The sequence below is a fragment of the Sphingobium sp. 15-1 genome, from assembly GCF_013375535.1.
GTDB classification, from domain to species: Bacteria; Pseudomonadota; Alphaproteobacteria; order Sphingomonadales; family Sphingomonadaceae; genus Sphingobium; species Sphingobium aromaticivastans.
Genome location: NZ_JABXJG010000003.1, coordinates 288,358 through 345,883 on the forward strand (window position 1 = coordinate 288,358; position 57,526 = coordinate 345,883).

54 protein-coding genes and 1 other annotated feature (2 of these 55 running past the window's edge) are annotated in these 57,526 nt (G+C 62.0%); of the genes, 42 read left to right on the top strand and 12 right to left on the bottom strand.

Features of this window, described 5'->3' with window-relative positions:
• Window positions 1–276, bottom strand: the start of a protein-coding gene (ribB, locus tag HUK72_RS24340) for a 3,4-dihydroxy-2-butanone-4-phosphate synthase (RefSeq protein WP_176590680.1). The gene continues 849 nt to the left of window position 1, outside the view; 276 of the gene's 1,125 nt are visible here — the first part of the coding sequence; it begins with the start codon at window positions 274–276; its stop codon lies off the left edge, out of view.
• Complete coding sequence (locus HUK72_RS24345; RefSeq protein ID WP_176590681.1) at window positions 263–1,069, bottom strand: DUF2889 domain-containing protein; 807 nt, start codon at window positions 1,067–1,069, stop codon at window positions 263–265. The genes ribB and HUK72_RS24345 overlap by 14 nt, the downstream gene beginning before the upstream one ends.
• 106 nt (window positions 1,070–1,175) lie before the next feature.
• Between HUK72_RS24345 and HUK72_RS24350 the strand changes: the two genes are divergently transcribed.
• Window positions 1,176–1,838: a TetR/AcrR family transcriptional regulator gene (locus HUK72_RS24350; protein ID WP_176599115.1), complete on the top strand. Its 663-nt coding sequence runs from the start codon at window positions 1,176–1,178 to the stop codon at window positions 1,836–1,838.
• A 9-nt stretch (window positions 1,839–1,847) separates the two neighbouring features.
• Here the strand turns inward: HUK72_RS24350 and HUK72_RS24355 are convergent, their stop codons facing one another.
• Window positions 1,848–3,440 (bottom strand): class I adenylate-forming enzyme family protein, encoded by a 1,593-nt coding sequence (locus tag HUK72_RS24355; RefSeq protein ID WP_176599116.1) that lies wholly within the window; start codon window positions 3,438–3,440, stop codon window positions 1,848–1,850.
• Between the two features lie 187 nt (window positions 3,441–3,627).
• Here HUK72_RS24355 and HUK72_RS24360 point away from each other — a divergent pair, with 187 nt between their 5' ends.
• From HUK72_RS24360 to HUK72_RS24375, 4 genes are read left to right on the top strand one after another with little or no spacing between them, the layout of a single operon-like run.
• Window positions 3,628–4,782: an LLM class flavin-dependent oxidoreductase gene (locus HUK72_RS24360; RefSeq protein WP_176599117.1), complete on the top strand. Its 1,155-nt coding sequence runs from the start codon at window positions 3,628–3,630 to the stop codon at window positions 4,780–4,782.
• Between the two features lie 37 nt (window positions 4,783–4,819).
• The gene (locus HUK72_RS24365) at window positions 4,820–5,920 is read left to right on the top strand and encodes an LLM class flavin-dependent oxidoreductase (protein ID WP_218036273.1); all 1,101 of its coding nucleotides are present in this window, start codon (window positions 4,820–4,822) and stop codon (window positions 5,918–5,920) included.
• A 60-nt stretch (window positions 5,921–5,980) separates the two neighbouring features.
• Complete coding sequence (locus tag HUK72_RS24370; RefSeq protein ID WP_176599118.1) at window positions 5,981–7,075, top strand: zinc-binding dehydrogenase; 1,095 nt, start codon at window positions 5,981–5,983, stop codon at window positions 7,073–7,075.
• 41 nt (window positions 7,076–7,116) lie between these two features.
• Window positions 7,117–7,923: an SDR family NAD(P)-dependent oxidoreductase gene (locus HUK72_RS24375; RefSeq protein WP_176590686.1), complete on the top strand. Its 807-nt coding sequence runs from the start codon at window positions 7,117–7,119 to the stop codon at window positions 7,921–7,923.
• A 12-nt stretch (window positions 7,924–7,935) separates the two neighbouring features.
• Here the strand turns inward: HUK72_RS24375 and HUK72_RS24380 are convergent, their stop codons facing one another.
• Complete coding sequence (locus HUK72_RS24380; RefSeq protein ID WP_255325995.1) at window positions 7,936–8,580, bottom strand: carboxymuconolactone decarboxylase family protein; 645 nt, start codon at window positions 8,578–8,580, stop codon at window positions 7,936–7,938.
• A 119-nt stretch (window positions 8,581–8,699) separates the two neighbouring features.
• On the opposite strand from HUK72_RS24380, the gene HUK72_RS24385 reads away from it, so the two are divergent.
• The 12 genes from HUK72_RS24385 to HUK72_RS24440 all read left to right on the top strand — a co-directional run bounded on the left by HUK72_RS24385 (window position 8,700) and on the right by HUK72_RS24440 (window position 22,515).
• The gene (locus HUK72_RS24385; RefSeq protein WP_176599119.1) at window positions 8,700–11,159 is read left to right on the top strand and encodes a TonB-dependent receptor; all 2,460 of its coding nucleotides are present in this window, start codon (window positions 8,700–8,702) and stop codon (window positions 11,157–11,159) included.
• A gap of 54 nt (window positions 11,160–11,213) precedes the next feature.
• On the top strand, window positions 11,214–11,666 hold the full coding sequence (locus tag HUK72_RS24390) for a nuclear transport factor 2 family protein (protein ID WP_176590689.1): 453 nt from the start codon (window positions 11,214–11,216) through the stop codon (window positions 11,664–11,666).
• Between the two features lie 4 nt (window positions 11,667–11,670).
• Entirely contained in the window at window positions 11,671–12,507 is an 837-nt protein-coding gene (locus HUK72_RS24395) for an enoyl-CoA hydratase/isomerase family protein (protein WP_176590690.1), read from the top strand.
• Window positions 12,507–13,277 (top strand): enoyl-CoA hydratase-related protein, encoded by a 771-nt coding sequence (locus HUK72_RS24400; protein ID WP_176590691.1) that lies wholly within the window; start codon window positions 12,507–12,509, stop codon window positions 13,275–13,277. The genes HUK72_RS24395 and HUK72_RS24400 overlap by 1 nt, the downstream gene beginning before the upstream one ends.
• 65 nt (window positions 13,278–13,342) lie before the next feature.
• A complete protein-coding gene (locus HUK72_RS24405; protein ID WP_176590692.1) occupies window positions 13,343–13,873 on the top strand; it encodes a flavin reductase family protein in 531 nt (176 codons plus the stop codon).
• Window positions 13,866–15,044: an acetyl-CoA C-acetyltransferase gene (locus tag HUK72_RS24410; protein ID WP_176590693.1), complete on the top strand. Its 1,179-nt coding sequence runs from the start codon at window positions 13,866–13,868 to the stop codon at window positions 15,042–15,044. The genes HUK72_RS24405 and HUK72_RS24410 overlap by 8 nt, the downstream gene beginning before the upstream one ends.
• Window positions 15,045–15,060: 16 nt before the next feature.
• Window positions 15,061–15,822 carry an SDR family NAD(P)-dependent oxidoreductase gene (locus HUK72_RS24415; protein WP_176590694.1) on the top strand — a complete coding sequence of 254 codons (762 nt, stop codon included), beginning with the start codon at window positions 15,061–15,063 and terminating at the stop codon, window positions 15,820–15,822.
• Window positions 15,823–15,835: 13 nt separating this feature from the next.
• Window positions 15,836–16,345, top strand: a complete 510-nt coding sequence (locus HUK72_RS24420) for a nuclear transport factor 2 family protein (RefSeq protein ID WP_176599120.1) — start codon at window positions 15,836–15,838, stop codon at window positions 16,343–16,345.
• Between the two features lie 249 nt (window positions 16,346–16,594).
• Window positions 16,595–18,028 carry a DUF6880 family protein gene (locus tag HUK72_RS24425; RefSeq protein WP_176599121.1) on the top strand — a complete coding sequence of 478 codons (1,434 nt, stop codon included), beginning with the start codon at window positions 16,595–16,597 and terminating at the stop codon, window positions 18,026–18,028.
• A 585-nt stretch (window positions 18,029–18,613) separates the two neighbouring features.
• Window positions 18,614–18,754, top strand: a complete 141-nt coding sequence (locus HUK72_RS24430; protein WP_176593162.1) for a hypothetical protein — start codon at window positions 18,614–18,616, stop codon at window positions 18,752–18,754.
• A gap of 150 nt (window positions 18,755–18,904) precedes the next feature.
• Window positions 18,905–20,278: a Fic family protein gene (locus tag HUK72_RS24435; protein WP_176599122.1), complete on the top strand. Its 1,374-nt coding sequence runs from the start codon at window positions 18,905–18,907 to the stop codon at window positions 20,276–20,278.
• A 275-nt stretch (window positions 20,279–20,553) separates the two neighbouring features.
• Window positions 20,554–22,515: a M13 family metallopeptidase gene (locus HUK72_RS24440; protein WP_369806057.1), complete on the top strand. Its 1,962-nt coding sequence runs from the start codon at window positions 20,554–20,556 to the stop codon at window positions 22,513–22,515.
• 54 nt (window positions 22,516–22,569) lie between these two features.
• Here HUK72_RS24440 and HUK72_RS24445 read toward each other — a convergent pair whose 3' ends face one another.
• Entirely contained in the window at window positions 22,570–23,466 is an 897-nt protein-coding gene (locus tag HUK72_RS24445; protein WP_176599123.1) for a HEPN domain-containing protein, read from the bottom strand.
• Between the two features lie 455 nt (window positions 23,467–23,921).
• A protein-coding gene (locus HUK72_RS24450; RefSeq protein WP_169576924.1) for an IS3 family transposase occupies window positions 23,922–25,150 on the bottom strand; the annotation gives its coding sequence in 2 pieces (ribosomal slippage) (window positions 23,922–24,862 and window positions 24,862–25,150; 1,230 coding nt in all).
• Window positions 24,753–24,869 (bottom strand) — a sequence feature (AL1L pseudoknot). Its footprint overlaps the gene before it by 117 nt.
• A gap of 393 nt (window positions 25,151–25,543) precedes the next feature.
• Between HUK72_RS24450 and HUK72_RS24455 the strand changes: the two genes are divergently transcribed.
• From HUK72_RS24455 to HUK72_RS24470, 4 genes are all read left to right on the top strand, one after another.
• The gene (locus HUK72_RS24455) at window positions 25,544–26,014 is read left to right on the top strand and encodes an RNA polymerase sigma factor (RefSeq protein WP_255326046.1); all 471 of its coding nucleotides are present in this window, start codon (window positions 25,544–25,546) and stop codon (window positions 26,012–26,014) included.
• Between the two features lie 8 nt (window positions 26,015–26,022).
• Window positions 26,023–27,006, top strand: coding sequence for a FecR domain-containing protein (locus HUK72_RS24460; protein WP_176599125.1), 984 nt, complete (start codon window positions 26,023–26,025; stop codon window positions 27,004–27,006).
• Window positions 27,007–27,125: 119 nt separating this feature from the next.
• Window positions 27,126–30,227 carry a TonB-dependent receptor gene (locus HUK72_RS24465; protein WP_176599126.1) on the top strand — a complete coding sequence of 1,034 codons (3,102 nt, stop codon included), beginning with the start codon at window positions 27,126–27,128 and terminating at the stop codon, window positions 30,225–30,227.
• 54 nt (window positions 30,228–30,281) lie between these two features.
• A complete protein-coding gene (locus tag HUK72_RS24470) occupies window positions 30,282–32,810 on the top strand; it encodes a S9 family peptidase (protein WP_176599127.1) in 2,529 nt (842 codons plus the stop codon).
• Here HUK72_RS24470 and HUK72_RS24475 read toward each other — a convergent pair.
• The 3 genes from HUK72_RS24475 to HUK72_RS24485 form a co-directional block, all read right to left on the bottom strand.
• On the bottom strand, window positions 32,692–34,428 hold the full coding sequence (locus HUK72_RS24475; protein ID WP_218036274.1) for an asparagine synthase C-terminal domain-containing protein: 1,737 nt from the start codon (window positions 34,426–34,428) through the stop codon (window positions 32,692–32,694). The genes HUK72_RS24470 and HUK72_RS24475 overlap by 119 nt on opposite strands.
• Window positions 34,429–34,447: 19 nt before the next feature.
• Window positions 34,448–35,080 (bottom strand): lasso peptide biosynthesis B2 protein, encoded by a 633-nt coding sequence (locus HUK72_RS24480; RefSeq protein WP_176599129.1) that lies wholly within the window; start codon window positions 35,078–35,080, stop codon window positions 34,448–34,450.
• A gap of 528 nt (window positions 35,081–35,608) precedes the next feature.
• Window positions 35,609–36,250, bottom strand: coding sequence for a GntR family transcriptional regulator (locus tag HUK72_RS24485; protein ID WP_176599130.1), 642 nt, complete (start codon window positions 36,248–36,250; stop codon window positions 35,609–35,611).
• A 64-nt stretch (window positions 36,251–36,314) separates the two neighbouring features.
• Here HUK72_RS24485 and HUK72_RS24490 point away from each other — a divergent pair, with 64 nt between their 5' ends.
• The gene (locus HUK72_RS24490) at window positions 36,315–37,073 is read left to right on the top strand and encodes a helix-turn-helix domain-containing protein (protein ID WP_176599131.1); all 759 of its coding nucleotides are present in this window, start codon (window positions 36,315–36,317) and stop codon (window positions 37,071–37,073) included.
• A 101-nt stretch (window positions 37,074–37,174) separates the two neighbouring features.
• On the top strand, window positions 37,175–37,345 hold the full coding sequence (locus tag HUK72_RS24495; protein ID WP_176599132.1) for a hypothetical protein: 171 nt from the start codon (window positions 37,175–37,177) through the stop codon (window positions 37,343–37,345).
• A gap of 142 nt (window positions 37,346–37,487) precedes the next feature.
• On the opposite strand, the gene HUK72_RS24500 is transcribed toward HUK72_RS24495, so the two are convergent.
• Together HUK72_RS24500 and HUK72_RS24505 are read right to left on the bottom strand one after the other, a co-directional pair.
• Window positions 37,488–38,411, bottom strand: coding sequence for a MucR family transcriptional regulator (locus HUK72_RS24500; protein WP_255325998.1), 924 nt, complete (start codon window positions 38,409–38,411; stop codon window positions 37,488–37,490).
• A 123-nt stretch (window positions 38,412–38,534) separates the two neighbouring features.
• On the bottom strand, window positions 38,535–39,830 hold the full coding sequence (locus HUK72_RS24505) for a hypothetical protein (RefSeq protein ID WP_176599134.1): 1,296 nt from the start codon (window positions 39,828–39,830) through the stop codon (window positions 38,535–38,537).
• A gap of 107 nt (window positions 39,831–39,937) precedes the next feature.
• Here HUK72_RS24505 and HUK72_RS27480 point away from each other — a divergent pair, with 107 nt between their 5' ends.
• A complete protein-coding gene (locus HUK72_RS27480; RefSeq protein WP_255325999.1) occupies window positions 39,938–40,861 on the top strand; it encodes a lytic transglycosylase domain-containing protein in 924 nt (307 codons plus the stop codon).
• Between the two features lie 7 nt (window positions 40,862–40,868).
• Here the strand turns inward: HUK72_RS27480 and HUK72_RS24515 are convergent, their stop codons facing one another.
• The gene (locus HUK72_RS24515) at window positions 40,869–41,387 is read right to left on the bottom strand and encodes an XRE family transcriptional regulator (RefSeq protein ID WP_176599135.1); all 519 of its coding nucleotides are present in this window, start codon (window positions 41,385–41,387) and stop codon (window positions 40,869–40,871) included.
• A gap of 598 nt (window positions 41,388–41,985) precedes the next feature.
• On the opposite strand from HUK72_RS24515, the gene HUK72_RS24520 reads away from it, so the two are divergent.
• From HUK72_RS24520 to HUK72_RS24605, 18 genes are all read left to right on the top strand, one after another.
• Entirely contained in the window at window positions 41,986–42,306 is a 321-nt protein-coding gene (locus tag HUK72_RS24520; RefSeq protein WP_176599136.1) for a hypothetical protein, read from the top strand.
• A gap of 53 nt (window positions 42,307–42,359) precedes the next feature.
• Complete coding sequence (traL, locus tag HUK72_RS24525) at window positions 42,360–42,650, top strand: type IV conjugative transfer system protein TraL (RefSeq protein ID WP_176599137.1); 291 nt, start codon at window positions 42,360–42,362, stop codon at window positions 42,648–42,650.
• A 1-nt stretch (window position 42,651) separates the two neighbouring features.
• Window positions 42,652–43,218, top strand: coding sequence for a type IV conjugative transfer system protein TraE (locus HUK72_RS24530; protein ID WP_176599138.1), 567 nt, complete (start codon window positions 42,652–42,654; stop codon window positions 43,216–43,218).
• Window positions 43,218–44,030 (top strand): type-F conjugative transfer system secretin TraK, encoded by an 813-nt coding sequence (locus tag HUK72_RS24535; RefSeq protein ID WP_369806083.1) that lies wholly within the window; start codon window positions 43,218–43,220, stop codon window positions 44,028–44,030. The genes HUK72_RS24530 and HUK72_RS24535 overlap by 1 nt, the downstream gene beginning before the upstream one ends.
• Window positions 44,030–45,370, top strand: coding sequence for a TraB/VirB10 family protein (locus HUK72_RS24540; protein WP_176599140.1), 1,341 nt, complete (start codon window positions 44,030–44,032; stop codon window positions 45,368–45,370). The genes HUK72_RS24535 and HUK72_RS24540 overlap by 1 nt, the downstream gene beginning before the upstream one ends.
• A complete protein-coding gene (locus tag HUK72_RS24545) occupies window positions 45,357–46,247 on the top strand; it encodes a DsbC family protein (protein ID WP_176599141.1) in 891 nt (296 codons plus the stop codon). The genes HUK72_RS24540 and HUK72_RS24545 overlap by 14 nt, the downstream gene beginning before the upstream one ends.
• Complete coding sequence (locus HUK72_RS24550) at window positions 46,244–47,053, top strand: TraV family lipoprotein (RefSeq protein WP_369806058.1); 810 nt, start codon at window positions 46,244–46,246, stop codon at window positions 47,051–47,053. The genes HUK72_RS24545 and HUK72_RS24550 overlap by 4 nt, the downstream gene beginning before the upstream one ends.
• On the top strand, window positions 47,053–49,638 hold the full coding sequence (gene traC, locus HUK72_RS24555; RefSeq protein ID WP_176599142.1) for a type IV secretion system protein TraC: 2,586 nt from the start codon (window positions 47,053–47,055) through the stop codon (window positions 49,636–49,638). Before HUK72_RS24550 ends, traC begins: the two co-directional genes overlap by 1 nt.
• 5 nt (window positions 49,639–49,643) lie before the next feature.
• Complete coding sequence (locus HUK72_RS24560; RefSeq protein WP_176599143.1) at window positions 49,644–50,009, top strand: hypothetical protein; 366 nt, start codon at window positions 49,644–49,646, stop codon at window positions 50,007–50,009.
• Complete coding sequence (locus tag HUK72_RS24565) at window positions 50,002–50,667, top strand: type-F conjugative transfer system protein TrbI (protein WP_176599144.1); 666 nt, start codon at window positions 50,002–50,004, stop codon at window positions 50,665–50,667. Before HUK72_RS24560 ends, HUK72_RS24565 begins: the two co-directional genes overlap by 8 nt.
• Complete coding sequence (locus HUK72_RS24570) at window positions 50,648–51,184, top strand: S26 family signal peptidase (RefSeq protein ID WP_176599145.1); 537 nt, start codon at window positions 50,648–50,650, stop codon at window positions 51,182–51,184. Before HUK72_RS24565 ends, HUK72_RS24570 begins: the two co-directional genes overlap by 20 nt.
• The gene (gene traW, locus HUK72_RS24575) at window positions 51,181–51,837 is read left to right on the top strand and encodes a type-F conjugative transfer system protein TraW (RefSeq protein WP_176599146.1); all 657 of its coding nucleotides are present in this window, start codon (window positions 51,181–51,183) and stop codon (window positions 51,835–51,837) included. The genes HUK72_RS24570 and traW overlap by 4 nt, the downstream gene beginning before the upstream one ends.
• Window positions 51,837–52,106: a hypothetical protein gene (locus HUK72_RS24580; RefSeq protein ID WP_176599147.1), complete on the top strand. Its 270-nt coding sequence runs from the start codon at window positions 51,837–51,839 to the stop codon at window positions 52,104–52,106. The genes traW and HUK72_RS24580 overlap by 1 nt, the downstream gene beginning before the upstream one ends.
• Entirely contained in the window at window positions 52,106–53,128 is a 1,023-nt protein-coding gene (gene traU / locus HUK72_RS24585) for a conjugal transfer pilus assembly protein TraU (RefSeq protein WP_176599457.1), read from the top strand. The genes HUK72_RS24580 and traU overlap by 1 nt, the downstream gene beginning before the upstream one ends.
• A gap of 11 nt (window positions 53,129–53,139) precedes the next feature.
• Window positions 53,140–53,883 carry a type-F conjugative transfer system pilin assembly protein TrbC gene (gene trbC, locus HUK72_RS24590; protein WP_176599148.1) on the top strand — a complete coding sequence of 248 codons (744 nt, stop codon included), beginning with the start codon at window positions 53,140–53,142 and terminating at the stop codon, window positions 53,881–53,883.
• Window positions 53,880–56,696, top strand: coding sequence for a conjugal transfer protein TraN (gene traN, locus HUK72_RS27720; RefSeq protein ID WP_369806060.1), 2,817 nt, complete (start codon window positions 53,880–53,882; stop codon window positions 56,694–56,696). The genes trbC and traN overlap by 4 nt, the downstream gene beginning before the upstream one ends.
• Window positions 56,686–57,069, top strand: a complete 384-nt coding sequence (locus HUK72_RS24600; RefSeq protein WP_255326003.1) for a hypothetical protein — start codon at window positions 56,686–56,688, stop codon at window positions 57,067–57,069. The genes traN and HUK72_RS24600 overlap by 11 nt, the downstream gene beginning before the upstream one ends.
• A gap of 68 nt (window positions 57,070–57,137) precedes the next feature.
• Window positions 57,138–57,526: the 5' portion of a conjugal transfer protein TraF gene (locus HUK72_RS24605; protein WP_369806084.1), read on the top strand. The gene runs 415 nt beyond the window's last position; the window shows 389 of its 804 coding nt (coding positions 1–389); the start codon lies at window positions 57,138–57,140; the stop codon falls past the right edge of the window.

Below are 57,526 nucleotides of genomic sequence, written 5' to 3' on the forward strand. Positions count from 1 at the left end.
GGAGACGGTGAACGCCGTTCCATGGCCGCTTTCGTTGCGCGGTGCCATGGGCGACAGGCTGAGCGTGCGGGCGCGCTCCTGCGTCATGGCAAGGCAGATCAGGCCGCGCGCATGCTTGGCCATGAAGTTGATGATGCGCGGCGTTGCAAACTGCGCGGGAATGATGACGTCGCCCTCATTCTCGCGGTCCGGCGCATCGATGAGAATATAGGGCAATCCGTTGCGGGCGTCCTCGATGATGCGCTCGATCGGTGCGATGCCGTCAACTCGGGTCATGGTCATATCCTGATAACAAGCGGGAAATATGGTCGGGAAGCGGATGCGGGAGGATGCCGTCCGTGACATCCCGCACATAGCCGACATGGCTGGTCGCGGTACGCCATTGCTCGCCGGCATAGCTGTAGCAGGCGTCCTCCATGTCTTCATAGGTGGTCAGGGGGACAGGGGCGGCATCGACGATATGGCGCCGGCCCCGCGCGACCCAGATACCGCGCTGGAGCATGATGGCGGCTTCGAGGTCGTCACCCTGGAAATGGGTCCGAGCGCTCGCCATGAAACCCCGCATCAAGGGCATGCCCGCCAGAGGCTCCGGCGCGATGACGGTGGAGCCTGATACCAGCCAATTGTGGATCGGCTTCCCTGCCTTCGCGATTTCGATCCGGAAAGGGGTTCCGTCATCGTCCTCGACGCGGATTTGATATTCGACACGACGGCCCACATTTCCGCTATGTGCGACCCGCAGGCTCCATGCGGCAAGGTCGGAAAGATGGGTGCAGTTCTGGACGCGGTCGAGAGTGGCGATCGCGGCCTGGCTTTCGGCCTGAAGAGGCAGGCCGACCAGTTTGCGCAAGCCGGCCGCCGATCCACGGCAACTGGTTGCGGGGCCTCGGCTGATGTCCGCTTCGACCGCCTCGATCCGCTGTCCATCATGACGCAGAAGGATCCACATGGCATGATGGCTGTCATCGATCGTGCCCAGAACGGCGCCGGGCAGCGCATAAAAGCGCAGCAGGCGACGATAGCAGCCCGACCCATAGTCCGGGTTCAAGGGGAAGCGTGCAAGTGTCATTCATCCTCTCCAGCCCCATCATATCGAAGCCTGTCTATTTTATCAACATCTACGTTGACGTTGTAACGTTGTTGAAAGTCGTACCCTTTCCATGCATCGTGCGCCCATGACGCAAACGAGCAATATTTCGCGCCGCCGGCGCACCAAGCAGGCCAAGGGTGGCGCAGATTATGAAGCCAAGCGCGCGGAACTGCTGCGAATCGCCGCCGAACTGTTCAAGGAACAGGGGTTTCAATCCACCCGGCTTCTGGACATCGCCCAGGCGGCGGGTCTGGACCGGGCGACGGTCTATTATTATGTCGGCAGCAAGGAAGAACTGTTCCACGAGACGGTGGAAGGGGTGCTCGACGCCAATATAGCGGTCGCCCAACAGTTGATCGAGGACGACAGTCTAAGAGCGATTGAACGGCTGAAAAAAATCTTCGTCTCCCTGATGGTCAGCTATGAGGAAAATTATCCCGCGACCTTCGTCTATATTCAGGAGCAGATGCATCAGGTTGCGGACGACGAAACCGCTTGGGCGCAGGACATCATGAAGAAGACCAGACAGTTCGATCAGATGCTGATCGGCTTTATCGGCGATGCCATCGCGCAGGGCGATCTGCGTGGCGATATCCCGGTCCGGCTGGTGGAGAATGCCCTGTTCGGGATGCTGAACTGGACCCACCGCTGGTTCGTCCCCGGCAAGGGCATGACCGGGCAGCAGGTCGCCGAAGCCTTCTGGTCGATCTTCATCGGCGGCATGGTGCCTGCCGCCGCCAAGGTCTGACCTTTCGGATCATTTCAGCCTTTCGCGCAGCGCGCGTTTGTCGATCTTGGTTGCCGACATCGGCCAGTCGGTCGCCTGCATGAAATATATGGCTCTTGGCACCTTGTAGCTGGCGATCCGTCCGCGACAATGCGTGATCAGCGCCTCCTCGCTCGCTTCGATCCCCGCTTCCAGTTCGATGAAGGCGACCGGGACTTCGTCCAGTCGAGGGTCGGGGCGACCGACAACTTCCGCGGTCTTGACGGCAGGGTGGGTGCAGAGAAAGGTTTCGATCTCGATGGCGGCGACATTTTCGCCGCCGACCTTCAGCATATCCTTGTGGCGTCCGCCGAACACCAGGCTGCCGCCCGGCAGACGCGTGTAGAGATCGCCGGTTTTGAGCCAGCCGTCGGGCGTAAAGGCTTCTGCCGTCTTTTCCGGCGCCCCCCAATATTCGTCCATGACATTGAAGCCGCGCACCAGGATTTCGCCGAGCGTGCCGTCGGGAAGATCCTCTCCGGTTTCCGGATCGACGATCCGCACCTCGACTCCTGGACAGGCCTTGCCATGGGTCGCGGATCGCGATTCGCGGCTTTCGTCAGGATCGCACATGGCAAAAAGTCCGGCGGTTTCCGTCATGCCGCACCCCTGAATCACCTCGGTATGGGGCAGTGCTGACTGTACCGCGTCGACGAGCGTGGGCGGCGCGATGATGAAAAGCTGGTTGAGCGCACCCAGGCGGGCAGGGTCGAAATCGGGATGGCCCATCAGTCCCTGCACGATGGCAGGAAACCACGGCCATGCGAGGGTCGCGCCCTCCTGATACATGAGTTTTAGACTGCGTCCCGGTTCGAAATAACTGTCGGTCAGAAATGTCCCCGCCACGCCAACCGTGCCGATGAAGGGAGCAAGGGTGCCGATATGGAACAGCGGGCCGCAGCCCCAGACGACATCGCGCCCCGCAGCCTTCAACCGATGGCGCGACCGCTCGACAGGGCCGCGGGTCACGGCTTCGTGACTGAGCACGCAGCCCTTGGGATGGGCGGTCGTGCCGGAGGTGTAGATGATGATGGCGGGGTCCCGCACGCGGACCTGACGGCGCAGCGTTTCGATGGTGTCCGCAGGAACTTGGTCGGCCGGGCGGGCGAACGACTCGAACGATTCGAATTCGGCATCGCCCTCGCCGCGCATCAAAATGCGGTGCTGTAGATGAGGCGCCGCTTCACCGGTGAGCGCTTCGCGCAGCACTGCCGGGAAATCGACGGGATCGCTCGCATGCCGGCTGGTGAGCAAGGCGACCGCTTGCGCATTGCGGATGATATATCCCAGTTCAGTTGCCTTGTGCCGCGCATTGAGCGGCACGGCGACGGCGCCGATCAGGGCGATGGCGAACAGGCTGATCGCATATTCGCAGCTATTGGGAATCAGGATCGCGACATGATTGCCGCGCTTTACATCCTTTGCGATCAACGCCTTCGCAACGGTTTGCGCTCGATCGAGCAACCCTTTGTAGCTGATGCGTTCGTCCGGCAGAACCAGAACATCGCGCGCCGGATGCGTTTCGGCGGCGCGCAGCAGGAGGTCGCCCAGCGTAGATACCTCGGTGACGATGGAGCCCGTCATATCATTCCTCTTCCCGTTCTTCTGCTGTGCCGCACGGCATCCGACAACGCTTATGGGAAAAAATTTCGCCATTCGTCAACACGTGAGTTGACAACTTGCCCGGAAAGGGTTTGGATTAGGGCGTCGACACAAGATCAACCTGATGTCGCGGTAGGGACCGCGACCCCATTTTTGGGGCGGAGAGGCTATGAAGTTCCATCTTATGCAAACCGGCGTCGTCGGACGCCGCAAGGAAATCGAGGCCGGCATGGCCGGCCAGCGGCCCGAACTGTACCAGCGTTTCCTTGAGGAAGTGCGCGGCTATGTAAGGCTGGCCGATGACCTGGGTTATTACGGCTATTGCCAGCCCGAACATCACCTTCAGATCGAGGGTTTCGAGGCGAACAACCATCCCGGCATGTTCAGCCTGTTCGTCGGGCAGAACAGCAAGCGACTGCACGCGGGAACGATGGGCTATACGATGACGACCCATAATCCGGTCCGAGTCGCGGAGGAACTCGCGACGCTGGATCATATGTTGCAGGGACGGCTCTATTGCGGCTTCACGCGCGGCTACCATGCCCGCTGGGTCGACGCCTATGGCGCCAAGGAGGGCGTGAGCGCGACCACGCCGGACAATGTCAAGGCACGCGACCAACAGGATGCCCGCAACCGCTCGCTCTTCGAAGAAGGCGTGCGTGTCGTGAAGAAGGCGTGGACGAGCGACGTTTTCAGCCACAAGGGTGAAAACTGGCAGTTCCCGCCGGAAGGGGGCTCCACCGGGCATCCGGCCTATGCCAAGTTCGGCAAGGGGCAGGATGAAAACGGCATCGTGCGGGAAATCGGTATCGCGCCCCGCTGCTATCAGGCTCCGCACCCGCCGATCTATGGCGGCTTCGCGGCTTCGGGCCGGACGATCGACTTCTGGGCTGAGGAGGGCGGCAAACTGATTGTCCTGTCGGATAATCTCGATTTCTGCGAATCGCTCAACAATCGTTATATCGCGACGGCTGCGAAGAATGGCCGTGAAGTGACTTCGACCGACGCGTCGGCATGGGGCGGTTTCCTGATGCTGACCGACAGCAAGGATCGCGCGGCCGAACTGATGCGGGAACATATGTGGTTCTGGGACGAATGGTTCATCCCGCTCGGCCAGCGACCGCCCAACGTCCTGATCGGCACCGCCGACGAAATTGCCGACCGGATCGGCGAGGCGCATGATCGCCTCGGCTTCAACGAGCTGTTCCTGATGTTTGGCCAGGGCCATCTGGAACCGGAAGCCAATCAGGAAGAGCTGGAACAGTTCATCAGCAAGGTCGCCCCGCGCTTCTCGACCAAGAATGAGAATGGTGTGTTCATCTGATCGAACCGCGCGATAAATATTCAAGGAGAGTTATATCATGGCGATGCAGTGCGGGATCTTCATGACCCCTTATAACCCGCCGAGCCGCACGGCGCGGCAGGTGTTCGACTGGGCGCTCGACATCGCCCGGATCGCGGACGAGGCGGGCTATGCCGACTTCATGATCGGCGAACATTATACGCTGGGCTGGGAGAATATCCCGGTTCCCGAAGCCATCATCGCGGCGTGCGCGCAGACGACGAAGCAGATCCGTTTCGCGCCTATGGCGCACTTGCTGCCCTATCATGACCCGGCGACGCTGGCGGTCCGTATCGGCTGGCTGAGCCAGGTGATGGAGGGGCGCTATTTTCTGGGCGTGGCCCCGGGTGGCCACCATACCGACGCGATCCTGCATGGCTTCGACAATATCTTCGAGCTGCCGCCGCGCCAGATCGAGGCGCTGCACATGATGGAACGGGTGTGGGAGGGGAAACCCTTCCTGGAAAAGGGCAAATATTATCAGGCCGGTTTCCCCGGCCCGGACACCATGCCCGAATATGACGTCATCATTGCCGACAACAGCCCCTATGGCGGTCGCGACAAGCTGGAAATCGCTGTGACCGGCCTGTCGCAAAGCTCGTCGTCGATGAAATTCGCGGGCGAACGCGACTATTCCCCCATCTCCTTCTTCGGCGGCACGCCGCAGATGAAGGCCCATTGGGAAACCTGGGCGAACGCGATGGAATCGCAGGGGCGCAGGCCCGATCGCAAGCGGTACAGGGTATGTCGCGACGTCTTCATCGCCGACACCGATGCGGAGGCCAAGCGGCTGTTCCTCAAGAGCGGCCTGATGCAGACATGGAAACATTATCTGAAGGAAATCTACATCAAGTTCGGCCTGTTCAACGGCATCATTGCAGATTCCGGCAAGGACGTGACGCCCGAGACGATCGATGAGGATTTCCTGGCCGAGCATGTCGTCTTGTGCGGATCGCCGGAAACCTGCATCGAAAAGCTGGAGTCGCTGGCCGACAAGGTCGGTGGCTGGGGCCAGATCGTCTACAACCAGCATGACAGCATCGATGATCCCAAGCCGTGGGAAGAGTCGATCCGTCGGCTGGCGACCGAGGTGTGTCCCAAGGTCCGCATGCCGAACTGAGGATGATCGGGGGCAGGCGCCCGGTCAAGGCGCCGCCCCCCTGCTTGCAGGAGAGAAGGCATGGCGACGGGCCGCGCGACCGTGTTGGTCGAACCCAACAGACTGGAAACCTGGGACGTCCCCGTGGTCGATCCGGAACCGGGTGGTGCGCTGGTGCGCATCGTCCTGGGCGGGGTATGCGGCAGCGACGTCCATATTACCACGGGCGAAGCCGGGATCATGCCTTTTCCGATCATCCTGGGGCATGAAGGGATCGGCCGGATCGAGAAGCTGGGCGGGGTTGAGACGGATTATGCCGGCGTGCCGGTCAAGCCCGGCGACCTCGTCTACTGGTCGCCCATTTCCATCTGCAATCGCTGCTATAGCTGCAATGTGATCGATGAGACGCCCTGCGAGAATTCGCAATTTTTCGAGCATGCGGAAAAGCCGAACTGGGGCAGCTACGCCGATTATGCCTGGCTGCCCAATGGCCTGGCCTTCTTCCGTCTGCCCGACGGGGCGGACCCGCTGGCGATTGCGGCGCTCGGCTGCGCCCTGCCGACCGTACTGCGCGGATTCGATCGCTGCGGGCCGGTGAAGATGGGCGAGGCCGTCGTGGTGCAGGGGGCAGGGCCGGTCGGCCTGTCCGCCGTGCTGGTCGCAGCACAGGCGGGTGCGCGTGAAGTGATCGTCATCGACGGGTTTGACAAGCGGCTGGACGTGGCCCGGTCGCTGGGCGCGACGGCCACCATTTCCCTGCGCGACAGCGCGGAGGAAAGGCGTCGCAATATCTATGATCTTACTGGTCCGGCCGGGCCTTCGCTGGTGGTCGAGGCGGCGGGTGTGTTGCCGGCCTTCCCCGAAGGCGTCGATCTGGCCGGAATCCATGCGCGCTACGTCATATTGGGCCTGTGGGGGGCGATCGGCACGCAGCCTATTTCGCCGCGCGACCTGACGACCAAGAATCTGACCCTCGCGGGCGCGACCTTCCCCAAACCCAAACATTATTATGAGGCCATGCATCTGGCCGCGCGGCTGCAGGACAGGGTGCCACTCGCCGCGCTGGTCAGCCATCGGTTTGCGATCGAGGATGCGTCCGCCGCGCTGGATGCAGTGCACAAGGGCGACGTCATCAAGGCGGTCATCGATCCGGAATGCCGCGCATCGGCGCGATAGGCGGTCTGCAAGGCAACGATCAGCAAGACAGGAGAAGAGATTTGGGCAATCGGCTGGACGGAAAGGTCTGCATCGTCACCGGCAGTGGCAGCGGCATGGGCCGCGCCTGCGCAATCGAGATGGCGGCGCAGGGCGGGCGGGTGATGGTCACCGACGTCAACGAGGCATCGGCGCGCGAGACGGTGGACAGCATCGTCGCTGCGGGCGGCGACGCGGACATGTTCGTCTGCAACCTACGCAAGGGCGACGAGATCAAGGCGCTGATGGGCTTCACGGCGGAGCGCTTCGGCGGGATCGACGTGCTGCACAATAATGCGGCGGTGCATGAGACGGACCTGACCGAGAAGACCTCGATCGAGGAGCTGCCCGAAGAGATTTGGGACATCGTCTATGAGATCAACCTCAAGGCGCTCTGGCTGACGACCCGCTATGCCGCGCCCTATCTCAAACAGTCCAAGCTTGGCCCCGCCATCGTCAATGTCGCCTCGACGGGCTCGTTCGTATCCTATCCGCAGGCAGGGGCCTATTGCGCGACCAAGGGCGGGGTTCTGCTGCTGACCAAGGCGACGGCAGTGGATCTCGCGCCCTATGGCATCCGCTGCAACTGCTATTGCCCCGGCGCCATCGACACGCCCATGCTGCAAAAATATTATGAGGCGGCGCCCGATAAGGATGCGATCATGTCGGTGCTGACCGGCGCGCACCTCATCCCGCGTCTGGGCAAGGTCGAGGAAATTGCGAAGCTGGCCTGTTTCCTGGCGTCCGAGGACAGCTCATTCATCAATGGCGCATCCTATGTGATCGACGGCGGGACGCTCGCCTGGCGCGGGATGCGCGCCGCCGATTGAGGTGGGGGGCGCTCAGGCGACGCCGGCATGGGCCGGTGTCGCCTGAGCCAGTGCCACGCATTCCCTGATCGCCTTCCTGCCGGCACCCAATGTGACGGCATTCTTCAGGTGCAACCGCAGGCCCGGCATGAAGATGTGGGTCGGCATCGCATCGGTCGCCAGCGCGACCAGTTCCTTGACCTTTGCGCGAACCGTGCGGCTTTTCCAGGGAACGCTGCAATAGTCGAAGAAGGCTTCGAACTGGTCTGTGGACAGCAGCAGCATCGAGCGAAGGAAGCCGGGCAATTCCGCCTCCATCGCCAGCCAGAACGGATCGTCGCCGACACGGGCGTCCCAGATGGTCTGTTGCTCTGGCGTCAAGACCTTCTCCAGACCATGTCCCGCAAGCTCGGCCTGCTTCACGATGATGGCAGAGCTGACCATCAGGGAGTGAACGCCGAGTCCGGAGACAAGAGAGACGATCTCCTGCACCTGCGTCGGAGAGGCGCCCGTGCGGAAGGCGCCCTTGACCGCAGCCTCTATGTCCATCTGGTTGAGGCAGGGTAGGGAGGTGGCCAGTCCCAGCGACACAAAGGCGCGCTCCTGGGCGGACAATGAATCGCCTTCGGGCGCATTGAGCGCATCCAGCAGGGCTTCCAGACCATCTTCACGAAACAACGACAATCTCCTCTCCATTTATCGTCAACTTATGTGTTGACACTCCATATTTCGTATGTCAACTCATGCGTTGACAAGAGGCCATTCTGAGTCTCGGTTGCAAGAAGGAGGAGGATATCATGAGGGCAATTGGAATGCGCCGCATCCACGCGGTTTCACTGTTACTGGCAAGCACATTCATCGGCGGATCGCTCTGGTCGGTAAAGGCAAATGCGCAGGAAGAGGCGCCCCAGGAGGGGGTTGCGAGAACCAGCCTGGACGATATCGTCGTGACGGCGCGTCGTACTTCGGAACGTCTGTCCGATGTCCCGGTTTCGGTCGCCGCGCTGAGCGGTGAGCAATTAGCCGAGCGCCGCATCCTGAGCGACGCCGACCTCCAGTCCGCCACACCGGGCCTCACCATCCGCCAGACCAATTCTTCGAACCAGATCAGCTATTCGCTGCGTGGTCAGTCGGTCGATGCCTTCTCCTTCGCAGCACCGGCGGTGTTGAACTATGTCAACGAATTCAACGCGCAGTCGACATCGTCGAGCGCCTTTTTCGATCTTCAGTCGATCCAGGTTCTGAAAGGGCCGCAGGGCACGCTGTTCGGCCGCAATGCCACGGGTGGCGCGGTGCTCTACGAAACCCAGAAGCCCGAGGATGATTTCGGCGGCTATCTGCGCCTGAGCTACGGCAATTACGACAACAAGCTGGCGGAAGGCGCGATCAACATTCCGGGCGAGGTTGTCGCTGGACGCCTCGCCATGCAATATCAGAAGCGCGACGGCTATCAGCACAATCTGCTGCTGGGCACGCGTAACGCCTCGGTCGACAATTTCAGCATTCGCCCGACCATCCGGATCAAGACCGGCGGCTTCACCAACACGACCGTCTATCAGTATAATTTCTCCGGCGGCGTCAGCGCCGGTCTGCGTGCGACCAACTATTATGGCGTCAACGGCAGCACGGGTGCGGCCGGCAATCCGCTGAACAATTATGTCAATGGCCAGCCCGTTTCCAACAATCTCAATTACGGCCTGCCTTCCGCGACCCTCTATCCTGACGGCATTGCGTCGTCGCTGGATGGCGGCGCGGCGTTTGCGCAATTCGGCTTCTCCGGCCTTCCCAGCTTCATCGACGCGCAGAAGAATTACGGCTTCTACGATATTTTCAACAACCAGACCGGCCGGCATCGCGCCCGCCAGCACATGGTCACCAATACGACGACCTATGAATTCGACAGCGGTATCCAGATCAAGAATGTCTTCGGGTTCAACCATAGCCGCTCGCGCGACAATACCGATGTCGACGGAACGCCGTTCGAGCCGCTGAACATCGGCTTCGGCGGGGGCACTGGTCCGAACAATCCGGGCAATCCCAATGTCGGCGGTCCCACGATCGAAGGCTATACCTATGTCCAGCGCCAATTGTCGGACGAATTGCAACTGTCTGGTAAAGCTGGCCGACTCAAATATATTGCCGGTCTCTATTATTTCAAAGGTAAGGACTATCAGCGGCTGCCCTTGGCCTTTGCACCCGATTATAGTCCAGCGCTGGGCGACAATCTGGGCTTCTTCCTGCGTGAATATACCAACCGCACGGTATCGAAGGGCGCCTATGCCCAGATCACCTATGCGCTGACCGACGCCCTGAACGTCACGGCAGGTGGTCGCTACACTTGGGAAAAGTCGATCTACAAACCCGCCGATCGCGTCGCGGGCAGTTACGACCCCTATTATGACGACTTCAACACCAGCCTGGGCGTCACCGGCGGCACGCTGAAGGCGAGCAAGCCGAGCTGGCAGGTCTCTCTGGACTATAAGGTCACGCCCGAACTGATGCTCTATGCCGTCCATCGCGGCTCGTGGCGCACTGGCGGCTTCAATGGCACGGCCGTCAGCGCCGACGCCAATGGCAATATCATTCCCAACTCGTTCAAGCCTGAAACCACCTATGATTTTGAGGTGGGCGCCAAATATAATGGCGATCTGGGCGGCATGCGGACGACCTTCAACATTGCCGTCTACGATCAATATATCAAGAACGTGATCCGGGCGATCTATCTGGGCGTGGCGGCGGTCAGCGGCAATGTGGAGCGCGCCCGCGTCTCCGGTGTCGAGGCCGATGCCTCCATCCGTCCCACCGACTGGCTCCAGATCGGTGCGACGCTCGCCTATACCGATGCGCGCTACACGCGGAATACGGCGACGGTTGGCAACACCGTCGTGCTGTTCGGCCCCTATGGCGACACGCCAAAATGGACCGGATCGGCCTTTGCCAAGGTGGAACATGAGCTGGGCGACGCCGGCACCGTATCGCTGCGCGGGGATGTCTACCGCCAGAGCAGATTCTTCTACTCGAACGCGGCCAACACGATTTTGCCGGGCACCGACATCAAGGGGTACACGCTGGTCGATCTGCGCGCCGAATGGGCGAATTTCTCGGGCACCGGCCTTGGCGTCGCGGCCTATGTGAAGAACCTGACCGACAGGAAATATAATGTCGGCGGCTTCGCGCTGGGCGCGGTCAACGCGATCAATTCCGTCCTGCCGGGCCTGCCGCGCATGTACGGGCTCGAACTCAACTATAAATTCTAAGAAATCCGGGCGCCGGGCGCAGGCCCGGCCCCACGCTTTACATGGGGTTGGAATATGGATGACGTAAGCAAGGTCGTGGAACAGCAGGCCATCGAACGCATGATGTTCGACTATTCCTACCATCTGGACATGAACCATCCCGATCAACTGGCGGCGCTGTTCGTGGAGGATTGCGAGGTCAGCTACGCGCCCAATTTCGGCGCGACCGGCATGGAAGCCTATAAGAAGACGCTCGAAGGCATCGGCGCCTTCTTCAGCGGCACGAGCCATCACAATAGCAACATCACGGTCGATTTCATCAGCCCGACCGAAGCGGACGTCCGCTCGATCGTGCTGGCGATCCACCGCTATGTGAAGGAACGCCCGGACGGCATCCTCTATGGCCAGTATTTCGACCGCGTCGTGAAGGTCGACGGCCAATGGAAGTTCAAGCGCCGCGAACTGCGCACGACGATGACCACCGACTATCATGTGCGAGCGTCCAATCCGATCGGCCGGGCGGCCTAGTGCCATGACCGATTACCAGACCATCAGGTTGGAGCATGAGGCGTCGGTCAGTTGGATCGTGCTGAACCGGCCGGATGCCGCCAATGCCCTGTCGCCGCAACTGCTCGACGAATTTTCCGACGCGCTCGAACGGCTGAAGGGCGAGGGCGCGCCGGTCATCGCGATCCGGGCGGAAGGGCGGGGTTTCTGTGCCGGCATGGATCTGGGCAATTATGGCGGCGATGACAGCGGGCCGCCAGACATCATATCCGACCGCGACCGCCTGCACCGCAATGTCGAGCGCTGGCTGGCGATGTGGGACCATCCCAAGCCGGTGATCGCCGCCGTGCATGGCTATTGCCTGGGCGTGGCGGCGCAGATGTGCGTCTTCACCGACATCACCATCGTCGCTGACGATGCCCGCATCGGTGAGCCGACCATTCCGATCGGCGGCGGCTATGTCGCGCCGACCTGGGTCAGCCTGGTCGGCGCGAAGCGGGCCAAGGAACTCGCCTTCGTGCCCGGGAACTGGATCGACGGGCCGACGGCGGTGGAATGGGGCTGGGCCAATCATTGCGTGCCGCTGGCGGACCTCGTCCCCTCGGTGCGCAGCCTTGCCGAACGGATCGCCTTGATCCCGCCAGAAGTGCTGCGCATCAAGAAGCTGTCGATCAATCGCGCGGCGGAGGCGGCGGGTTTCCGCCAGGCTCTGTCCGGCATCGCGGAGATGGACTCGCTGCTCCATCTGGCGCCCGCCGTGCTGGAGGTACGCGCCCGCATCAAGGAACGCGGCCTCAAGGCCGTGATCCAGGAGTATAAGGTGCCGCCAACGACACCGCTGACCATCACCGAGGAGCAATAATGGCAGACGTCGAATTTTCGCGCGAGGGCAATGTCGCCCACGTTCATCTCAACCGGCCGCAGGGACTGAATGCCATCACGCAGGAGATGGACGATCTCCTGCTCGACGCCTGGACGACGATCAACGAAGACCCGGATATCTGGTGTGCGATCCTCTCGGCCGAAGGGGAGAAGGGCTTCTGCATCGGCGCCGACGTATCGGGTGGTGCGGAGCGCAAGACGCGCATGGCGCTCGGCGGCGGGCTGACCGGCATCGGCGGTCCCTGGGTGCAGCTCAGGAAGCCGTTGATCGCCGCGGTGCAGGGCTTCTGCGTCGGCGGCGGCTTTGAGCTGGCCATGTGTGCCGACATCATCGTGGCGGCGGACACGGCGCAATTCGGCCTGCCGGAAACCAAGGTCGGCATCATCGGCGAATGTGGCGTCGTTCATCGTGCGGTGCGCCAGTTGCCCCATCATATCGCCATGGCGATGATCCTGACCGGGGAACGGATCAAGGCGGACGTCGCCGAGCGTTTCGGCCTGGTGAACGAAGTCGTGCCCTATGCTGATCTCGCCGCCGCGGCGCAGAAATGGGCGGGCAAGATCACGGCTGCCTCGCCACTGGCCAACCAGGCGGCAAAGGCGGCGGCACTTGGTCGCCTCGGCCATCCGCTCGAGGTGGCGTTGATGACCCGCTTCGAGGAAATCGAGCAATATGCCGAAAGCGCCGACAAGCGCGAGGGCGAGGTCGCCGCGGGCGAGAGGCGCAAGCCCGTCTGGACCGGCCGCTGAGCTGTATGCGGCAGGGCAGGGACATGCCCTGCCGCACCGGCATTATCACAGCGTGAGAAGGCATCATGTCAGATAGTCAAACAGTCGATCCCAAGCTCTATCGGCAGGTGCTGGGCCAATATCCCACCGGCGTGTGCGTCATCACGGCCATCGGTGAGGATGGTGTGCCGATCGCCATGGTCGTGGGGTCCTTCACATCGGTGTCGCTCTCGCCGCCGCTGGTCGGCTTCTTCCCCGACAAAGCGTCCAGTAGCTGGGCCAAGTTGCGCTCGAGCAGCCATTTCTGCGTGAACATGCTGGCGGCGACGCAGGAGCATGTGTGCCGGAAGCTCGCGTCGAAAGACCCGGACAAATTTTCCGGCACCGCGCACAGCCTGTCCGACAAGGGCATTCCCTTGTTGCATGATGTCGTCGCCCGGATTGAATGCGACATGCACGACATTACCGACGCAGGCGATCATGAGCTGGCTCTTGGGTTGGTCCGCTCGCTGGAAATCGTATCGGACGCGCCTCCGCTCCTCTTCTGCCAAGGTGGCTATGGGAGCTTTTTGCAAGCGTCGCCTCACGCGCAACAAGGAGTGAAGTGCATTGGCTGAACCCGCCTATATCGTCGATGTCGTGCGTACAGCCGGAGGACGGCGCAAGGGCATGTTCGCGTCGCTACATCCCGCCGATCTGGGCGCCGCCAGTGTGGACGCCCTTCTGGCCCGAACGGGGATCGCTCCGCAGACAGTGGATGATCTCATCTTCGGGTGCGTCAGTCAGATTGGCGAACAATCCAACCATCTCGCCCGTCATGTCGTGCTGGCGTCCAAACTGCCTCAGTCGGTGCCGGCAGTGACGATCGATCGCCAATGCGGGTCTTCGCAGCAAGCGCTGCATTTCGCCGCGCAGGCTGTCATGTCCGGAACGCAGGACGTGGTGATCGCGGGTGGGGTCGAACATATGACCCGCGTGCCGATGGGCTCGCCCTTTCGTCTGCCGGCCGAAGCGGGACTGGGCGTCGGTCCCCTGAGCGAGCGGATCCAGCAGCGCTATGGGGTAAAGGCCTTCAGCCAGTTCATCGGCGCGCAGAGGATCGCGGACAAATATGGCCTCGACAGGGATGCAATGGATCGCTTCGCGCTGGAGAGCCACAGAAAGGCGGCGCAGGCACGTGCGTCGGGTGCCTTCGAGCATGAAATCGTCCCGCTGAGCATCGACCTGCCGGACGGACAAAACCTGTCGTGCGATCGCGACGAAGGAATACGCGAGGACGCTTCGCTGGAGGCGATGGCTGCCGTCGCGCCGATCCTGGAGGGCGGAACGGTTACGGCGGCGAATGCGAGCCAAATGACCGACGGCTCCTCGGCGGCTTTGATCGTCAATGAAAGCGCGCTGCGCCGCCACGGCCTGACGCCAATCGCCCGCATCCACGCCATGGCGGTGACAGCGGGCGACCCCGTCGTCATGCTGGAGGAACCCATCCCGGCGACGCGCAAGGTGCTGGAGCGGGCAGGGTTGTCGCTCGCGGACATCGATCTGTTCGAAGTCAATGAAGCGTTCGCGTCCATTCCCATGGCCTGGCTGGCGGGTATCGGCGCGGATCCTGCGAAAATGAACGTGAACGGCGGAGCGATTGCGCTGGGCCATCCGCTCGGCGCGACGGGAACCAAGCTGATGGCGACCCTGGTTCATGCCTTGCGCGCTCGCGGCAGGAAATGGGGGCTCCAGACCATGTGCGAGGGCGGCGGCATCGCCAATGCGACGATTGTCGAGGCATATTAAGGACAAAAGGGGCAAAATGGATATTCACGGCATTACGGCCATCGTCACGGGCGGCGCGTCGGGGCTTGGCGGCGCGACGGCCGCACGGCTGGCGGAGCGGGGCGCCAAGGTCGCCATTTTCGATCTCAACGAAGCGGCAGGCCGCGCGCATGCGGAGGCCATTGGAGCGTCCTTCCATAGCGTGAGCGTGGCCGATGATCAGGGCGTCGCCAATGCCATCGCCAGCGTGCGGTCCGAACTGGGCGTCCCCCGGTTGCTGGTGAACTGTGCCGGCATCGCCCCGGCGATCAGGACGGTCGGCAAGGATGGTGCGCCCCATCCACTGGATACCTTCCGCAAGGCTATCGAGATCAATCTGGTCGGTACCTTCAACATGATCTCCAAATTTGCGGTCGCACTGATTTCTGCCGATCCGATTGGCGAAGAGCGCGGCATCATCGTTAACACGGCGAGCGTCGCCGCCTATGATGGCCAGATCGGACAGGTCGCCTACGCGGCGTCTAAGGGCGGGGTTGTCGGAATGACGCTGCCGGTGGCGCGCGACCTTGCCCAGCACAGGATACGGGTGGTCACTATTGCACCCGGCATCTTCCTCACGCCTATGCTGATGGGCCTGCCTCAACCCGCACAGGATTCGCTGGGACAGCAAGTTCCGCATCCAAGCCGGCTAGGCAAGCCGGCAGAATATGCGCAACTTGTCGAAAGCATCGTGACCAATCCGATGCTGAATGGCGAGACGATTAGGCTGGACGGAGCGATCCGCATGGCGCCGCGATAGACAGGAGACGATGATGAGCGATCTGGAACTGCGTATCCGACGGCTGGAGGATCGGGCCGCGCTGGACGATCTCAACGTCCGCTATTTCCTAGCCTGCGACAACGATGATTATGCTGGGATTGGAGATATCTTCTCCCGGGAAGCGATTTTTGCGACCTCCGGTAAAGTGGCTGCCACTGGACGGGACACGATTGTTGAGTTCATCCGGGTTTCGCGAAGTCATATGGGGTTAACCGTACATACGCCTCATTATGGACTCTATACCTTCATTGACGATGATCATGTCCAAGGTTTGGTTGGAGTTCATCTGGAACTCGTCCTTGGGGAAGAGACTCTTTTTGGGGCCGTGCGGTACCAGGACGAGTATCGCCGCACTGAGGACGGTTGGCGTGTCGCCAGCCGCAATATGCGAACCATTCATATCGCGCCTTGGTCGCAGGTGGGGCAGTCTCTGCTGTCTGACACGCCCGTCCGCTGGCCGGGCGTGCAACCCCTGCCAAGCGACTATCCGCGGCAGCGTTAAGCATCCCGCTTTTCCTGCGATCGTTGAAGATTCTTTTCGCAATCCGCAGTGGTTGAAAGGCAGCTATCCACCGTTTGCATCTTAAAGGAGACTGACCGGAATCGGCCAGCTTTGAGGTGCGTGGACTGGATAGCTGCCCTTCCGGATCTGGAGATCGAAAATGGGTCCCTGTACGGCAAAGAAGGGTCGACGGTCGCTAGGTAGCGCATCCCCCATTGACCGAACCGGGCACCTCCGCGAAGAAACGCCATGGCTTCTTCCAAGACCCTGAATGTGGAGAATCTTGCGGCATTGGGTGCCGCTAGGCTGGCTGAGTTGCTTATCGACTTGGCAGAGGGCGACGCGGCAATGAAGCGGCGCTTGCGGCTTGAACTCGCCAGCCAAGGCGGCGGTGCCGACGTCGCGGCGGAAATTCGCAAGCGTCTTATCTCGATCGCTAGATCGAGATCATTTGTGGATTGGCAGAAGGTTAAGCCGCTCGCTCGGGATTTGGATACGCAACGGTCGGCGATCATTGCCCATGTTGCGCCAACCCAACCGATGGAAGCCTTCGAACTGTTGTGGCGGCTGCTGGATATGGCGTCATCGATCTATGAGAGATGCGACGATAGCAACGGCACCATCGGCAGCGTCATGGGACAGGCTCTAGACGATATGGGTACCGTGGCTAGCCAGACCGGGCATGATGCTGCTTGGCTAGCGGATCGTGTCTATGACGGCGTGCGTTCGAACGATTACGGCCAGTTCGATGGACTGATCCCTCTGGTCGCACCGGCGTTGGGCTCCGACGGGCTGGCGATTCTGAAGGCAAAGTTTGAAACGCTGGGTTCCGAGCCGCCAACCACGCCAACCGAGGATGATCGCAAGATCATAGGCATTAGTTCACGCGGTCCCATCTTCCAGGATGATTATGCTTCGCAGCGCCACGCCCTACTGGTGCAAAGCGCGCTTGCCGAAATTGCCGACGCATTGGGTGATGTTGATGGCTATGCCTCGCTTCATTCTGAGGAGGAACGTGCCAATCCGGCAATCGCCGCAAGGATCGCCGAGCGCCTGTTAGCCGCCGGTCGTCCGGCAGAGGCGTTGGCTGCACTGAAGCGAGCCAGCCCCCAAAATCGCGGCGGTGGTCGCTGGCCCGATTGGCAAAGGGTCAGGATAGACGCTCTGGAGGCCTCAGCCATGCTCGAAGATGCCCAACGCGAACGATGGCAGGTCTTTGAGCAGAGCCTGCATTCAGATTATCTCAAGGCCTTTATCAAGCGCTTGCCGGATTTTGACGATGTGGAGGCGGAACGCCGGGCGCTGGACTATGCTCGTCAGTTTCCCGATTTTCACCAGGCGCTGTCCTTTCTGATCGAATGGCCTGCCCTTGGCCAGGCGGCCGAATTGATCCTTACACGCCATCAAGAACTGGATGGGGACCATTATTGGCTTCTCTCGCCGGCGGCAGAGGCGTTGGAGCAACGTCATCCGTTGGCGGCAACGCTGCTCTTACGCGCAATGATCGGCTTTGCGCTCGATAAGGCCAGATATAAGCGATATCCCCACGCCGCACGGCATCTTCAGACATGCGAACACCTCGCCAGGAAGATTGATGTATTTGACGATCACGAGGATCATGAAGCCTATGTAGCATCGCTCAAGGCTCGACACGGGCGAAAAAGCGGCTTCTGGAATACGTGACCGGATTTGGGAAGATCGGCTTTGCCACGCGGTCGCGTTTCTGACTTGGATGACAGGTTCCCTGTTTTCGTGCTCATATTAACGGCCGCTTTGAAGAAAAACAAATCGCATTTGAGTAGCTGGAATGGGTCGATATTTGTGGATCGGCGTCGAAGCTGAACCCCAGCTCCAGTCGGCGCAACTATCTGAAAAAACTCCGGAATTAGGAATACTGGCGGGGTCCCAATCGGCGCCTATCAGGACCCCACCTCTGGATATTTCTTGTTGCAATACAAAGGTGTGGATGAAATTCGACGGGGTCCCGCTTCGGCACCGATCCACATTGTAGCGACAGAATCCAGAAGCTGCCGGTCCGCACTTGGGAGCGAAAAGTTGCCGTTGTACGACCGGAAAGGGTCGACGGCAGAAGCGGTAACCATGCGCCAATTCCGAATGCAGCGCCACGGGGGATGTCTCGCGGCGATGACCGCTGCACATTTCAGGAGTTTTGAAGAATCGGTGCCAGGTCGCGAAACGCGTTGATGACGCGCTGAATGGTGACGACCTTCCCGTCCATGTTATAAGCGATCAATAAGCGACGCTCAAATGTCAGCGTCCGCAGACCTGCGACCAGGTCATCGCGGGGGGAACCGGCACACGGGCGATGTCGAGCCGATCGAGTGGCTGCGAAAAGGCCGGATCGATGCGGTCGTTCGAGTGGCGGAAGGCGCGTTCGATTATCTGTGAAGTTCGAATTCACTGATGCTGCATTTTGCGCGTTGAGGTTCGCGCAAGAATCTGCGGCAAAAATGAGTTTAGTTGCGCGAAACGGGGAATAATTGCGCATTGACTTGTTTAGTTGCGCGGTTCAGGTTTTCGCGCAACTAAGGAGTGATTATGGCGCGGCCGATACCCGAGGCGGATCTCAATGAAATTCTGGCGATTGTCGCGCGCCGTGACGGCGGAGCTTCGGTTGCACAGATCGCACAAGCGCTTGCCACGCCCGGCGCCCGCCGCACCCTTCAATATCGCCTTCGGACATTAGTCGATACCGGCCGATTGCGCTTGAGCGGCGAAGGGCGCACGGCTCGCTATCATGTTGTGGAACACAGCAGCGTCACCGAACCAGTCATCACCGACATTGTTCCGCTATCGCCAGAAGGAGAGGCGCTCCTGGCCTATGTGCGCCAGCCCGTGGCCGCAAGAAAACCGGTTGGATATGCTCGTGCCTTCCTTGACGGTTACCGCCCGAACGAAACATTCTATCTGACGGAAGAGCAGCGTGCGCATTTGGCAAGTCTCGGAAAGCCGCGCGTCGAGGCGGCTCCGGCAGGTACTTATGCCAAGCAGATCCTCAGCAGGCTGCTGATTGACCTCGCGTGGAATTCGAGCCGGCTCGAAGGAAACACCTATTCACTGCTGGACACACGGCGACTGCTCGATTTTGGCGAGGCTGCTGCTGGCCACGGCCAACGCGAAGCCCAGATGATCCTCAATCACAAGGACGCCATTGAATTCCTGGTCGCGGCGGCCGACGATATCGGGTTCAATCGCTACACCATTCTCAACCTGCATGCGCTCCTTGCGAACAACCTGTTGACCGATCCCGTTGCAGTCGGGCGATTGCGGCATATCGTTGTTGGCATTGATGGCTCGACCTTTCATCCGCTCGAAGTGCCCGGGATGATCGAAGAATGCTTTGATCAGCTCCTGGCCACGGCTGAAGCGATCAACGACCCGTTCGAACAATCGTTCTTCTTCATGGTGCAGCTGCCATATCTTCAGCCTTTTGATGACGTGAACAAGCGTGTTTCGCGTCTGGCCGCGAATATCCCGATGATCAGGGCTAACCTTGCTCCACTATCATTCACCGATGTGCCGGGTGATCTATACATCACGGCAACGCTGGGCGTTTATGAACGCACCGATATTGCGCTGTTACGCGATGTCTATCTCTGGGCCTATGAACGCTCGGCCGCACGTTATGCAGCGGTTCGTCAGTCCCTTGGCGACCCTGACCCATTCCGATTACGCTACCGCGACACTTTGCGCCAGATCATCCGGAATATCATTCGTGAGGCGAGCGGCAGACCGGCGGCGCGCACGCATCTCACGTCCTTCGTGAGCAATCAGATACCGACCGAAGACCAGGAACAGTTTGTCGAGGTGGCGGAAACGGAGTTGTTGGGCCTGCATGAAGGCAATTTTGCCCGTTATCAGGTGCGCCCGTCTGAATTCGCACGGTGGCAAGCAGCCTGGGCGCAAAATTGACCGTTCGAACCATTCAAGCGCCAATCATCTGATGGCTTGCCGGCGGTCGCCAGGGTGGGAGTGCCATAAATTCGTTCATATCGCTGAGGCATGCCGCGTTGTGTGATCGAGCGGGCTAATTTTTGACTGGCGGCTCGCCCCTGAGAGCCATCACGATATAACGCGTGGAATGTCCTCTCACATTCGCAGAGGGGAATTCTCGTATGGTACTGAACAAACGTCGCGTGACGATGGTCGCGCTTCCATTTGCACTTTCGGCAGCGGCGCCTGGGCCGATGCAGGCACAGGGAGTTTCAAACAGACCGGCCTATGGTGCGTTCGGCTTCGACGGCGAGGGCATGGACCCACAAGCACGGCCGGGAGATGATTTCTACCTCTATGCGAACGGACATTGGGCGGCGACCACAGACGTTCCTGCCGATCGATCCAGCTACGGGGCGTTCGCGATACTGGAAGATCTGTCGCGGGAGCGAACCCGCGCCATTCTGGAAGCCGCCGCGAAAGATTCATCAACCAAGATCGGCGCTGCGTACGCAAGTTTCATGGCCAGCTCTGCCGTCGAAGAAAAGGGGATGACGCCGATCCAGCCCTGGCTCATGGAAATCGCGGCGATCAAAAACAGGGAGAGCTATGCTAGGGTCGCCGCTCAGGCAAGCCGCGCCGGAGTTGCCGGACCTTTCCGCATCTACATCAGCCAGGATGACAAGGACCCCGATCGCTATATCCTGAAATTAAGCCAGGGCGGTCTGGGGCTCCCGGATCGTGACTATTATCTGGACCCGTCCGAGAAGATGGCTGCGATCAGGACGGCCTATGTCAGGTACCTGGAGAAAATGCTGACGCTGGCCGGGCAGACCCACGCGAGGGGCAGGGCAGAGGCTCTGCTGGGATTGGAAACCGAGATCGCCAGAACCCATTGGTCGCGCGTCGACAGCCGGGACGTCGAGAAAATCTACAATAAGATGACCCTGGTCGAACTGATAAAGACCGCACCCGGTTTCAACTATCGCGCCTTCTTCGCGGCGAACAAGATCGACGCCACGTCTCTCATCGTTGCCCAGCCCAGCGCAATTGTTGGCGAGGCAGCGGTGATCGGCAATGCGCAGCTCGATGTCCTCAAGGATGCACTGTTGGTGCGCAGCCTTCACGCCCTTGCTGATGTTCTGCCCGACCGAATCGGCGCGGAGGATTTCGCATTTTACGGGACGGTGCTGACCGGTGCTCCGACCCGGCCAGAGCGCTGGAAACGGGGCTTCGATTTTATGAAGGGCGCGCTTGGCGAGGAGGTTGGCAAGACCTATGTCGCCCAATATTTCCCGCCGCAGACCAAGTCCGCGATGGACCAGTTGGTGAAGAATGTGATCGCCGCCATGGGCCGGCGCATTGATCGTCTGAAGTGGATGAGCGAGCCGGCCAAGCTCCGGGCGCAAGCAAAGCTCGCCGCGTTCACGGCGAAGATCGGCTACCCTGACAGATGGCGTGATTATTCCGGCCTTATGATCAAGCCGGACGACCTCTTTGGCAACGCGGCCCGGGCCAACCAGTTCGCATTCGACTATAATGTCGGAAAGCTCGGCAAGCCGATCTATCGGTGGGAATGGGGCATGACCCCCATGGAGATCAACGCCTATGCCAGCTTCAGCAAGGTCGAGATCGTGTTCCCCGCGGCGATCCTGCAACCGCCCTTTTTTGATCCCCATGCCGATCCGGCGATCAATTATGGCGGCATTGGCGCGGTCATCGGCCATGAGCTCAGCCATCATTTCGATGATCAGGGCGCCAAATATGACGAATCCGGCAAGCTCGCCCAATGGTGGACCGAAGCGGACGTCGCCGCTTTCAGGAAATTGAGCCAGCAGTTGGTCCGGCAGTACGATGACTATGAGCCTTTCCCAGGCAGCCATGTCAAAGGCGTCCTCACTCTCGGCGAGAATATCGGCGATCTCGCTGGCTTGGCCGTCGCGCTCGACGCCTATCACACCTCGCTTGGTGGAAAGCCGGCCCCGGTCATCAATGGCACGACGGGCGATCAACGCTTCTTCCTGGGCTGGGCACAGGTCTGGCGAATGAAATATCGGGAAGCGATTGCTCGTCAGCGGCTCGTCACCGACCCGCATTCTCCCGCGCAATATCGCGCTGCCACGGTGCGAAACTTCGATGCGTGGTACGCAGCGTTTCAGGCGAAGCCGACTGACAGGCTGTATCTGCCCCCTCAGGATCGCATCAGGATCTGGTGATGATCGGGAGCGGCAGGGCTGGACTTCGTGTCGCCCTGCCAAATATTGCGGCGATTAGTCTGCGAGCCGTTCCTCGCAGATTTCCTTCACAAGCACCTGGAGATGGCTGATGCGTTCGCAGAGCCAGTCCAGTTCTTCCGCGGTGATTTTGTAATGATCGGAATAACGCGCATTGACATAGGCGCTGCGGAGCAGTTCGAAACAGCGTTGAGCGAAGCGCGTATCACGAGGCCAAGCTGAAATTAGGCGAGCATCCTGCCCTTCGCACTGCGAACGAAGGAAATTCAGCTTGTGAGATTTTGGCGAGTAAAGCGTCAAAACCAGAAGAAAGCAATGATACAGCCTTTCGGTCGCCTGATGCAGAGCGAAAGCCGCTTCATTCGAATGGCCTTCGCTCATGGCGTGTCGCGCCATGCTCAAGAATCCCACTGAACTGGGAAACCATTTGTCGAAATACTTTTGCGCTTCCTCTAGCGCCTCGTTTAGCGGGAGTTTGCTCGGCTGATTAAACGGATGGTCCGGCGCCTCGTAGAGAGCGATGCCATCCCGGACGATATCGACAAAGAAGGGCCGGCCTTTCTTGAGCTGCGCATTGACGTCGGTCAGGCTGTGGTAGATCGGGTTGACCGGGGTTTTGATCTTTTTGGAGATCGTCTGCGCCCGCATCAAATGGTCTTCGGCCTGCGTCCAATATTCGACCGGATCGGCCAGTTCCTCGTGGTTGACGACCACCAAAATGTCATAGTCCGAGAAGTAACCACCGACAGGATCTTCGACCCAGCCGCCACGCGCATAGGAGCCGAAAAGGATCACCTTGAGGATCTTGCCCGCTTTCCGATGCGGCGCGTTGCGCCCGGCCAATGCATCCTCGAACTCGGCAAAGAGGATGCGGACAACCTCGTCCAGTTCGGCACGCTTGCGGGGAGGCAGATGATCAAGAGCGGTCTTCATGGTGCCCAGAGTCGTTCCTCGGCGCGGAAAAGCCAAGAAAAATATGCACCTCGCGAAGAGGCCGGGGGCGGGGACTGGCATGGCTCTGCCCGTCGACAGCCCCGCCAGCACGAGCGTTTGCTCCCGTTCTCTTCACGGATCAGTTCAAACGTAAAATGCGACGCCCTTCTCGCGTCCGAAGATTCGCTGCGGGATTTGCGAAAGAAATTGCCGAATCTCGGCAGCAATTTTTCGTAAAACGCGCAATTTTCTTCGTAACCACCGGAAAGTGGATATTTTTTTCGCCTTTGGTGACCTCCAGTTAGACAGAAGCGATCACTGCGCTATGGAGACAATGTCGGGTGCCGTGAAACAGGACGCGCGTCCCATGGGCCGGGGGATCGGCGGGCTTTTGGCCTGGTCGGTCGGCAGCGGCGTGAACCGCCCCGGGATTGCCGGAGGCCATTTGGTTTAAATTATGCGGCCATGGGTGTTTCGTCCAGCATGGCGTAGTAGCGCTCCTCGGCTTCGGCAGGCGGGATGTTGCCAATGGGCGCGAGCAACCGCCGGTTGTTGAACCAGTCTACCCATTCGAGAGTGGCGTATTCAACGGCTTCAAAGGATCGCCACGGTCCTCGCCGGTGGATCACCTCGGCCTTGTAAAGGCCGTTGATGGTCTCCGCCAAGGCGTTGTCATAACTGTCGCCCACACTCCCGACCGATGGCTCGATCCCAGCCTCGGCAAGGCGCTCGGTATACTTGATCGAGACATATTGGCTGCCGCGGTCGCTGTGGTGGATCAGGCCGCCATGATGAACTGGTCGCCGATCATGGATTGCCTGCTCCAGGGCGTCGAGCACAAAGCTGGCATGGGCCGTCCTGCTCACCCGCCAGCCCACAATATAGCGGGCGTATACGTCGATCACGAAGGCCACGTAGACGAACCCCGACCACGTCGCGACATAGGTGAAGTCCGACACCCACAGCATGTTCGGTGCCGGCGCATGGAACTGACGGTTGACCTGATCGAGCGGACACGGAGCCGCCTTGTCGCTGATCGTCGTCTTCACCGGCTTGCCCCGGATCACGCCCTGCAGGCCCAAATCACGCATCAACCGCTCCACTGTGCAGCGGGCAATATCAAAGCCCTCCCGCTGCATCTGCCGCCACACCTTGCGCACGCCGTAGACCTTGAAGTTGGCATCGAACACGCGCCGAACCTCGGGCTTCATGGCCTCATCACGCTGGACACGTGGTGACAGGCGCGAGGGATCGCGTCGCGATGCCACACGTTCATGATAGGTGGATGGGGCGATCGGCAGAACCCGGCAGATCGGCTCGACCCCATACTCATCCCGATGCTCGTCAATGAAGGCAGTCATCGCTTGAACGGGCGGTCGAGCTCCGCCTGGGCAAAATATGCCGACGCCTTGCGCAGAATCTCGTTGGCCTGGCGAAGCTCACGGTTCTCGCGCTCCAGCGCCTTCAAACGGTCTGCCAGTTCGGTGGGAACGCCAGGACGTTTGCCGCTGTTCACCTCAGCCTTCTTTACCCACTCTAGCAGCGTGTGCCCCGAACAGCCGATCTTCTCGGCAATGGATATGATCGCCGCCCAGCGGGACGGATGGTCGCCTTCGTGGTCCAGCACCATGCGGACGGCCCGCTCACGAACCTCCGGTGCAAACTTGTTCGTCGTCTTGCTCATCGTAGACCCTTCCTCTCAGGAGTTAGGGCCTCCGGCAATCCCGGGGCGGTTCAGCGCGATGTTCAAATAGCGGGTCTCAACAGGGATTTCCAACACCCGACCCCTTTTTCCAAACACTTGCAGCCGGAGTCCTGATGCGGGACTTTCCTGTCTGCCATCGGGAGGCCGGTGGCGGGGCGTGGAAACCCCTGTACCGAGATCGGGCGCGCTCAGTCGATAGGACTGTCGTGTCTGATCATTAGCGCGCGCCCTTGCGTGCCGCGCCGGCATGGAGCCTTTCCTCCGCCGTCCCTTTGGGGCGGCGCGCCCGCAATATGTCGAGGAAAGGCGCGGGTCATGACCGGTGAGCGAGGAAAGAAGCCGTGGCTGTCCGGGGACAGGCGGCAAGATGGGATGATCGATCGGCTCTACCGCAGTCATGCCGGTTGGCTGCTGGGAAGGCTGCAACGCCGGTTTGCGGGCATGGGCCTGGAAGCGGAGGATCTGGTGCAGGACACCTATATGCGGGTGGCGCGCTACAGCGAGGAAGCGACGCAGCACCATCCCCGCGCGCTGCTGTTGCGGATCGGCGTCAATCTCGCCCGCGACCAGATGCGGCGGAACAAGATCCGGCCGGCGCCCGTGGCGGCGAACGACCCTGATCCGTCCTGGGAAATTCCGGTCGGCGCCGACCAGGAATATCTGCTGGGCCTCAAGCACGCTATCCTTTCATTGCCGCCGGACCTGCGCAGCGTCTTTCTTTTGTCGCGCTTCACGCCCATGACGAATGCGGATATTGCAAAACGGCTCGGGATCTCGGTCAAGACCGTGGAATGGCGGATGAGCAAGGCACTGGCACATTGTGCGCAAAGGCTTTCTGACTGAGGGCGAGGATGACGATGGGCAGGGAAGAGGAAGAAAAGATAGAGGCAGAGGCGGCCCGCTGGGTTGCGCGCTTCAATTCGCCCGTAGCGGACACGAGCGAGATCCACGAGTTCTTCGCCTGGAAGAAAGACCCGCGCCATGCGGCCGCGTATGAGCGGATCGACCAGCATTGGCGCTCAGCGCAGGCGCTGGGAAAAGATCCCGATATCGCCACACTTGTCGGGGAAACCCTGGAGCAATCGGCCTCGCGTACACGTAGCAGGCGGCCGCTATTGTGGTTGGCAGGCGGGGTCATTGCCGGGGCACTCGCGCTGGGCGCCTTCTTCCTCTGGCCACTTTCAGTCCATTATGAAACCGGCATCGGTGAGCAGCGGCTTGTGCGGCTGGAAGATGGGTCGACCCTTCATCTCGATAGCGCGAGCGCCGTCGACGTCCGTTTTACTGATGGCCACCGTCGGCTGACCCTGATCAGTGGCCGCGCGCTGTTCGATGTCGCGCATGACAAGAGCCGCCCGTTCGATGTCGATGCGGGCGCGGCAACGGTGCGCGCGCTCGGCACACGCTTCGAAATCGATCGCCAACAGTTCGACGCCAGGATTCTGCTGATTGAAGGCAAGGTGCGGGTGGATTCCACCGATTGCTCCACGGACGCATGCAGCGACCATTTGCTGCCCGGTGACATGATGATGGCGGGACAGGGCGGGCTTGGTCCCAAGGAGCGCGGGAACATCCAGGCGGTCACATCCTGGACAAGCGGTCGGCTTCTCTTTGAAGGCCGTGCGCTCGCCGACGCTGTGGACGAGGTCAATCGCTATTGTGAGGCGCCGATCATCCTGGAAGCGCCGGAATTTGCTGAAGAGCATGTGAATGGTGGATTTGCGGTGGGCGATCGCGATGCCTTCATCCGTGCGGTGATCGCGCTTTATCCCCTGCGCGCCCAGCCTGAACCCAATGGTGCGATCCGTCTGGTGCTTGACCCCGCGCGCTCCTGACATAAAAATTTAACATGTCTGCCAGGGTTACCCCCAATCCCTTGCGTTGCAGGGATAGGCGACAGGGGAAGGTGCGAGCCCGCCCCTCAGTCCGCCGGACCAGCAGGGGAAGGGGAACCATGAAAGTCAAGATCGTCCATCGAGATAAGCGAGGGAAGCGTAGCGCGGTCGGATTCTGCCGCAGTGGACTGCTGACCTGCGCGGCCTGGGCGCTGGCAACCGTTCCCGTCGCTGCGCCTATCGTGCGCGCGCAGGAAGCCCGGCAAAATTTCGACATCGCGGCCGGATCGCTCGACCAGGCTCTGCAGCGTTATATGGCGCTGACGGGACGGCAGCTGCTTTATCGCAGCCAGTTGGTCGAAGGGCGCCGCGCGCATGCGGTCATGGGATCGATGGATGCTGACAAGGCACTGCGCAAGCTGATTGGCGGCTATCCCATTGCGGTCAGCCATCAGGGGCGCAATGTCTATATACTCTCGCCGCAGGCTTCGCCGCCACCCCGTGCCTCGACGCAAACCCCGGCTCGCACCCAGCGCGCGCCGCAGTTGGTCGCACCGCGACCAAAGCCGGTCCGGGCACCGGACATGGCGGCGTCGGAGGTCACCGTCACCGTCACCGGCACCAATATCCGCTCGGCAGCCCCGCCATCCTCTCCGGTGATCAACATGACGGCGACAGACATCGCGCGATCGGGGGCCGGCACGGTCGCTGAGGCTTTGGCGCTGCTACCGCAGAATTTCGGGGGCATGGCCAATGAGGACACCAGTCTCACCGGCTCGGACCGGGTGAGTATCAATCCGGGCCTGGGCTCCAGCATCAATCTGCGCGGCCTCGGCTCCGACGCCACACTGACGCTCGTCAACGGCCGCCGCGCGGCGGGCGCGGGCGGCAAAGGGGACTTCACTGATCTCTCAAGCATCCCGGCGGTCGCGGTCGAGCGGGTCGAGGTGCTGGCTGACGGCGCCTCCGCGCTCTACGGTTCGGATGCGATCGGCGGCGTGGTGAACATCCTGCTCCGCAAGGACTTCGAAGGAGCGGAAAGCCGGATGCGGCTGGGAACGGTGACGCGTGGCGGCAGCGAGGACATTATTGCAGGCCAGGTCGTGGGCGCGCGCTGGTCGACCGGCCATATCCTCGCTGCTTATGAATATCAGCATCGCGGCCGCTTGCCCGGCTCCGCGCGCAAATATACGCGCTCGGCGGACCTGCGGCCGCTGGGCGGGCATGATTATCGCCAATATTTCTCGGTGCCGGGCACGATCGTCGTGCTGGACCCGGTCACCCGCACCTATGTCCCGGCCTATGCGATTCCCGATGGGCAGGACGGGACGGACCTTGCTCCCGGCGACTTCATCCCCGGAGCAAGCCTCTCCAGCCCGCGGGCCCATGTCGATCTGCTCTCGAAGCAGGACCGACACAGCCTGTTCGTGAGTGGTGAGCAGGAGCTGACCGATGGCCTGACCTTCTATGTCGAGGGCCGCTATTCGGATCGCAAGTTCGATGCGAAATCGCAGCCTTCGCTCACGATCATGAGCGTGACCCGCTCCAATCCGTGGTTTGTCTCGCCCACTGGCGGTTCGTCGGTTGCGATTGCTTATGATTTCGGTCGGGACATTGGCCCGATCGTCAGCAGCGGACGGGTGCGCAGCCACTCGGTGACCGCCGGGGTCCGAGCGGAGCTGGGCGGTGACTGGCAAGTCGACGCCTATCTGTCTCATGCCCGGCAGGTCGACCGCCAGTTGAGCGACCATCTGCTCAACAGCACCGCGCTCAACGAAGCGCTGGGCCTCACCGCTGATAATCCGGCAACGCCTTTCAGTGCGGCACGGGATGGCTATTTCAATCCCTTTGGCGACGGCAGCAGCAATAGCTCCGTCATCACGGACTTCATCGGCAGCGGCTTCATTCGCCAGCACTACCGCAGCGAATTGCTGAACGGGAGTTTGATCGCTGACGGCACGATCTTCGATCTGCCAGGCGGCCCGGTGAAGCTCGCCTTCGGGACGCAGGCACGGGAGGAGGATTTCAGCCGCTCGATCCAGACCTTTGCCTCTGGCGTGACCCCGCCTGCGCCGGTCGCGGCCAAGGCCAACCGGACGATCGTGGCGGTCTTTGGCGAACTGGCCGTTCCGCTCGTGGGCTCAGGCAATGCGCGACCTGGCCTGCAACGGCTCGACCTGTCGTTGGCGGTCCGGCATGAGCGCTATTCCGATTTCGGCTCGACCACCAACCCCAAGATCGGGCTGGTCTGGGAGCCGACCGACGGCCTGCAATTGCGGGGAAGCTGGGGCACCTCCTTCCGGGCGCCGGCTCTACCGGAGATCTTCGATCCTTTCCGCGTCTCCTATACCCAGCTCCCGACGACTGGTGGAGGCAATTTGCCCGTCCTGTCGCTTCGGGGTGGCAACCGCGATCTGGAACCGGAAAAGGCGAAGTCGCTTTCCCTGGGGTTCAAGGTTCAGCCCAAGGCGGTGCCGGGCTTTGGCTTTGAGGCCAATTATTTTCAGACCCGCTTCTCCAACCGGATCGGCCAGCCGGTCACCGAGAATATCCTGCAAGCGCTCACCAATCCGATCTATGCGCCCTATGTGACCCTGATCGACCCTGCGCATAATGCCGCCGATCTGGCGCGGGTCCTGGCGCTGCTGGCCGTGCCGGGGTCGAGCGTGCCGACGACATTCGCGCCTGAATCCTTCCGTGCGATCATCGATGGGCGTTATGTCAATTCCGCGCGGGTCGATGTGCGGGGCGTCGATCTGCTGGTGCGCCAGAGTCTCACCCTCGGATCGAACCGGCTGAACCTCTCGATCAACAGCACGATCCTCATCGACTATAAGGATCAATTGACGCCTGCCTCGCCCGTGATCGAACGGGTGGGCACGCTCGGCAATCCGGTCGACTTCCGCGCGCGTGGCACCCTGGACTGGGCGCGCGGCGATGTCGGCGCCACGCTCTTGGTCAACCATGTCGGGTCTTATACTGACAATATCAGCATGCCGGCGCGGCCAATCTCCTCATGGACGGGAGTCGACCTGCAACTGCGCTACGAGCCGCGAGCGACAGAGGGTTGGCGCAAGGGCCTCAGCCTCGCGCTCACCGCGCAGAATCTCTTCGACCGCGACCCGCCCTTTGTCGATCGCAATCTTGGCTTTGCCTATGATCCGGCCAACGCCGATGTGCTTAGCCGCTTCCTGTCGATGCAGGTAAAAAAGCGATGGTAGCGCGGTTCGGCTGAGTCGCCCTTCGCACCCCTCCCAAGATCAGGACTCTTACCCATGCGTTACCCATGGCTGGCGGCGCTATGCCTGGCCGCGGCCGGCATCGCCGAGGCACGCCCTTATGACGTGGACGATATGCTGCGCGTTGAAAGCTACGGGCAGGCGCTGGTCGATCCGGGCGGTCAATGGGCTGTGATCGATCGCTACCGCCGCTATGACGGCGGTACGAGCTACCGCTATGATGGCTTCAACCGCCGTGGCCTAGGCGTCGTCATGCGCCTCGACCTTCAGCATGGCCGCCGTCTCGAGCCGCTATTCCCGCAGGACGATGGCGCGGGCTACTGGATTGCAAGCCTCTCACCCTCGGGTAAGCGCCTCGCGGTGTTCCGGCTGAAGGATGAAACCCTGTCATTGGGGATCGTCGACATGGCGGCGCGGGAAGTGAAGTGGCTTCCGCAGCATCCCGCGACCTCGGTTCTGCATCCGGCGCCCGACTGGCTGGACGATCGTCACCTGCTGCTGGTCGAAGCGGACAGCCCAGCTCTGCCCTGGCCGCTCGCTGCCGGCAGCCGCTTCCAGGCGGAGGTCGCGCCGCTCTGGGCGCGAACGGCGCTTGGGGCGCAGCCGGGTGTTTCGGTCATCGGCGGAAAGGGCGAGGCGGCGCCGGACCCGCAACGCAAACTCCTGCTGGTGAACGCTGATACGAAGGACACGCGGCAGATTGCGACTGGGCCGATCGTCGATGTTGCGATCTCGGCGGATCGGGCCTGGCTTGCCCTGCTGCGCGAGGGGCCGGAAACGGTCATCCCCCAGAATGTGCCCGTGCGGTCGAGTGACCAGAACCGGCAATATCGGCTGTCGGTCTTGCCGATTAATGGTGGACTGGAGCATCAGGCCTGTTCGAACTGCGACATCCAGCCCGGGTTCCTCGAATGGGCGCCCAAAGGGAGCAAGCTCTTATTCTTCGCGCGCAAGCCCGGCGACGATTGGGCGATGGGCGCGCTTCGGGTCTTCAATACAGGGAGCGGGCAAAGCAGCGCTGCGTTCGAGCAGGTCACGCCGTATCTGCCGCCCGATGACAGCGGCGTCCGTCTGGCGCGCGCGGGGTGGTGGGGTGAAGTTCCGCTTCTCTATGGCCGACGCGGGGCGGGGCAAGATCGCTGGACGGCTCCGCGCGCGGCACAAACTATCGATAAGGCGCTGGCCCGGCTGCCCTGCCAGCCGCCGGCGCTGCAGGCGGGGAGCACCCGACTGCTCCTCGCCTGCCCGGATGGGCTTTGGTCGATCGATCGGGCGGGCAACGTCGAGCGGATCATAGCGGGCGGACCGCTACTGATAACTCGCCCGGCCAGCGAGAGTTTCGACGTCGGCATTCGTGCTAACCATCGCTCGATCACGCCGATCAACGACAACACCCCCGTTGCCCTCTTGCAGGGGAGGGTAGCGCAGCTGGATTGGCCCGGCACGCCGTCTCGGGCAATCGAGACAGGAGACTCTCCCATTACCCGTCTGCTCGCAGGCAACGGGCGGCACGGCATCGCGCTTTGGGTCGCGCGCGATATAAGGGGTGTCGGCCGGCTCATGGTCTCAGGGCCGGTCGGCATTCGCGAGATCGACCGGATCAATGGCCATCTGGCCGACATTGACCTGCCGACTATGCGTCCCCTGATAAATCCTGCCTCCGGGCTGACCGATTGGCTGATCCTGCCAACGGGACATAGCCCCACGCCGCACCCTCTGGTCGTGATCCCCTATCCGGGGACGACCTTCACCAACACTCGTCCTCCCGTGCTCGCACCGGACGTTGTTGCCTCACCGGTCAATCCGCTCCTCCTTACCAGCATGGGCTATGCGGTGCTCATGCCCAGCCTCGTTGACGCGCACGATGGCATGGACCGCGGCGCCGGCTTGACCGCGCAGGTCGAGCAGGCGGTCGACCGGGTCCTCGCCACGGGCCTGGTCGATAGCAAGCGCATGGCGGTCTATGGCCACAGTTTCGGCGGCTACACGAGCCTCAAGATCGCATCCCAAAGCCACCGCTTCCGCGCCTATATTGCCAGCGCCGCGCCCGCGGACCTTGCGATCCAGCATGGCGCGCTGCCGCCGCCCGACCGCGTGGCCATGAAGGAAGGATTTCCACTGACGTCGGGTTTCGGATGGGCCGAGGGCGGGCAGGGGCACATGCTGACGGGGCCGCAGGCGGCGCCCGAACGCTATTGGCGGAGCAGCCCCTATTATCAGGCCGAGGGCATCCGCGATCCCGTGCTGCTGATCCATGGCGACATCGACGCGGTGCTTGCGATCAATGCCGAGCGCATGTTTGCGCTGCTGCACCGCGCCGGGCGGGACGTCACCTTGCTGCGCTATTGGGGCGAGGCGCATAGCGTGCGCAGCCCCGGCAATATCCGCGACATGTGGCAGCGCATATCTGCCTGGCTCACCGATCGGCTATCGGTTGACCGGATTGCTACACCCATCGCTGCGCCCATAATTCCATTGCCACAAGCGTTGCCAGCAGCGAATGGTCGCCACGCCAGAGCAGCGCTTCCGCGTCCAGCATCGGTTCCAGCGCCGCGCGGTCGATGATGCCTTGCCGAACCAGATGACCTTCGCGCAGCAGCGGTCCCAACCGATCGAGTTGGAGCGCGATAGCACGGCTATAGAAGCCGGTCGCCTCTCCCTTGGTGCGACGCTCACGCACGGCCTGCGGCAGCCATTGAGCCAACACATCGCGCGCACCGCCCCGGTCGCGCTCGTCGGGCACCAATTCCCAGACCGGCACGCGCAGGCAATGCTCGACCACCGGCTGCGACAGCATGGGATGGGCGAGCCGATGGCCAGCGGCCGTCAGGGTTGGGGCGTGAAAGATCTGGCAGTTGGAGAGCATGGCGATCTGAAGCCGCTTGCCTGGTGGCAGGCGCCGCGCTTCCTCCATCCAGGGATGAAGCGGCGGCCCAGCTTCAAGCTGCGCGCTCAGCCTTGGCCCGGCGAGAGCCCGCTGGAAATTGGGCGCGACGCGGATTGGCGCTGGCCGCAGGGATCGCCAGAGAGCAGACCAGATCGACCTGTCGGTGGACGCGGCGGCCGACCCAAGCAACCGCCAATAGGTCGGGCCGGGCCCCTTGGCGCGCAGCCGGTCGGCAGCGACATGAGGGCCACGCGGCTGGAACAGCACCGCGTCGCCGCCCTGGCCACTCAATATCCGCGCCGCGCCAATACTGTCCGCAATGTTCGCAGATATTCGATCGGCGGTGAGGTCCAGGCCATAGACCAAGGGCTGTTCCGGGCGGGATCGCTCAGCGTGCGCGAGATAGTCGATCTCTTCGGGTTCAATGCCCACTTCGACCAGGGGAACGCGCCAATGATCAGTTACCGCGCGGGCAAAGCGGCTTTCTCCGCCGCCTGCCGAACGCGGAATGAGATTGAGCGCCTGGAGCGCCGGCCGCTGCTTCCGCCGGGCGAGCCCACCCAACACGAGCGAGGAATCGAGGCCTCCGGATAGTTCAATGGCGACCTGGTCGCATCCATGTGCCCATCCGGAAATGCAATTGGCAAGAGTGCGGGGGAGATCGGAGAGGGACGTCGGGCTTTGCCTGGCGAACGCGGCCGGCGACCAGATGGACTGGGTGGTGATGCCGCCATTACCAATATGATAGATCGTGCCGGGCAGCGGAATTGTCACGTCGGTAAGGGCGCTCAGGCTTCCGACCCGTTCGGGAAGCGCCGTGAGCGTCCCGAGCGCGGACCAATCGATGGTGGGTCGAACGCCGACACTTTCGAGGAGCGCGTCCGGTAAGCCGCTGACGACCAGGGTGAGGCCATCGACCTTCCAGATATAGGCGCGGAGCGCCCCGGACGGATCGCGCAGGAAGCTGGTTTGCTGGCGCTCCGCGTCATGAACGAAGGTGACATAACGGCCCCAGCACAGGCGGGTAAGGGCGGTCATCGCCTCGATGGGATCGGTGGATGTCTCCAGAGCTGCGGGAAGGGAGTCGGCAGGCAGCGTTCCCGGCAGCAGTGCGCCGAGGACATGGGTAGCATTCTTCCGCGCAGCATGCATTTCCCAGCCGGTATGCTGAGGCTCGGCGAGCAACAGGAAGCCGGGATGGTCCGCCTGGACGATGAGACCGGACATTCGCGCGCGCAGCGCCCCGGCAATGGTCCGGGCGCGGGCCTCGGCCGATGAACCGGATGGCGCGATCAAGGCACAGAAGGATAAGGAATCAGAACTGGGCAATGGGTTCGTACCAGCGGACATGATCGGCCCAATCATTGAGAACGCGGCCCCGCCACTCGACCCAGCAATGGGCTTCGAAGGGGTAGGTGCGCACGCCAAATATCCATTCCGCGGCGATGCCGCGCTTGCGCAGGAGTCTGAGCAGCAGCCAGGACTGGACGAAGCAACGGCCGCTGCGCGGCATGAGGATCCGCAATTGCCGGAAGCGCCGGACCAGGCGAATAACCTCTGCGTCATCCAGCGTTTTTCTTGTTGCCGTGCGGACGGGGCGGCGAAGCAGGGCTTTGCGCCTGAGCTGATAGTGGATGAGCCCTGCCAGGATGGCGGGGAGGAGCGTCACGCTTGCCAATGTGCTGCTGCGAGGCGGCATCCCATCCTCGGGCATCGGCCGCTCGAGGAAGGCCGGGATGAGGTCGTCGACTGCGCGCAGGAGACCCGCATCGAGAAGTTCAGCGATCACCGGACATTCCGGATCCTGTTCGTCCCCTCGAAGAGCCAGGATGACTTCGTCTGCTTCTTCGCCTGAGAGACAGAAATAGCTGTCGTCGGACAGATCGAGCAGGATGAGGTCATTATCGACATCAGCGACACGGACATGAGGGGAGGGGGTGAGTGGCATAGAACGGTTCCCATGAAAAAAGGGAGCGGCGCCCGGTTGGAACCGCTCCCGCAGGCGTCAGGGCCAGCAGAGCACCGGCATGAATTCTTCGCTGTCGCCCATCTGGGTGATCGCATGCGTGTCGCGGGAGACGCTGCCGAGGCGTCGCAGGCAAGCGGATTTCGTCTTGGTCATGATTGAACCTCGTTCGTTGGATGCACCGGGGTTGGCCAACTCATGTGGCGGGGGTCGCACATGCTTTGGGTTCGATTTCCCCGGTGCGGTGGTGATGGGTTTTCAGGTGATAGGGGAGGGAGCGACCTCCTTGAAGGCCGCTCCCGGGTGGGGTCAGGCGTAAGACAGGACGGGAATGAATTCCTCCTGCTCGCCCGTCTGGACGATCGCCTTGGTGTCGCGGGAGACGCTGCCGAGGCGCCGCAGGCGAACGGTTTTCACTTTGGTCATCACGAACCTCCTTCATTGGAATGTGCCGAACATCGGCATGCCCATGAGGCACCCTCTGACTTCGCTATTCAAATGATATTGCGTCTATTTTCTCTCTCTTTTCATTCTGTTGCCGCTTTTCGCGCTGCCGTCATGTCGGCGGGCAATCTCGAGGGCGGCCTTGCGCCGTCTGCCGTAATAGCCGTTCGTGAAGCGTTGAAGCAGCCGGCGGTCGCTCCCTGCGAGCAGCGCGAGGAATTCTGTGGACTCGGCGGCCAGGTCGAACATCTGCGCTTCGGCCGCCTGCACGGGAGCAAGTCTCGCATCGAGATTGGCCGCAAGCTGGCAAAGGAGCGAGTTCGCGGTCTGTCCGGCCAGCGTCACGAGGATCGTGCCACTGTCGAATTTTGTTTGCTCAGCGCGATTGGCGGTGACCTTGACGGGGAGCATGACAGGTTCATTCACCAGCATGGCCGCCGTGCTTTGGGCCACGGTGTAAAGTTCGCTCAATTCCACCGGACCGAGGCGAGGAACAAAATAGCCCATGCCGCGCCGCTCTTCGAGCAGGCCTTCGCCCGCTAGCCGCGCCATGGCCTCGCGCACGGGTGTCGGGCTAAATTGATAGGTTTTGGCGCACTGGTTGGCGGAAACATGCTGGCCTTCCGCCCAATGGCGTTCGCGCAGTGCCAGACGGATTGCTTTATACGCTTGCAGATAAGCCCTGTCGTCAGAAGTACCCATGAACATGCCGTGTCCCTTCCAGATCCGAATCATGGAGGTCGCGGCGGTGCTGGGCGTTGGCGAGTAAAAATTGATCCAGGCTGGGGTGGAGGGTGTGTTTTCCCACATTTGCGGTACGACCATCACAAAAGAGCCCCAATTTGCTGCAGCAATTTTGCGCAATTGCGCGGTAAAGCTGCCGAATTGGCGCAAATTTTTTGCGCGTCAACAAAATCAAAGGTTTATCTGGAGGCGCTTTTCTGGTTTTATTGTGAAACTGACGCTGGCTGGTTCGGCGTTGGTCTGCCTGGAAACCCGACGGAATGATGTGGAGATGAGCAGCAAGACGCCTGAGGAAACGAACGATGGAGCTCTGATCGGAGAGGCCATGCGCCTGGTCCGTAAGATGCGTCGAATGAGCGTTGCCGAAGTAGCCAAGGCGATGGGCATGTCGGCTCGCTCCTACGACTATCTGGAGTCAGGCCAGGGTCGCATCAGTAATGACCGGATAACGCGTTTCGCGGAAGCAACCAATTCCGATCCTCATGCGCTCGCGGCAGTCGTGCAGCTTGGTTCACCGGAGTTTGCCGTGCGCTGCGCTGACAATAAGCTCATGACGATCGTGATGATCCATATGGGGGAGCTCAACGACGAGCTGGGCAACGATATCGGATATCTTGAGCTGGGAGTGATCCTCGGCGCGATGAAGAAGGTCAATAAAGACCTGACTGGATGGGTTCGTACCCGCGACACTTATGCCGAGAACTGGCTCCAGGAACGGCAGCCGCAATCGCGCAAGTCGGCGTCCGTGCCTGTGAATGTGCGCAAACCGCGTCTTGCCAAAGGTTGAAGGATCGGCACTTCATCCGGTGGGCAGCGATGTTCGCGCATGTCCTTCGGTGCTGGTTTACGAAATTTTCTATTGTGGGCTGACGAGGCCCGTTGAGTCCCATGAACGAACCCGTTGACGAGCGCCAGGAACATTTCCGTTCCGCTGAATTGGGCCAGGCTCAGCTCGAGGACTTGCGCAAGACGATTGATGCGTCGATTGCCCTTGGCGGAGAGCATGATGCTGATGACATAAGGCTGTATCTTTTGGCAGTATCAGCAGACCTCGTTTAACCGAAAGCCCGGTTTGCCTGTGTGATTGCCTGAAAAAGCATTGGCCGATCCAGTAGCAACTGAATGGGCCGATGATCATAAAAAACAGCCCCGCCGGAGCGGGGCTGTCCTGAAATCAGGGCATTGAAAAGCGACTGATCGCTCAGGCGCTGGCTGGCGCGGTGTCAGCCTTGGGCTTGGCGTCGCCATTCACAACCGCCTTGGCCGCCTTTTCAGGCTTCTTTGCAGCCGCTGCGGGCTTCGCCGCCTTCGGCGCGGCTGCCGGCTTGGCCTTGGGAGCAGCGGCCTTCACTTCCGGCTTGGCGGCAGCTTCGACCTTCGCGGCGGGCTTTTCGTCCTTCGGCGCGGCAATCGACAGGCGCTTGCGGGGTTCGGCCTTCGCCTTCGCCGGCGCAGCCTTTGTATCGGCAACTGGAGCCGTCTTTGCTGCGGCAGGCGCCTTGGGAGCTGCCTTGGCGGGAGCGGTAGGAGCTGCGGCCTTGACCGATTTCGCCTTGGCGTCGCCATTCACAGCCTTCTTGGGCGTGGCGGGCTTGGCAGGGACCTTGGCCTTTGCGGGCGCCGGTGCGCTCGGCGCAGCAGCAGCTGCGGGCTTGGCTTCAACGGCTGGAGCTGCCGGCGTGACGGGCTTGCGGCCAAGACCGATCTTTGAAGCGACCGCGCGGCGCGCATCCGAATAGCTGGCCGCGACCAGCGGATAGCTTTTCGGCAGATTGTAGCGCGAACGATATTCCTCGGGGTTCAGGCCGTGCGAAGCCAGGTGACGCTTCAAGGTCTTGTAGGGCTTGCCGTCAATGAGGCTGAGGATATGGTCCGGCGATGACAGGCTCTTACGGACCGAAACCGCAGGCGTGTAAGTGGGCGCCTCGGGCGCGGCAGGCGTGGGATTGAGTTCGTTGGTCAGCGCGGCGCGCGTTGACTGAATCAGGCCGGCAAGGTCGCCACTCGCCACCGTATTGTTGGAAACGAAAGCGCTCACCAACTGGACGGTCAGAACGGTTATGTCGGGAGCATTGTTGTCGGCCATGATCGCGGACCCATCTTCGAGGAACGTTCTGCGCCTCATGCGCGCAATCGAGCAAAATGTAAATCACCATTTGTGCGAGCCAAGACGAGACGAGTTAAAGACTTTCATCACACCATGGTTCCGTGAGGTCATGCCCTGTAATTTTGATGAATCAGATCAAGGTCATGACAGGATAGTCTCCACCACCATTGAACCTATTCGTCGGCTGTCCGCGTCCCTCGGCGTCACGGCAAGGACCGGAGCGATTTGCCGCATCCGGGGCAGCGTCACGGCTTTCGCGGCGCGGTAGCTTTCGTCGTCAAACCCCATCGCCTCGATGATCAATAGTCGGATTTCGCCGGTCTCTCTTGAGCGCGCTTCGACGAGGAAGTCTGGTCTGCAGGGCCCCAGGTCCGTCAATCGATCGAAGATCGGCTTTTCGATGGCGAGATCAATATTGAGACGGTCGAGGTTATTCTGGGCTTCGAGAAGCTGGCGTAACACCAGGCGTTCAAATTCACTATCGATTGGAACAAAGCGCCGTCCTGAATAGATGGGCTGCGCATAGGCGCGCAGCGGAGCGAAGCCACGAGACTCCGGATATTCACCGACAACGACAAGGACGAGATAGGGGCCTTTGATGATATTGGTCCGCACCGATGGCGACTGCACTCGATTGGCGACCTGCACCGGTTCGCAGCCCGGTACCTCGATCGAGCTGCCCTGGAAGGCGGGCGCGAACAGAGCAAGAAAAGCCTGGGGTACATGGCCGCGCGGCCATTTCTCGGAAAGCCGCCGGAGCGACGCATAGACCTGTTTGCTGTGAAGAGGTTGGGCGTGGGTCCAGAGCGCGCTCGCCAATTCCATGCCCGGCGCGATCTCAATCTTCGCGGCAGCCCGACCCAGGGTCTTGAACTCTTGCCTGATGGAAGGGGAGAGGGACGCGTGGCGAAGAGGAGGGAGGCGGTTCAGGTCCGCGGCATCGATCAGGCGCCAGAGCAGCCGGGCGAGGCGCGGGATCGACGCATTGCGGGTTCGGTCGTCGGTCAGATCCTCTTCGGGCCGCTGCGCGAGATTTTCAGGCGCAGGCCGCAGCACTTCGAAGAAGCCCGCCGGAGGTTCCGCCGGATTGAGAGGACTGCGCACCTCTGTGATGCGATTGGTCGCCTGGTCGCGAAAGAAGGGACAGTCGGTGCGATGCTCGGGTCGCTTGGCGCTGGTGAGCCGGCGCAGATAATAGGTTTCCGCTTCGCTCAAGTAAGCGGGCGTCAGGATTGGCGGCGCCTCGCTCTCTTCCAGGCAGTCGCAGGCAATCCATTTCTCGCCGATGCGGGCCTGCTGGACGAGCAAGATACCCGCTTCCTCATCATGATGGTCGCCATATCCTTCATACCAGCGGACCAGTGCCTCGCGCACCGGCCGGGGGAGAGGGATGCGCCGGGTCTGGAGCCCATCGCTATGCCGATCGATCAACCACATGGGAGCCTCGCGGGAGAGGGACGAGGGGAGGCGGAGTCTGGCGCCGCGGGGTTGACAGCCTCCGTCGCGCTGATTTCCACTTGGGCCTTAACGCTCAGGAGAATGTTATGCGCAGAGCCTTTCTGCTCGCCGGAATGATGGTCGTCGGAACATGCATGGCACATGCCGTTGCGGCGCAGACCTTGCGAACGGTGCAATTGATCACGATGGGCGCTGTCCCGTCCGCTGACGGACCGGCCGATCCTTCCGCACCGGCAGACGGCGCGGCGCCTCGGCTTGCGGACCAGGCAGACGCATTCGCTGGCGGCCCCACTCGCCGGTCGGTCGAAATCCAGATGGCGAACAGTTTCGCGCAGGGGGAGGCATCGAGCGAGGAGCCCTGGAGCATCGCCAGCCCCGTCGATCCTGGACGCTTCTCGCCCTCGACACATGTGATCGCCATCCCGCCCTGGATGACCGGCGGTCCGCTCTATGGGTTGCCGTCCCCGCGCTGGGTGCCGGGCTGCTTGTCCGTTGCCTACCGTCCGACCGGATTCCTGCGGGCAGACGTCGAGGACCGGCGCCAGGGTTATTACGGCCTGATGAGTCAGATCGCCTGCGAATTTGGCATTCCGGTCGGTTTGTTCGATGCGATGATCATCCAGGAGAGCGGCTATCGTCATCATGTCTTCTCGTCCAAAAATGCCTATGGATTGACCCAACTCATGCCCGGCACCGCTGCGGAACTGGGTGTCGATCGCTATGCCGTTGACCAGAATTTGCGGGGCGGCGCCCGCTATCTGCGCCAGCAGCTCGATCGCTTCGGCCAGATCCATCTGGCGCTCGCCGCCTATAATGCGGGACCGGGCCGGATACGAAAAGCGATGGTCCCCCGCATCCGGCAGGCCCGCCTCTATGTCGACGACATATTGCGCAACTGGTCTCGGCTGAGCGGGTTTGCGATACCGGGCGGGGGGCCGGAAACACGGGCAAGTGCGGGCGATCGGCAGACCATGGCCCCGTATCGCCTGGCACAGGTTTCGACATTTTAGGAACGGTTCAAAAGCGCAGATCGGTCAGCGCGTTGCGCCGCTCTATGACCCGCATGATCTCATGGGCCATGCGCCTGGCGACGGCGTTGGCGAGCGGCCCCGACCATTCGCGGCGCAGTTCCGTGCCATCGGCGCCGTCGATCTCCGCCATGGCGGCGAGCAACTTGCGCGGCAGATCGAGATAAAATTCGGAAAGCAGGGGAAAGAGCCGGTTTAGTCGGCCGTCGCTGTGCGACCCCATATGATGGAGCGCCTCGCCCTTGAGCCATGCGTGGAGGACATGGATATCGAGCGCTTCGAGCAACATCTGAAGCTCGGGAACGGTCAGCGGCGGCCGCTTGGCCTCGTTGCTGTGTAGAACGGCGCCGAGCCGGCTTTTGCCGATGCCACTGGCGCCGGCGAGATCGCGGAGGCTCAGGCGCTTGTGCGCCATGGCGTCGAGGATAACGGCGAGAAAGCCCGCCTGCACATCCGCCCTGCCAGGTTTGGAGTTGCCTGGAACATCACCATCCGATTGCCACACCATGAAAATCTCCCTGTTGGTAACTTAGGTCCTTTCCCCCCGGAGAGTGCGTCACTGGCGCTTTGAAGCGGGCTGCCCGACCCAACTTCGTCACCCGCCTATGGGAAGCTGTTTGTCCTGCTTTCGAGAGAGGCACAGGCTTTCCGCAACGCAACATGCGGCCTCGTGGATTCGATATTCAAACAATTTTCATGTAATTGAGGGAACCCCTTCATATTCCCGTCGTGACGGGCTTTTGCGAGGCGAATGATCGTCAAATTCCTGCCATGTCCCGACAATCGTGCAACTACACCCCGCTACAAGATTCCAGTCATTTTGGCGCTATCCCGAATGGAACGAATCGGGTGATGACTTTCACGAATCATCCCTGTTGCAATATTCGCCTGTCCGCGATCACGGACAGCAATCCGCGAAACGGGACAGTTGCCCGCGAACACGGACAATTTTGCGCCCTTGCCAGTCGCCAATGTCGAATAACAGCATTTATTTGATGGTTTGAGAACCCTGTTCGCTCTTCCTCCTTGGTGAAAGCGCCCAAACGCACCCAGCCTTTCTCTCGAGCACGGATTTTCCGCGCTTCGAAAAGACAAGGAAGCCTCTCATGCAGTCTGCTCTGAAACAGGCAGGGCGGGTGGAACTGGCGGTGCTTGGGCTCGCCATAGTCGCATTCGCTCTGTTGCTGATGGTTGGCCCCGCCTTTGCTGGCGCCGACACGACCTTTGATACGGCGGAAAATACGTTCAGCGCCTTCCTCGAAGGCTCGGGCGGGCGGATCATCACCATCCTCTCGCTGGTGGGCGGTGTGGTGGGCCTCGCCTCCGGTCGCTTCTCGCTGGGCCAGATCGCCATTCCCGTTGGCGTCGGCGTGGGCGCGGGCACCGGCATCCCGATCGTCACCTCCACCGTCACCGCGACGATCTGAAGCTTTTTGTGGCCCAAGGGCTTTGAGCCGCCGGGCCGACAAGAGGGTGGTGTATGGCACAGGACAAATATGTGGTCCCGGCTCATCTGGATGATCCTGAATTGATAGGGCTCTGGACGCTGGACGAGTTCCTGGCGATGGTCATTCCCTTCGCCTGGGGTATCCTGTCTCAGCATATTCTCATTGGCATAGCGCTTGCGGGCGCGGGCTGGTGGGGTCTGCGGAAAGCAAAGGCAGGACGCGCGGGCTCATGGCTTTTGCACCTGGCCTATTGGCATCTTCCGGCCGGCTTTACCGGCCTCAGGGCCACGCCACCTTCCTATCTCCGACTGATGGCAGGCTGATATGGATCTTTCCTACCAACATTCGCAGCACCAGCGGATTTTGAAGCAGCGCAATTTGCTGTTCACGGTGACTGGTGCGCTGGGGATTGCCAGCGTCGTGCTACTGGGCGTCACGCTCTCGCGGGACCGAGAAGTGGTGTTGCAGCCGGTGTTGCGATCGCCGCTCACCGTATCGAGCGCCGGCGTCAGCCGGGACTATCTCGAAATGATCACCCGCGACGTCGTGCTGCTGACCCTCGATCGCAACCCGCAAAATCTCGAATATTGGATGGAGAGCGTCCTCGCCATTTCCTCGCCGCGGGCACAGGGGAGGCTCAAGGCCGATCTCATGAAGATCGTCGAGGAACAGCGGGGATCGTCGATCGCGCAATTCTTCACGATCCAGTCGATGACCATCGACCCGGACCGGCTGACCTCGGAAGTGACGGGCGAGCTGCACACCATCGTCGGCAGCAAGGTCGTCTCCAAGCAACTGCGCACCTTCCGCTACCGCTGGGAATATGCGGGCCTGACCCTGAAGCTGATCGGCTTTGGCATGGTCGAGGACGAGAAGGGGAAGAAGCCATGATGACGGCCCCCATCATCGTCACCATCATTGGCAGCGCCGCCGGCGGCGCGGCCTTCGCCAGCCGACCGCTGTGCCTGGCCAGTCGCCTCATTGGCCTTGGACTGCTTGGGGTTGCGATATTGCTGCTCAGCGCGCCGGCCTGGGCTGACCAGACCATCATGGCGGCGGACAGTGCGCAGGTCGATTGCCAAGCATCGGCCAAGGACCTGACCCGTATCAGCCTCGTCGAGGATGAATTTGCCAGCGTCTCGAAAATCGCATCCGGCAATCCGGCGGAGGATTTCTCGGTCGTCAACGAGCCGGTCCGCGGGGACATCTATCTCTCGGTGCCCGATGGCTTTGCCAAGCCTGCGCTTTCCTTCTTTGGCACCAGCAAGCGTGGCTATGTCTATAAGTTCGTCTGCCGCATCGGCGGTGATCAGGCCGCGCAGATATTCGTCTCCAACCCTGCTATCGCCAAAGACAAGGCGGAAGCAGAGGCGCCGCAGCAAAGGCAAGGCCCGCAGGAAGCCGCCGTCGAACTCATGCAGGCCATGGTCGTCAATGGCGCGGCCCCGGGCTATGACATGCGCCAGCGCTCGCTGCGCCCAGTCCAGGTGGGCGACCTCAAGGTCCAGATGATCGCGGAATATCGCGGGTCAGACCTTACCGGCAAGGTCTTGCGTATCGAGAATAAGGGCGCGAAACCCGTCGACCTCAATGAGGAGACGGTTGCGCCCAGCAACACGCTCGCCGTCTCGATCTCGCAGTCCCGGCTGGAACCGGGCAAGATCACGACCGCCTATCTCATCTCGCAAAATGGGAGGCCCTGATGCCCCTGCCTGATCTCTTTTCGCGCAAGCGCAAGGCACCCGACAGTATCGAGGCGGAGGGCGAGGAGGTGTCCCCGATCAGCGCCGACCTCGCCGGCAATGAGGCGGTGCGCCGCAAGCAGCGGCTGCTCCTCGCCGGTGCCGCAGGCGTAGGTCTGGTCGCCTCGTCCTTCTGGATCTTCAGCGGCGACAACAAGAAGCCGCAGGTCGAGGCCGAAAGCGGCGAGCAGGTCGATGTGTCGACCAAGGATCTGGTGAACCGCAACCTCTCCCAGCAGGAGTGGATGGCCATGTCGGAAAACCAGTTCCAGGCGCAGGAAAATCAGTTGAAGGCCGTGGGCGGCCAGCAGCGGCGTATGGACCAGCTGGCAGCGCAGGTCGAGGCGCTGAAAGCCCAGAACCAGGCCATGCAATCCGACGGCCAGCGCGTCCTCACCGCCTATCAGGCCGAGAATGAGCAATTGAAGCGCCAGATCTCCGATCGGCGCATCACGCCACCACCCACCCCAGGTCCTTCCGCGCTCTATGGGACCAATGGCCCGCAAAGCTATCAGCGCCCCGACGGGCCGGCAGGGACGGGTACGCCGCGGACCGCAGAAGCGCTGCCACGCGGCAACGAGGTCAAGATGGTGAGCTTCACCAGCAGCGATACGGGCACCGCCTCGAAAATCGCCAAGGGCAGCACCGTCTATACCGACAGCCCCAATTATCTCCCGCCCAACAGCTTTGCGCGGGCGCGGGTGATCGTGGGTGTCGATGCCAGTGCCGGGGTCAACAGCCAGACCGATCCGCTTCCGGTAGTGCTGCGCATCACGGGCCCGGCGCGCTCGGTCTTCGCCAATGGCAAGCTCCTCACCACCCGGATCGAGGGCTGCCTCATCAATGGCGCGGCGCGCGGCGATCTCTCAGCTGAGAAGGTCTATGTGAAGCTCCAGAAGATGACCTGCCCGCAGCCTGGCGGACGCTATGCCGTCTCGGAGGTGAAGGGCTTCATCGCCTTTGGCGGCAAGACCGGCGTGCGCGGCAGGGTGGTGTCGCGCGAGGGATCGCTGGTCACCCAGGCCTTCATGGCGGGCCTGGTTGGTGGGTTCGGCCGGGGCTTCTCGGCCAATGCCAACAGCGTGTTCCAGGGCACCAATATCAGCACCAACGGCAAGCGCGACAAGCTTTCGACCGGGGACATCCTGGAAGGGGGCCTGGGAGAAGGCGTCGCGCAGACCGGCGACATGGTGTCCAAATATCTGATCGAACGCGCCGAGCAATATCAGCCGGTGATCGAGATGCCGACCGGCATCGATGTCGAAATCGTCTTCCTGGAGGGTGTCTATGTCCGCAATTGATTGGGCTCGCCGTGTGGGCGGCGCGGTTCGCCCCTCGCGCATCGTGATAGCCGCTGCCTGCTCGGTTGGCCTGGCGAGCCTCAGCCTCGCGGCCGACGTGCCGGCGGCGGACATGGCGGTGCGTGAGGCGTTGAAAGCCCGTCTGCCAAAAACGCCGGTCCGCGCGATTGATTGCGCGAAGGTGAGGGGGCTGTGCGAAATCACCGCCGGCGCCAATCTCTTCTATGTCGATCCCGCCGCGCGCTATCTCATCATTGGCCGCATCTACGACATGCAGACACGCCAGGACCTGACCGCGGCGCGGTTGCTGGAAATGAACCCGGACATGCTGGTCGGCGCGGCGGCCTCCGCCAATGCAGCGGCGAATGTCACGGGCCAGGACGCGCAGCGGGCGGTTGGTGCGGCCGCTGCTGGCAAGGCCGATCTGAGGCCGACGCCCGCCGCGCCGCTCCTACGCAAACTCTCGCTCGATGGGCTGGGCAAGGAAGGCGCGATCATCTGGGGCAATCCGCAGGGACAGGCCATCACTATCTTCACCGATTTCCGCTGCGGCTATTGCCGCGCTCTCTCCAATGTCCTGCGCTCGATGAACGTGAAGGTGATCGAGCGGCCGATCTCGGTGCTTGGCAGCCGCGATATTGCCGATCGCGTCTATTGCGCGAAGGACCGGGAGCAGGCGGTGCATGCTGCCTATGCGGGCGAGCCGATGAGGGGTGGCGCGACCTGCGATACCACCGGGCTCGATGCCAATGAGGCTTTTGCCCGGAGCCATGGCCTCAACGGCACCCCCGTCATCGTGCGGAGCGATGGCGCGGTGCTCGAAGGCTATCGGCCGCGCGAGTTTCTCGAGCAATGGCTGAAGGAGGGGCGGTCGTGAGCCGGACGATCGCCGCGCGGATGTGGGTCCGATGCGGGTGCGGCCTCCTTGGCCTTGTTGCGCTTGGCGGCTGCGCGGGCTTCGGCGGTAACATCAAGGGCAGCTTCGCCTGCGCCGCGCCTGACGGCATCTGTGCGCCCAGCGCTGTGATCGATGACCGCGCGCTGGCGATGATCACCGCCGATCCCTCGGCAGAGCCCATCTATCAGGAGCAGCGCGGACATCCGCCTCCAGGTCGCACTGCCCATGCCCAGCCTGCTGGCGCGCCGGTCACCGCCGATGCGACACGAACCCGCGAGCGCGTGATGCGGATTGTCTTTCCGGCCTATATCGACGAGCGCGGGCGCCTGCACGAGGCGAGCGCCATTCACGCCGTCGTCGCGCAAGGGGAGTGGCAAAGCGCAGTGGGGGCAGGGGAACCGGTTCCAACCCGCAACGCGCTGGCCGCCGCGCCGGAAATGCCAGGTCTCGCGGAAGCGGGCGATCGAGCGGACGGGCGCCAAGCGGTCGATCCCACCTTGCCAACGCCCGCCGCGGTGGAGGCTGTGCGCGCGCGAAAGGCCGATCCGGTCGCCACCATCAAATCGGACGTGGCGCGCCGCCTTGCCGCCACCCGGCGCGATGGGTCGGCATCCCTGGCAGCAAGCGCCATCGGTAAAGCAACCGCGACGCCGGCACGGGTCCAGGAGGGGGCGGGGACGCCTGCCCCGAATGCGAAGCCGATCGTCGAGACGCCCCTTGCGCCGCCTCCCGCGCCCACCATGCGCGCAGCCGCCTTTCCCGGTGCCGTTGCGGAGGACCAATAATGGCTAAGCCCGCCTTTCTCGACCGCCTGATGGGTGCCCTGCTGGGCGATACCAAACAGCCCGACGCCGCCAGGCCGAACCTTGGCGTGCCGATGCTCGCCCACTGGCTCCCCTATCGCAGCTATGACGCGAAAACCGGCATCTTCTACAACAGCGCCTCGCGCGGCTTCGTGCTGGAAGTGGCGCCCATGGTGGGCGCGGATGAGCGCAGCGGCGAAATATTGGCCCAATTTCTGTCCGAGGCGATTCCGACGCCGGGCTGTCTGCAATTCCACCAATGGATGAGCCCGCGCGTCGGCGAACTCCTCTCCAAATGGTATGTGCCGCGATACCAGGCGCATGGCATTTATGAGCGCATGGCCAGGCACCGGGTCGAATGCATGACCGATGGCGTCTGGACCTCGCTCTCGGTCGACGCGCCCTTTTGTCTTCGCAACCACCGCGTCGCCATCTCCTATTCCACCCCTGAAAGCTCGCGCGTCTCCAATGAGGAGATTGCAGGCGTGATGGACGGTCTCATCTCCGCGCTCGCCTCGATCAATGTGTCGGCGCGCAGGATGGGCCCGGAAGCGCTCATCGCCTGGATCGACGACATCACCTCGCCGACCACCGCGCCGGGAGACGACGCCGTCAGCTATAATCCCCTCGACAGCATCGCCGACCAGGCGATCCGCCGCGATATCGAGATGCGGGTCGAAGCCGATCGCATCTTGCTGCGGACCGAACGCTTCCGCCCGACCGGGCGCGAGGTCGACGGCACACCCGAGATCGGCGAGATTTACCCGGACCTTTTCGATGTGCGCTCCTTCTCGGTCCGCAATCTGCCCCAGCGCTGGGCGCCCTGGGATGTGGCGCGACTGATTGGCGACATGTTTACCGACAAGCTGCGCATGCCCTGTCCGGTCGCGACCAATCTCTGCATCGACTTTCCCGACGTGGAAGCGGCCAGCAGCAAGGCGGGCTTTAAATATATGCGCACGACCAGCCTTGCCGACAGCAAGTCGGCGCGCTTCCTGCCGCAACTCAAGGAGCAGAGCCAGGAATGGCGCTACGTCAATGACGAGATGAAGCAGGGGCGCAAACTCGTCCGGCTTTTCTATTCGGTCACTGCCTTCTCGCCCAAGGGAAAGGGCGACACCAATGAGCGGGTCCTGAAATCCGTCTATCGCGCCGCCGGCTGGGATCTGCTCGACGATCGCTACCTCCAGGTCATGGGCCTGCTCTGCGCCATGCCGATGACCATGGCGAACGGCCTAGCCCGCGATCTCGAGCGCATGAAGCGGATGCGCACCATGTTGACGACGACCGCCGCCAATCTCGCGCCGCTCCAGGGTGAATATCTGGGCGGCCCAATCCCGCATTTGCTGCTGGTCGGCAGGCGGGGTCAGCCTTTCTTCTGGAGCCCGTTCGAGAATAGCGCGGGCAATCATAATGTCGCGGTGTTCGGTAAATCTGGGTCGGGCAAATCGGTTGCGCTCCAGGAACTGTGCGCCTCGCTTTGCGGCGCCGGCGCCCGTGTGGTGGTGATCGATGATGGCCGCTCGTTCGAGCACTCGGCCAAGCTCCAGGGCGGCGCCTTTGTCGAGTTCACCATGGCGTCGGGTTTCTGCCTCAACCCGTTCAGCATGATCGACGCGGATCTCGCGGCGAGCGACCAGGATTATCGGCTGGATTGCCTCGCGATGCTCAAGGCCATCGTGAACCAGATGGCACGCCATATCGACACCCTCAACGATACCGAGCGCGGGCTGATCGATGGCGCGGTCAATGAGGTTTGGGAAGAGAAAGGCCGGGCTGGCGCCATCGACGATGTCATCGCCGCGCTGGATCGGACCGGCAATGGACTAGCGGTCGCGCTTGGCATCGCCATGCGGCCCTTCTCGTCTCGCGGCACCTTCGGCAGCTTTTTCGTGGGGGAGGTGTCGTTCGAGCTTTCGACCAATCTGACCGTCTTCGAGCTTTCCGACCTCTCCTCGCGCGAGGAATTGCGCAGTGTGGTGCTGACCGCGATCATGTTCATGGCGCAGCAGATGATGCGCAAGCTCGACCGGTCCATTCCCAAGGCGCTGCTGCTGGACGAAGCCTGGCAGATGCTGCGCGGCGGGGCGATGGCCGACTTCATCGAAACCTATGCGCGCACCTGTCGCAAATATGGCGCGTCTCTGGTGACCGCGACCCAGTCACTCAACGACTATTATAAGTCCGCAGGATCCATCGCCGCGCTGGAGAATAGTGACTGGTTCGTCATCCTCCAGCACAAATCGGAAACCATCGCCGACTTCAAGAAGCATGATCGCTTCGAAATGGACGATTACACCGATGCGTTGCTGCGTTCCTTGAAACGTAACGGTTTTGAATATTCCGACATCCTGATCAAGGGGCCTGAGACATTGGCCGTGGGCCGCCTCGTCCTCGATTCCTATTCGGCAACGCTCTTCTCATCAAGCCCCCGGACCTTTGCCGCGATTGAGCAAATGGTTGGGCAAGGGATGCCGATGAGCCAGGCGATCGAACGGATCGCTTTCCCCGATCGGCCAGACAAATGGACGGCGAGTCCCGATGACCTCGCCGCAGCAGCGGAGTGAGCGCCATGCAGCTGAGCCCAATAGCCCGTCATGGTCATCCCGCGAGGCAGCGGCGGCGCCGACGCCTCGACTGGACGACGATCGCCTATGCCAGCCTGCGTTTGACCGGCTTTTGCGCGGGCGTCCTGCTCATGAGCTGGGGGATGTTCGTCCTCTTCTTCCTTGCGATCGGCGGATTCTCGATCGAGGGTCTGATGCACCAGCTGGGCAATCTGACTAGCCGCTACCTCGCGGCAGGCCCGGATCGCGCCGCCTCCTTCCACCACCAACTGCTCGCGGCCCACGCCTTTTTCACCCTCTCCATCCTCTTTTTCCGGCGGCACCACATTCTTGCCCGGACAGCCGGGTCAGGGAGCGCGCGCCGTGGCTGAGCAGCAGGAACTCGATCTCCCCACGCTCCCCTCCGCGACTGTTCCGGCCGCGCCCCGCCGCACCGGCCTCTTTGCCGGGTTCACGCGCGGCCAGCTTGTCGCCGGTGCGGCCCTCACGGCGGGCCTTGTCTGGGGCATGTGGGTTACAAAGACATTGGTGACGCCGGCCCGGGATCGGATCGTTTCGGCCCGCCTGTCGACGATCGTTGGCGACTATGTGCAGGCGCAGGCCCATAGCGTTTCACCGCAGCCTCAAGTGGAAGCGGACATGCGCCGCTTCATGGCTGCGCTCGACCGGGAATTGCAGCGCCGCTCGCAAAAGGGCGAGATCGTCATGGTGGGCGAGGCGGTGCTGTCGAAGAATGTGCCCGACATTACCGAGAGCCTCAAAAAGGCGGTCTATGCCTCGGGCATAGCCCGCCCCAGGCAGGCCAGCGCGCAGGAGATGCAATCGCTGCAGCGGCGCGCCATGGCGCAGTTCCAGGCCGCACCGTTGGCGCAGCCTGATGCAGCGACCGATCCGATGGCACTGCCGGCGCGTCAGCCGATCGAGGGGACAGAGCCCTTTGCCGGTGGACCTGATCCCGCTCCGGGGATCCCTTATCCGGGTGCGTCCGTCTCGACCTTTGGAGGCTCTGATGGCGCAAGTGGTCAGTGAGGCGCCAGCGCTGCGCAGGCGCCCGCACAAAAGGCTCTGGGTGATGCTGGGCGTCGGGCTGCTCGGATGGGCAGCCTATGGCGCGATCCGTGATTGGCGGGATCGCCATGCCTTCCTCATCAACCGGACAGACTCGCTGCCCAATTGGGCTTTCCTGATCCACCGTAGCCAATTGCCGGCGCGGGGCGATTATGTCTTCTTCAACGCGCCGGCCAATGCGCTGGTCAAGCGGCACTTCGGCGCCGCGCCGCCGATGTTCGGCAAGCAGGTCTATGGCATGCCCGGCGATGTCGTCGCGCATGAGGGCGCGCTGGTCCACGTCAATGGCAGGCTCGTTGCGCGGATGAAGGTGCGCACGCGTCGCGGCGAGAAACTGACCCCTGGCCCAACGGGCGTCATCCCGCGCGGCTGTTATTATGTGGGCACCCCGCACAAGGATGGGTTCGACAGCCGCTATGCGGAAATCGGCCTCATCTGCACCCGGCAGATCATCGGCACCGGGGAGCCGGTGCTATGAGGCGGCTGGCGTGCGGCATCATGGCAGGCGCCGCGCTGGGCGCGGTGTTGCTTGTAGCGGGCTCGATGCGCGGTGAAGCGAAGGATTATGGCCAGGCCGGTCAGACCTTCCCGGTGATCGAACCCGATCTGCTCGCGACGATCGAAGCGCGCCTCAGCCAAGCGGAGGCGAGCGGGGAACTGGCGCGCATGAATGCGGCCTTCGCCAGGCGCGTCGAGGCCAAGGTCCGGCGACCCGACCCGGTGAGCGGGATTACGCCTGCACAGGAGCCGCGGAACTGGCAGTTCGATCCGACGGTTACCGTCGAACAGGATATTCGCGATCCCAAGGGGCAGCTGATCGCGGCGGCCGGGCAGAGGATCAATCCGCTCGATTTCGTGACCATCCACCAGGATCTGGTGTTCGTCGATGGCGATGATCCTCAGCAAATGGCATGGGCGACCGGGCGCTACAGCGATCTGAAGGCCAAGATCATCCTGGTCAGCGGCTCGCCCATCGAAGAGATGACCAATCGGAAGCGCCGCTTCTATTTCGACCAGGAAGGGCGGCTTACCGGCAAATTCGGTATCCAGCACACGCCGGCCGTGGTGAGTCCTGCCGGCAAGGTCATGCAGGTGAGCGAACTCGTCCTCATGTCTAGGAGGGCGGGCTAATGCCGCTCTGGCTCGATCTCCTGCGCACGCCGATGGCGGCGCCGGAAACCCGGTTCCTTAGACTGATGCGCCATGTCTGGCAGGGCTTATGTCTGGCGCTGGCCGCCGCAACCCTGTTCTTCGCATCCATGCGGGCGCTGGTGGGATCAGTCGCGGTGCGGCTTGTGGCCGGACTCATCCTGCTGACCCTCGTCCACACCCTCATCTATTTCCGCGCCAAAGGCCGCGCCGACAATGCCCATCTTGAGGCTGCGGGGAAGAGCGAATGATGCGGCTGCTGCGTTCCCATCTTCTGGCCTTTCTCTGGCTCGCTTTGGCCTTCGCCATCACGCCCCAGCGCGCGGAGGCCGCCGGCCCTGCCTGCCACGGCAAGTTCGTCAATCCCATTACCGATGTTTGCTGGTCTTGTCTGTTCCCGCTGTCGGTGGGGGGATTGAAGATCTGGCCCGGCAACCGGCCTGACCCTAGCAACCCCGCCTCGCCAATTTGCGCCTGCACCGATCCCCTCCCGCGCATCGGCATCTCGGTCGGTTTCTGGGAACCGGCGCGCCTCGCCGACGTGACGATGAAGCCCTGGTGCTTCCCCAATCTTGGCGGAATTCGCGTGGCGCCGGGGTTGGACATCGGCCAGGGCTATATGGCAGGCCCGTCCATGGTCGGCGGCCGGTCGCAAAGCACGGCCAAATGGCATGTCCACTGGTATGTCTATCCGCTGCTCTACTGGATGGAACTGCTGACCGATTTCGTCTGCTTCGAACAGGCCAGTTTCGACATCGCCTATATGACCGAGGTCGATCCGCTCTGGCAGGATGACGCGCTGTCAGGCCTTATCAACCCTGAAGCCATCGTCTTTGCCAATCCGATCGCCCAGGCCGCATGCGCTGCTGACTGCGTCGCGGGGACTGCGGGCCTGCCGCTCGATCCGCTCTTCTGGTGCGCGGGCTGCCAAGGCTCGATGTATCCCATGAATGGGAACATCCCGTCGTCCATCGGCCATGTGCAGTCTTCGCGCCTCGCTCTGTCGCGCTTTGCCTACAAGATGCACCGGCAGGGCCTCGCATGGGGCACCATGGGCTCGAAAGGCCTTTGTGAAAAATATCTGATGCCGATCATGCGCAAGCAGCAATATCGCTTCCAGATGGTGAACCCGATCCCGACCGTCTCGGGGCGCTTCGCATGCTCCGCCATCGGTGCATCGACTTTCCCGCCCGACGCTGGCCGCGCCTACCCCGCTGCGGGCGAGGATATGGGCTATCTGGTCTGGCGCAAGCGCAACTGCTGCGTTTTTTAGGGGGATTACGCATGCGCTCCTCCGCTTTTGGGCTTGCCCTCATCCTCGCCACGGCCGGCATTTCCGCGCTGCTCGCCCAGAATGTCGAGGGTCTGGACGTTCAGGCGATCAAGCGTCGCGCGGCCGAAACCCAGGCCGAAGCTGAGGCCTTTGTCGCGGAGGTGAAGGATCGGGGTGACGCCTTTCGCCAAGAGGCGGTTGCCGCGCATCAGGGTGGGACCGAGAATATGAAGCGGATCGCGGCGACCGATTTGCCGACCGGTCCTGCTGGCCCGATCGATTTCGATGCGATCGTGGATGGCGCGGCACAGAATCTGAACGCCAAGCCGGGCGAGGCGCCGCAGTTCATAGCCTTTGCCAGCCTTTCGATGCCGCCCACGTCGCTCAGGCAACTCATCCGCGACACCGCGGCGGCAGGCGGCATCGTCGTGTTTCGGGGGTTCCCCGATAACAGCATGAAGGCCTTTGCCACCCGACTTGGCGCATTGGTGGATAGCCAAGACTTTGCCAATATCGGCATCGATCCCCGGCTGTTCCGCGCCTTCGATGTGCAGGCGGTGCCGACCTATGTCGCGGTGTCGTCGGATTTTGATCTCTGCGCCGGCCTCGAATGCCAGACCCGTGTGCCGCCGCATGACCGCATGACCGGAAATGTGACAGTGCGCTATGCGCTCGACAGTTTAGCAGATGGCTACGGCCCCGGTGCAAGGGTGGCCGCGGTCGCGCGGGCCAATCTCGATCGGCGCCACCCGTGAAGCGGCTCGCCTTCCTTCTGTCTTTGGTCCTGCTGGGAGTGGCGATCCCGACGCCGGCGCAGATGACGAGCCAACAGGCGCGCGAGGAAGGGAAGGCGCTGGGATCTGCCATGCGCAGTGACAGCAACTGGGTGCCCAAGGACGACGCGCAGGCCGTGATCGTGCCTTACCAGGGCAGCGAGTTGCCGGAAGCGGATTATTTCAACAATCCCGATAAACTCGCCAATGACGGCAATGCGCTCAAAGGCAGCAGTGAGGTCTATCAGATCACGACCGACGTCAAGAAGACGCGGCCGACCTTTGCGAGCGATGAGATCAAGGCGGTGACCGCCAGTGCGATGGCCATCGAGAATGATCCTTCCACCCAGCTTGGCGGGGAAACCATCAGCGGCGGCAGCGGCGAGTGCCAGCCCCTGCCGGCGGAGAACGCGCAGATCTATTATGATGCGACCTGCGATACCGGCGTCGTCGTGAATTCGGTGCCTTCGGAAACCATCTACAGCTGCCCGCCGGGATGGACGCTGGGCGGCACCAACTGTTCCATGACCGAGACGGTTCCGGCCAGCATCAGCTATAGCTGCGATGCTGGCTGGACCTTGAACGGGTCGCAATGCGCGCAGACCCAGCCCGCCAATGTGAGCGCCTATAGCTGTCCTGCCGGGTGGACGCTCAACGGCAGCCGGTGCAGCCGCACCCTGACCCATGGCGCCGACCAGACCGGTTACAGCTGCCCCAGTGGCTATAGCCTCGCAGGCTCGGTCTGCCAGATGACGGTTACCATCGGCGCCACGCCCAATTTTAGCTGCCCCGCCGACTTCTCGCTGTCGGGCACGACCTGCGTGCGCAATTTCAGCTATGACGTCACGGCAAGCTACAGCTGCGAGCCGGGCTGGACGCTGAACGGTGCGACCTGCACCCGGCAAGTGTCGCAGCCGGCCACGGCAAGCTACGCCTGCCCGCCCGGCTATAGCTTCGATAATGGCACATGCTCGCAAAGTGCCAATTATGAAGCGACCGCGACCTATAGCTGCCCCAATGGCGGCAGCGTCCAGGGCAGCCAGTGCGTGACGACCAACATGACCTCCGCCACACCCGCTTACGCCTGCCCCTATTATTATTATAATGACAAGGCCGACGGCCAGGGCGGTTATGCAGGCGGTCCCTGGTGCGTCATGCGCAAGGCCGAATTTGCCACCAGGAAATGCGCGCCGACGGGCACCAATCCCGGCAGCATCGAGTTCGTCCAGGAGGTCAAGAAATATGGCGACACCTGGTGTCTCTATCGGCCGCTGACCACCTATACCTGCCCCAGCGCCGCCTGGAATTTCGACCCAGCCTATAATCAGTGCGTCTCGAACGTCGTGCAGAACGGCGTCGTCACCTACACTTGTCCGCAAGGCGGGGATTTGCAGGGCACCACCTGCTACCGCACCAATGTGACGGGCGCGAGCGTCACCTATGCCTGCCCCGCCGACTATGCCCTGTCCGGGCAGACATGCGTGAAGTCTGAATATAAACCCGCCAACGTCCAGTATAGCTGCCCGAGCGGCGGCACCCTGTCGGGCAGCTCCTGCCAGGTGAACGAGCAGATCGCCGCGTCAGTCAGCTATTCGTGCCCGACCGGCTATAGCCTCAACGGCATGACCTGCTCCCGCACCGACAGCGTTCCCGGAACGCCTGTCTACGGCTGCCCCACCGGCTATTTGCTGAGCGGTACGACGTGCACCGCCCAGGAGGATGAAGCGGCCAACCCGATCTACTCCTGCCCCACGGACTTCGTACTTTCGGGAACGCAATGTGCGGGGACCGTCGCGGCTCAGCCCATCTATTACTGCCCGGCCGATTTCACGCTGTCGGGGCAACAATGTTCGCAAACCCATAGCCAGCCCGCGACCTCGCACCAGATATGTCCGGCAGGTTCGAACAGCAAGCCCGACGACACTTGCTATACCGAAGATCCGCAGAGCGATTGCGGCACGCTCGAAGCCAATCCCCAATGCAGCTGGAAATATGACAATTGCCTCGACGAAAATCCGTCGGGCGATGGCTGCAAGATGATGGAAAAGGTCTATCGCTGCCCCGTGCCGGGGGGAACGGTCGAACAGCCTCCCAAATATGTGTGCAGCGACGATGTCTATTGCATCAACGGCGATTGCGAGGCGATCCACCGCGAGGCGTCGAGCGAGTTCAAGGATGCGCTGACCGCCCTGCACGCGATCGACACGGCTGGCAAGGATTTCGATCCCGACGACATGCATGTGTTCCCCGGCGCGCGCGACACCTGCCACAAGCCGATCTTCGGCGTCGTCAATTGCTGCGCGGGCAAGGTGTCGGGGCTGCTACCGCTGGGTATCGGCGGCGCGGCGCTGACTGGCGCGCTCAATGGCAATGTCGCCGCGCTGGCCGGCGTCGCGACGCAATTTCTGACCACCTTCCTATGTTCGACTGAAGAGAAGATGCTCGATGTGAAGGACCGCATGGGCTTTTGCACCTTTGTCGGCAGCTATTGCTCCTCCAGCGTGCTGGGCGTCTGCACGACGAAGCGCAAGGCCTATTGCTGCTTTGAAAGCAAGCTTTCGCGCATTCTCCAGGAGCAGGGCCGGCCGCAGATCAACAAGCCCTTCGGCAAGCCGAAGAATGAGCAGTGCGAGGGCTTCACGGTCGACGAGTTCTCACACCTTGACCTGTCGGTGATGGATTTCACCGACGTCTATTCGGACTTCATGGACGCGGCAAAGCTGCCCGACGAGGTGCAAACCGTGGCGGACATCCAGCAGAAGATACAAGGATATTATGATCTCCATGCCCAATGAGATGGTGGGACCCGGCGGTCCTTTTGGCTGGGACATGACGGCGTTCGAGCTGGCGATCTTCGTCTGCGTTTTTCGCAGCCGCTCGCCGATGCTGGTCGAAGAGATCCGCCGCGCCGTTGGCCGGTGGTTTGAACGGTTGATCCCCCGCGACATCATGGCCGAGACCATCGGCCACATGATCGGGCGGGGGTGGCTCATCAAAAACAAGGATCGGATCCGCGCCAGCGTTCAGGGGCGTGAGGTCGCCCGGCCGCTCATGAACGGCATCATCCGCATGCTCGACCAGGGCACGCGGCTGCTGGATGTCGCGCTGATGATGTCGCTGCTGCAGCTCACCAAGGGAGAATTGGACAGCGCGCCCGGCGGGCACTGAACGCGTGGTGTGCCCCCAGGGCGCAAGGAGGAGTTTCGATGGAGAAGGGAAGGATGCGCGCGCTCGCCATGCTCGTGCTGGCAGCTTTGGCGCTGCCAGTCCTGGGGGGGCCAGTTTATGCGCAGGACGTCTCGGCGGGTGTCGATGGCGCAGAAGAACAATCGCAAGGCGATGATTTCTATTGCGGCGAGCGCAAGCTCGGACAGTGGTTCTATTGCACCCGGCCCAAACCCGCGCCGCGACCGAACGCTGAAGTCCCCCAGCCCAGCGCCGCGGAGAAGATGGCGGCTATCACCAGCCAGCTCAATGAGCTGAAGGCCAGGGCGATCCTGGAGCCGAGCGAAGAGAATATCATCGCCTATGTCCGCTTCCAGCGCGAGCAGCTCGATCGGGCCTCCACCTTCTCCGACACCTGGCAGCGCGCGCTCTGGCAGAACCCCGATCTCGACTATACGCT

Coding starts and splice junctions, on each gene's coding strand:
- HUK72_RS24370 (WP_176599118.1), top strand. CDS start 5,981: ATGGCGACGGGCCGCGCGACCGTGTTGGTCGAACCCAACAGACTGGAA.
- trbC (WP_176599148.1), top strand. CDS start 53,140: ATGCGCTCCTCCGCTTTTGGGCTTGCCCTCATCCTCGCCACGGCCGGC.
- HUK72_RS24425 (WP_176599121.1), top strand. CDS start 16,595: ATGGCTTCTTCCAAGACCCTGAATGTGGAGAATCTTGCGGCATTGGGT.
- HUK72_RS24430 (WP_176593162.1), top strand. CDS start 18,614: ATGTCAGCGTCCGCAGACCTGCGACCAGGTCATCGCGGGGGGAACCGG.
- traW (WP_176599146.1), top strand. CDS start 51,181: ATGAGGCGGCTGGCGTGCGGCATCATGGCAGGCGCCGCGCTGGGCGCG.
- HUK72_RS24545 (WP_176599141.1), top strand. CDS start 45,357: ATGTCCGCAATTGATTGGGCTCGCCGTGTGGGCGGCGCGGTTCGCCCC.
- HUK72_RS24530 (WP_176599138.1), top strand. CDS start 42,652: ATGGATCTTTCCTACCAACATTCGCAGCACCAGCGGATTTTGAAGCAG.
- HUK72_RS24470 (WP_176599127.1), top strand. CDS start 30,282: ATGCGTTACCCATGGCTGGCGGCGCTATGCCTGGCCGCGGCCGGCATC.
- HUK72_RS24455 (WP_255326046.1), top strand. CDS start 25,544: ATGATCGATCGGCTCTACCGCAGTCATGCCGGTTGGCTGCTGGGAAGG.
- HUK72_RS24485 (WP_176599130.1), bottom strand. CDS start 36,250: ATGTTCATGGGTACTTCTGACGACAGGGCTTATCTGCAAGCGTATAAA.
- HUK72_RS24500 (WP_255325998.1), bottom strand. CDS start 38,411: ATGAGGCGCAGAACGTTCCTCGAAGATGGGTCCGCGATCATGGCCGAC.
- HUK72_RS24405 (WP_176590692.1), top strand. CDS start 13,343: ATGTCAGATAGTCAAACAGTCGATCCCAAGCTCTATCGGCAGGTGCTG.
- HUK72_RS24385 (WP_176599119.1), top strand. CDS start 8,700: ATGAGGGCAATTGGAATGCGCCGCATCCACGCGGTTTCACTGTTACTG.
- HUK72_RS24600 (WP_255326003.1), top strand. CDS start 56,686: ATGCCCAATGAGATGGTGGGACCCGGCGGTCCTTTTGGCTGGGACATG.
- HUK72_RS24355 (WP_176599116.1), bottom strand. CDS start 3,440: ATGACGGGCTCCATCGTCACCGAGGTATCTACGCTGGGCGACCTCCTG.
- HUK72_RS24390 (WP_176590689.1), top strand. CDS start 11,214: ATGGATGACGTAAGCAAGGTCGTGGAACAGCAGGCCATCGAACGCATG.
- HUK72_RS24535 (WP_369806083.1), top strand. CDS start 43,218: ATGACGGCCCCCATCATCGTCACCATCATTGGCAGCGCCGCCGGCGGC.
- HUK72_RS24360 (WP_176599117.1), top strand. CDS start 3,628: ATGAAGTTCCATCTTATGCAAACCGGCGTCGTCGGACGCCGCAAGGAA.
- HUK72_RS24465 (WP_176599126.1), top strand. CDS start 27,126: ATGAAAGTCAAGATCGTCCATCGAGATAAGCGAGGGAAGCGTAGCGCG.
- HUK72_RS24570 (WP_176599145.1), top strand. CDS start 50,648: ATGGCGCAAGTGGTCAGTGAGGCGCCAGCGCTGCGCAGGCGCCCGCAC.
- HUK72_RS24520 (WP_176599136.1), top strand. CDS start 41,986: ATGCAGTCTGCTCTGAAACAGGCAGGGCGGGTGGAACTGGCGGTGCTT.
- HUK72_RS24395 (WP_176590690.1), top strand. CDS start 11,671: ATGACCGATTACCAGACCATCAGGTTGGAGCATGAGGCGTCGGTCAGT.
- HUK72_RS24420 (WP_176599120.1), top strand. CDS start 15,836: ATGAGCGATCTGGAACTGCGTATCCGACGGCTGGAGGATCGGGCCGCG.
- HUK72_RS24435 (WP_176599122.1), top strand. CDS start 18,905: ATGGCGCGGCCGATACCCGAGGCGGATCTCAATGAAATTCTGGCGATT.
- HUK72_RS24540 (WP_176599140.1), top strand. CDS start 44,030: ATGCCCCTGCCTGATCTCTTTTCGCGCAAGCGCAAGGCACCCGACAGT.
- traC (WP_176599142.1), top strand. CDS start 47,053: ATGGCTAAGCCCGCCTTTCTCGACCGCCTGATGGGTGCCCTGCTGGGC.
- HUK72_RS24365 (WP_218036273.1), top strand. CDS start 4,820: ATGGCGATGCAGTGCGGGATCTTCATGACCCCTTATAACCCGCCGAGC.
- HUK72_RS24495 (WP_176599132.1), top strand. CDS start 37,175: ATGAACGAACCCGTTGACGAGCGCCAGGAACATTTCCGTTCCGCTGAA.
- HUK72_RS24560 (WP_176599143.1), top strand. CDS start 49,644: ATGCAGCTGAGCCCAATAGCCCGTCATGGTCATCCCGCGAGGCAGCGG.
- HUK72_RS24505 (WP_176599134.1), bottom strand. CDS start 39,830: ATGTGGTTGATCGATCGGCATAGCGATGGGCTCCAGACCCGGCGCATC.
- HUK72_RS24580 (WP_176599147.1), top strand. CDS start 51,837: ATGCCGCTCTGGCTCGATCTCCTGCGCACGCCGATGGCGGCGCCGGAA.
- HUK72_RS24440 (WP_369806057.1), top strand. CDS start 20,554: ATGCAGGCACAGGGAGTTTCAAACAGACCGGCCTATGGTGCGTTCGGC.
- HUK72_RS24515 (WP_176599135.1), bottom strand. CDS start 41,387: ATGGTGTGGCAATCGGATGGTGATGTTCCAGGCAACTCCAAACCTGGC.
- HUK72_RS24415 (WP_176590694.1), top strand. CDS start 15,061: ATGGATATTCACGGCATTACGGCCATCGTCACGGGCGGCGCGTCGGGG.
- HUK72_RS27480 (WP_255325999.1), top strand. CDS start 39,938: ATGCGCAGAGCCTTTCTGCTCGCCGGAATGATGGTCGTCGGAACATGC.
- HUK72_RS24480 (WP_176599129.1), bottom strand. CDS start 35,080: ATGCCACTCACCCCCTCCCCTCATGTCCGTGTCGCTGATGTCGATAAT.
- HUK72_RS24445 (WP_176599123.1), bottom strand. CDS start 23,466: ATGAAGACCGCTCTTGATCATCTGCCTCCCCGCAAGCGTGCCGAACTG.
- HUK72_RS24460 (WP_176599125.1), top strand. CDS start 26,023: ATGACGATGGGCAGGGAAGAGGAAGAAAAGATAGAGGCAGAGGCGGCC.
- traU (WP_176599457.1), top strand. CDS start 52,106: ATGCGGCTGCTGCGTTCCCATCTTCTGGCCTTTCTCTGGCTCGCTTTG.
- HUK72_RS24400 (WP_176590691.1), top strand. CDS start 12,507: ATGGCAGACGTCGAATTTTCGCGCGAGGGCAATGTCGCCCACGTTCAT.
- HUK72_RS24350 (WP_176599115.1), top strand. CDS start 1,176: ATGACGCAAACGAGCAATATTTCGCGCCGCCGGCGCACCAAGCAGGCC.
- HUK72_RS24345 (WP_176590681.1), bottom strand. CDS start 1,069: ATGACACTTGCACGCTTCCCCTTGAACCCGGACTATGGGTCGGGCTGC.
- traL (WP_176599137.1), top strand. CDS start 42,360: ATGGCACAGGACAAATATGTGGTCCCGGCTCATCTGGATGATCCTGAA.